The sequence below is a fragment of the Alteromonas sp. CI.11.F.A3 genome (assembly GCF_032925565.1).
Lineage (GTDB): Bacteria > Pseudomonadota > Gammaproteobacteria > Enterobacterales > Alteromonadaceae > Alteromonas.
Genome location: NZ_CP136708.1, coordinates 1,901,087 through 1,958,757 on the forward strand (window position 1 = coordinate 1,901,087; position 57,671 = coordinate 1,958,757).

Annotated in this window: 50 protein-coding genes (1 of these 50 cut by a window edge); 34 read left to right on the forward strand and 16 right to left on the reverse strand. The window is 44.3% G+C overall.

The features are described from left to right. Window positions 1–80 carry the 3' portion of a choline dehydrogenase gene (locus R1T43_RS08155; protein WP_317354803.1) on the forward strand. 1,567 nt of this gene lie to the left of the window's left edge, so only the last 80 of its 1,647 coding nucleotides appear in the window; its start codon lies off the left edge, out of view; it ends in the stop codon at window positions 78–80. 8 nt (window positions 81–88) lie between these two features. Here R1T43_RS08155 and R1T43_RS08160 read toward each other — a convergent pair whose 3' ends face one another. After that, window positions 89–697, reverse strand: coding sequence for a TetR/AcrR family transcriptional regulator (locus tag R1T43_RS08160; RefSeq protein WP_211072120.1), 609 nt, complete (start codon window positions 695–697; stop codon window positions 89–91). A gap of 139 nt (window positions 698–836) precedes the next feature. Between R1T43_RS08160 and R1T43_RS08165 the strand changes: the two genes are divergently transcribed. The 3 genes from R1T43_RS08165 (at window position 837) to R1T43_RS08175 (ending at window position 5,148) form a co-directional block, all read left to right on the forward strand. Beyond that, window positions 837–1,688 (forward strand): crotonase/enoyl-CoA hydratase family protein, encoded by an 852-nt coding sequence (locus tag R1T43_RS08165; RefSeq protein ID WP_317355749.1) that lies wholly within the window; start codon window positions 837–839, stop codon window positions 1,686–1,688. 89 nt (window positions 1,689–1,777) lie between these two features. Next, entirely contained in the window at window positions 1,778–3,820 is a 2,043-nt protein-coding gene (locus R1T43_RS08170; protein WP_317355752.1) for an NADPH-dependent 2,4-dienoyl-CoA reductase, read from the forward strand. A 536-nt stretch (window positions 3,821–4,356) separates the two neighbouring features. After that, complete coding sequence (locus R1T43_RS08175; RefSeq protein ID WP_317354806.1) at window positions 4,357–5,148, forward strand: trypsin-like serine protease; 792 nt, start codon at window positions 4,357–4,359, stop codon at window positions 5,146–5,148. A gap of 198 nt (window positions 5,149–5,346) precedes the next feature. On the opposite strand, the gene R1T43_RS08180 is transcribed toward R1T43_RS08175, so the two are convergent. Then, window positions 5,347–5,895 carry a DUF3703 domain-containing protein gene (locus tag R1T43_RS08180; protein WP_317353990.1) on the reverse strand — a complete coding sequence of 183 codons (549 nt, stop codon included), beginning with the start codon at window positions 5,893–5,895 and terminating at the stop codon, window positions 5,347–5,349. Between the two features lie 89 nt (window positions 5,896–5,984). On the opposite strand from R1T43_RS08180, the gene R1T43_RS08185 reads away from it, so the two are divergent. After that, window positions 5,985–6,377 (forward strand): Cd(II)/Pb(II)-responsive transcriptional regulator, encoded by a 393-nt coding sequence (locus R1T43_RS08185; protein WP_317354809.1) that lies wholly within the window; start codon window positions 5,985–5,987, stop codon window positions 6,375–6,377. A 313-nt stretch (window positions 6,378–6,690) separates the two neighbouring features. Here R1T43_RS08185 and cadR read toward each other — a convergent pair whose 3' ends face one another. Beyond that, complete coding sequence (cadR, locus tag R1T43_RS08190; RefSeq protein ID WP_305442854.1) at window positions 6,691–7,080, reverse strand: Cd(II)/Pb(II)-responsive transcriptional regulator; 390 nt, start codon at window positions 7,078–7,080, stop codon at window positions 6,691–6,693. A gap of 81 nt (window positions 7,081–7,161) precedes the next feature. Here cadR and R1T43_RS08195 point away from each other — a divergent pair, with 81 nt between their 5' ends. From R1T43_RS08195 to R1T43_RS08225, 7 genes are all read left to right on the forward strand, one after another. Continuing rightward, window positions 7,162–7,797: a cation transporter gene (locus R1T43_RS08195; protein ID WP_305442852.1), complete on the forward strand. Its 636-nt coding sequence runs from the start codon at window positions 7,162–7,164 to the stop codon at window positions 7,795–7,797. Beyond that, entirely contained in the window at window positions 7,794–8,153 is a 360-nt protein-coding gene (locus R1T43_RS08200) for a DUF3703 domain-containing protein (protein WP_208805184.1), read from the forward strand. Before R1T43_RS08195 ends, R1T43_RS08200 begins: the two co-directional genes overlap by 4 nt. Then, window positions 8,146–9,030: a cation diffusion facilitator family transporter gene (locus R1T43_RS08205; RefSeq protein WP_208805183.1), complete on the forward strand. Its 885-nt coding sequence runs from the start codon at window positions 8,146–8,148 to the stop codon at window positions 9,028–9,030. Before R1T43_RS08200 ends, R1T43_RS08205 begins: the two co-directional genes overlap by 8 nt. A gap of 87 nt (window positions 9,031–9,117) precedes the next feature. Then, on the forward strand, window positions 9,118–9,513 hold the full coding sequence (locus tag R1T43_RS08210) for a hypothetical protein (RefSeq protein WP_182671361.1): 396 nt from the start codon (window positions 9,118–9,120) through the stop codon (window positions 9,511–9,513). 73 nt (window positions 9,514–9,586) lie between these two features. Next, the gene (locus R1T43_RS08215) at window positions 9,587–10,909 is read left to right on the forward strand and encodes a TolC family protein (protein WP_208805182.1); all 1,323 of its coding nucleotides are present in this window, start codon (window positions 9,587–9,589) and stop codon (window positions 10,907–10,909) included. Beyond that, window positions 10,906–11,844 (forward strand): efflux RND transporter periplasmic adaptor subunit, encoded by a 939-nt coding sequence (locus R1T43_RS08220; protein ID WP_305442846.1) that lies wholly within the window; start codon window positions 10,906–10,908, stop codon window positions 11,842–11,844. The genes R1T43_RS08215 and R1T43_RS08220 overlap by 4 nt, the downstream gene beginning before the upstream one ends. A gap of 53 nt (window positions 11,845–11,897) precedes the next feature. Further along, window positions 11,898–15,011, forward strand: coding sequence for an efflux RND transporter permease subunit (locus R1T43_RS08225; RefSeq protein ID WP_305442844.1), 3,114 nt, complete (start codon window positions 11,898–11,900; stop codon window positions 15,009–15,011). A gap of 314 nt (window positions 15,012–15,325) precedes the next feature. On the opposite strand, the gene R1T43_RS08230 is transcribed toward R1T43_RS08225, so the two are convergent. After that, a complete protein-coding gene (locus R1T43_RS08230; protein ID WP_317354821.1) occupies window positions 15,326–16,081 on the reverse strand; it encodes a sulfite exporter TauE/SafE family protein in 756 nt (251 codons plus the stop codon). Between the two features lie 131 nt (window positions 16,082–16,212). Between R1T43_RS08230 and R1T43_RS08235 the strand changes: the two genes are divergently transcribed. Both R1T43_RS08235 and R1T43_RS08240 read left to right on the forward strand, forming a co-directional pair. Beyond that, window positions 16,213–17,004 (forward strand): helix-turn-helix transcriptional regulator, encoded by a 792-nt coding sequence (locus tag R1T43_RS08235; RefSeq protein WP_317354823.1) that lies wholly within the window; start codon window positions 16,213–16,215, stop codon window positions 17,002–17,004. A 311-nt stretch (window positions 17,005–17,315) separates the two neighbouring features. Further along, complete coding sequence (locus R1T43_RS08240; protein ID WP_317354825.1) at window positions 17,316–18,185, forward strand: DMT family transporter; 870 nt, start codon at window positions 17,316–17,318, stop codon at window positions 18,183–18,185. A 111-nt stretch (window positions 18,186–18,296) separates the two neighbouring features. On the opposite strand, the gene R1T43_RS08245 is transcribed toward R1T43_RS08240, so the two are convergent. From R1T43_RS08245 to R1T43_RS08265, 5 genes are all read right to left on the reverse strand, one after another. Then, entirely contained in the window at window positions 18,297–19,328 is a 1,032-nt protein-coding gene (locus R1T43_RS08245; RefSeq protein ID WP_410549014.1) for a fatty acid desaturase family protein, read from the reverse strand. 113 nt (window positions 19,329–19,441) lie between these two features. After that, window positions 19,442–20,425, reverse strand: a complete 984-nt coding sequence (locus tag R1T43_RS08250; RefSeq protein ID WP_317354828.1) for an iron-sulfur cluster-binding domain-containing protein — start codon at window positions 20,423–20,425, stop codon at window positions 19,442–19,444. A 397-nt stretch (window positions 20,426–20,822) separates the two neighbouring features. Beyond that, window positions 20,823–21,995 (reverse strand): retroviral-like aspartic protease family protein, encoded by a 1,173-nt coding sequence (locus R1T43_RS08255; RefSeq protein ID WP_317354830.1) that lies wholly within the window; start codon window positions 21,993–21,995, stop codon window positions 20,823–20,825. A gap of 27 nt (window positions 21,996–22,022) precedes the next feature. After that, window positions 22,023–22,478 (reverse strand): acyl-CoA thioesterase, encoded by a 456-nt coding sequence (locus R1T43_RS08260; RefSeq protein WP_211071437.1) that lies wholly within the window; start codon window positions 22,476–22,478, stop codon window positions 22,023–22,025. Between the two features lie 93 nt (window positions 22,479–22,571). After that, window positions 22,572–23,279, reverse strand: a complete 708-nt coding sequence (locus R1T43_RS08265) for an FFLEELY motif protein (RefSeq protein ID WP_317354832.1) — start codon at window positions 23,277–23,279, stop codon at window positions 22,572–22,574. A gap of 190 nt (window positions 23,280–23,469) precedes the next feature. Between R1T43_RS08265 and R1T43_RS08270 the strand changes: the two genes are divergently transcribed. From R1T43_RS08270 to R1T43_RS08295, 6 genes are all read left to right on the forward strand, one after another. After that, complete coding sequence (locus R1T43_RS08270; protein ID WP_317354834.1) at window positions 23,470–24,009, forward strand: elongation factor P hydroxylase; 540 nt, start codon at window positions 23,470–23,472, stop codon at window positions 24,007–24,009. Then, window positions 24,006–25,136, forward strand: a complete 1,131-nt coding sequence (locus R1T43_RS08275; RefSeq protein WP_317354837.1) for an ATP-NAD kinase family protein — start codon at window positions 24,006–24,008, stop codon at window positions 25,134–25,136. The genes R1T43_RS08270 and R1T43_RS08275 overlap by 4 nt, the downstream gene beginning before the upstream one ends. Window positions 25,137–25,177: 41 nt before the next feature. Beyond that, a complete protein-coding gene (locus R1T43_RS08280) occupies window positions 25,178–25,480 on the forward strand; it encodes a YfcL family protein (RefSeq protein ID WP_317354840.1) in 303 nt (100 codons plus the stop codon). Window positions 25,481–26,042: 562 nt separating this feature from the next. Beyond that, window positions 26,043–26,756, forward strand: a complete 714-nt coding sequence (locus tag R1T43_RS08285) for a FlgO family outer membrane protein (protein ID WP_317354842.1) — start codon at window positions 26,043–26,045, stop codon at window positions 26,754–26,756. Between the two features lie 4 nt (window positions 26,757–26,760). Next, window positions 26,761–27,540, forward strand: coding sequence for a FlgO family outer membrane protein (locus R1T43_RS08290; protein ID WP_317354845.1), 780 nt, complete (start codon window positions 26,761–26,763; stop codon window positions 27,538–27,540). A 2-nt stretch (window positions 27,541–27,542) separates the two neighbouring features. Continuing rightward, window positions 27,543–28,259, forward strand: a complete 717-nt coding sequence (locus R1T43_RS08295) for a FlgO family outer membrane protein (RefSeq protein WP_317354847.1) — start codon at window positions 27,543–27,545, stop codon at window positions 28,257–28,259. Between the two features lie 138 nt (window positions 28,260–28,397). Here the strand turns inward: R1T43_RS08295 and mnmC are convergent, their stop codons facing one another. After that, the gene (gene mnmC, locus R1T43_RS08300) at window positions 28,398–30,566 is read right to left on the reverse strand and encodes an FAD-dependent 5-carboxymethylaminomethyl-2-thiouridine(34) oxidoreductase MnmC (RefSeq protein WP_317354850.1); all 2,169 of its coding nucleotides are present in this window, start codon (window positions 30,564–30,566) and stop codon (window positions 28,398–28,400) included. A gap of 36 nt (window positions 30,567–30,602) precedes the next feature. Then, entirely contained in the window at window positions 30,603–31,622 is a 1,020-nt protein-coding gene (locus R1T43_RS08305; protein ID WP_317354853.1) for a GGDEF domain-containing protein, read from the reverse strand. 463 nt (window positions 31,623–32,085) lie between these two features. On the opposite strand from R1T43_RS08305, the gene fabB reads away from it, so the two are divergent. Next, window positions 32,086–33,300: a beta-ketoacyl-ACP synthase I gene (gene fabB / locus R1T43_RS08310; protein WP_317354856.1), complete on the forward strand. Its 1,215-nt coding sequence runs from the start codon at window positions 32,086–32,088 to the stop codon at window positions 33,298–33,300. Between the two features lie 199 nt (window positions 33,301–33,499). Here the strand turns inward: fabB and R1T43_RS08315 are convergent, their stop codons facing one another. Next, window positions 33,500–34,198, reverse strand: coding sequence for a Crp/Fnr family transcriptional regulator (locus R1T43_RS08315; protein WP_317354859.1), 699 nt, complete (start codon window positions 34,196–34,198; stop codon window positions 33,500–33,502). A 78-nt stretch (window positions 34,199–34,276) separates the two neighbouring features. Here R1T43_RS08315 and R1T43_RS08320 point away from each other — a divergent pair, with 78 nt between their 5' ends. The 10 genes from R1T43_RS08320 to purF all read left to right on the forward strand — a co-directional run bounded on the left by R1T43_RS08320 (window position 34,277) and on the right by purF (window position 48,548). Next, a complete protein-coding gene (locus R1T43_RS08320; protein ID WP_317354862.1) occupies window positions 34,277–35,032 on the forward strand; it encodes a class II aldolase/adducin family protein in 756 nt (251 codons plus the stop codon). Between the two features lie 81 nt (window positions 35,033–35,113). Next, the gene (locus R1T43_RS08325) at window positions 35,114–36,316 is read left to right on the forward strand and encodes a 4-phosphoerythronate dehydrogenase (protein WP_317354864.1); all 1,203 of its coding nucleotides are present in this window, start codon (window positions 35,114–35,116) and stop codon (window positions 36,314–36,316) included. Between the two features lie 59 nt (window positions 36,317–36,375). Continuing rightward, window positions 36,376–37,392, forward strand: coding sequence for an aspartate-semialdehyde dehydrogenase (locus tag R1T43_RS08330; RefSeq protein WP_317354867.1), 1,017 nt, complete (start codon window positions 36,376–36,378; stop codon window positions 37,390–37,392). 422 nt (window positions 37,393–37,814) lie between these two features. After that, a complete protein-coding gene (locus tag R1T43_RS08335; RefSeq protein WP_317354870.1) occupies window positions 37,815–42,464 on the forward strand; it encodes a FimV/HubP family polar landmark protein in 4,650 nt (1,549 codons plus the stop codon). 61 nt (window positions 42,465–42,525) lie between these two features. Then, window positions 42,526–43,317: a tRNA pseudouridine(38-40) synthase TruA gene (truA, locus tag R1T43_RS08340; RefSeq protein ID WP_317354872.1), complete on the forward strand. Its 792-nt coding sequence runs from the start codon at window positions 42,526–42,528 to the stop codon at window positions 43,315–43,317. A 242-nt stretch (window positions 43,318–43,559) separates the two neighbouring features. Beyond that, window positions 43,560–44,405: an acetyl-CoA carboxylase, carboxyltransferase subunit beta gene (gene accD, locus R1T43_RS08345; RefSeq protein ID WP_057790975.1), complete on the forward strand. Its 846-nt coding sequence runs from the start codon at window positions 43,560–43,562 to the stop codon at window positions 44,403–44,405. Further along, window positions 44,405–45,724 carry a bifunctional tetrahydrofolate synthase/dihydrofolate synthase gene (gene folC / locus R1T43_RS08350; RefSeq protein ID WP_317354875.1) on the forward strand — a complete coding sequence of 440 codons (1,320 nt, stop codon included), beginning with the start codon at window positions 44,405–44,407 and terminating at the stop codon, window positions 45,722–45,724. The genes accD and folC overlap by 1 nt, the downstream gene beginning before the upstream one ends. A 31-nt stretch (window positions 45,725–45,755) precedes the next feature. Further along, entirely contained in the window at window positions 45,756–46,361 is a 606-nt protein-coding gene (locus tag R1T43_RS08355) for an SPOR domain-containing protein (RefSeq protein ID WP_317354877.1), read from the forward strand. Window positions 46,362–46,521: 160 nt separating this feature from the next. Continuing rightward, a complete protein-coding gene (locus R1T43_RS08360; RefSeq protein WP_317354879.1) occupies window positions 46,522–47,010 on the forward strand; it encodes a CvpA family protein in 489 nt (162 codons plus the stop codon). Window positions 47,011–47,024: 14 nt separating this feature from the next. Next, window positions 47,025–48,548: an amidophosphoribosyltransferase gene (purF, locus tag R1T43_RS08365; protein ID WP_013783506.1), complete on the forward strand. Its 1,524-nt coding sequence runs from the start codon at window positions 47,025–47,027 to the stop codon at window positions 48,546–48,548. A gap of 74 nt (window positions 48,549–48,622) precedes the next feature. On the opposite strand, the gene R1T43_RS08370 is transcribed toward purF, so the two are convergent. From R1T43_RS08370 to miaE, 3 genes are all read right to left on the reverse strand, one after another. After that, window positions 48,623–49,827, reverse strand: a protein-coding gene (locus R1T43_RS08370; protein WP_410548979.1) for an IS3 family transposase whose coding sequence is annotated in 2 segments (ribosomal slippage) — window positions 48,623–49,455 and window positions 49,455–49,827 — 1,206 coding nt in all. Because the reading frame shifts where the segments join, the coding sequence is not laid out codon by codon here. Window positions 49,828–49,974: 147 nt separating this feature from the next. Further along, window positions 49,975–50,571, reverse strand: a complete 597-nt coding sequence (locus tag R1T43_RS08375) for a Yip1 family protein (protein ID WP_211071421.1) — start codon at window positions 50,569–50,571, stop codon at window positions 49,975–49,977. A gap of 568 nt (window positions 50,572–51,139) precedes the next feature. Further along, window positions 51,140–51,898 (reverse strand): tRNA isopentenyl-2-thiomethyl-A-37 hydroxylase MiaE, encoded by a 759-nt coding sequence (gene miaE, locus R1T43_RS08380; RefSeq protein WP_317354882.1) that lies wholly within the window; start codon window positions 51,896–51,898, stop codon window positions 51,140–51,142. Window positions 51,899–52,036: 138 nt separating this feature from the next. Here miaE and R1T43_RS08385 point away from each other — a divergent pair, with 138 nt between their 5' ends. After that, a complete protein-coding gene (locus R1T43_RS08385) occupies window positions 52,037–52,648 on the forward strand; it encodes an ACP phosphodiesterase (RefSeq protein ID WP_317354884.1) in 612 nt (203 codons plus the stop codon). Here R1T43_RS08385 and R1T43_RS08390 read toward each other — a convergent pair. Further along, the gene (locus R1T43_RS08390; RefSeq protein WP_317354886.1) at window positions 52,645–53,577 is read right to left on the reverse strand and encodes a LysR family transcriptional regulator; all 933 of its coding nucleotides are present in this window, start codon (window positions 53,575–53,577) and stop codon (window positions 52,645–52,647) included. The genes R1T43_RS08385 and R1T43_RS08390 overlap by 4 nt on opposite strands. A gap of 137 nt (window positions 53,578–53,714) precedes the next feature. Here R1T43_RS08390 and R1T43_RS08395 point away from each other — a divergent pair, with 137 nt between their 5' ends. After that, window positions 53,715–54,740: a zinc-binding alcohol dehydrogenase family protein gene (locus tag R1T43_RS08395; protein ID WP_317354887.1), complete on the forward strand. Its 1,026-nt coding sequence runs from the start codon at window positions 53,715–53,717 to the stop codon at window positions 54,738–54,740. 406 nt (window positions 54,741–55,146) lie between these two features. After that, window positions 55,147–57,387: a heparinase II/III family protein gene (locus R1T43_RS08400; RefSeq protein ID WP_317354889.1), complete on the forward strand. Its 2,241-nt coding sequence runs from the start codon at window positions 55,147–55,149 to the stop codon at window positions 57,385–57,387. Window positions 57,388–57,671 lie beyond the last annotated feature (284 nt).

Genomic DNA, 57,671 nt, shown 5'->3' on the forward strand with positions numbered 1-57,671 from the left:
ATGCGCCCACAATCATGATTGCAGAGCGAGCGGTAGATTTTATCAAAGCCGAGCATGAAGGGCTTGCTGCACCCATTTAACCGATAGGCTAGTTTTTCGGCACTTGCATAAACAAATCGGCGGCGCAGTCACACATTTCATCGATGTGGCTGCGATCCGCATAAATTCCATCAATCAATAGCCGTGCAATGCCATGCAAGGTGCCCCACGTCACTTGCGCCATGCGAAGCGCATCTTGCCCGGCTGGAAGTAGGCCTGTTTGCTGCCAGTATTTCGTCATATCTACTTGAAACTGGAAGCAGGGGTAAGCCACTTCTTTTAGCCCCTGTGTAGCGCCATTGTCGTGCCAGATAGTACGGCCGAACATAAGCTCATACATTTGCGGGTTATCCGCCGCGTACCCTATATATTCATGAATAAACTGGCGAAAGCGCGACTGTGGTGCCACATCATGTTGATCGAAAATTCGCTTAGCGTTGGTATGCCACTGGCTAAAACCTTTTGCTGCAATAGCGCTTAACAAGGCGCTTTTGTCTTTGAAGTGGTGATAGGGTGCGGTTCGCGACACGCCAGCATCTTCCGCAAGCTTTCTCAGTGACAAGCTGTCTATACCGAATTCTGCCACCCGTTTGGTTGCCGCTTCTAATAAAGCGGTGCGCAAATCGCCATGATGATAAGTTTGTGCTGCGTTTGTCATACTGGTGTAAACCAAACCCTATTTTATGGTTGAGACGAATAGATAACGTTTTATCTTGACAGTGTCAACATTGCATTTTATCTTGACGCCGTCTAGTTTGCAAAAATGTTAACAGGAGAATGAAGTGGAAGCCGAGTCAATGTCGCAAGAAAACCCGTATTCAACCCTTGAAGTAATACACGAGGGATATATTGCAAAGGTCGTGCTAAACAGGCCAGAAGCTATGAACAGTATGAACCCAGCCTTTTGGACAGAATTCCCTGCTGCCATTCGCGCGATAGACGATGAGGGCACTGCTCGCGTTATTATCATTTCTTCTACCGGAAAGCATTTTTCTGCCGGCATGGACTTGTCGGTATTTTTGAACATGGCAAAAGACTTTAAAGGCGACCCATCACGTCGCGCTGAACGCATGCGTCGCATGGTGATGCTATTGCAAGACAGCTTTACGGCCATAGAGCAAGCCCGCATGCCGGTAATTGGAGCAGTACAGGGCGGTGCCATTGGCGGCGCAGTAGATTTACTTAGCGCATGCGACATGCGTTACTGCACTAGTGATGCCTTCTTTACCATAAAAGAAACGCAGTTAGGCATGACCGCCGATGTGGGTACACTGCAGCGTTTACCTAAGCTTATTCCTATTGGTGTGGTGAAAGAGTTGGCGTATACCGGCCGTAATTTTGGCGCTCAAGAAGCCCAGCAGTTAGGCTTTGTGAATAAGGTATTTGATGATCAAGATATCATGCTTAGCGAAGTGACTAAGTTAGCGCAGTCTATCGCGATGAATTCTCCCGTTGCGGTAGCAGGCACGAAAACCATGATTAATTACGCTACAGAGCACACTATTGCTGAGAGCTTAACTTACATGGCCACCTGGCAAGCAGGCATGTTCCAAATGGAAGATGTGATGAAAGCCATGGAAGCACAGAAAACCCAATCGCTTCCTGATTTTGAGCCACTTCATGGCGCAGTAAATAAAATGAAAGACTAGCGTGCAGGCGACCGAATAGCCTACGTGAAACACAAAGTAAAAACAGAATACAAAAGCATTAAGAAACAGGCACTAGTTAAGGATTTATGATGAATACGACCGTTACCGATCATCCTGTATACCCAAGTTTATTTCGCCCGTTAGATTTAGGTTTTACCCAGCTTAAAAACCGCGTATTAATGGGCTCTATGCATACTGGCTTAGAAGAAATGCCTAAGGGCCATAAGCATATGGCGGCGTTTTATGCAGAACGTGCTAGAGGCGGTGTCGCCCTTATTGTTACCGGCGGTATTGGGCCAAACGAAGAAGGCTCAACCCATCCCTCAACTCGCCGATTAGACACAGACGAAGCCATTAATCATCACAAAGAAGTCACCGATGCCGTGCATATTGCGGGTGGTAAAATTTGTATGCAAATTTTGCATACAGGTCGCTACGCCTATAGCGATAAATTGGTAGCGCCTTCTGCGGTGCAAGCGCCCATTAACCCCTTTAAGCCAAAGGCATTGGAAGACGACGAAATTGAACAGCAAATTAAAGATTTCGTATTCTCAGCCACCCAAGCACAACGCGCTGGATATGACGGCGTAGAGATCATGGGCTCTGAAGGTTACTTCTTAAACCAGTTTATTGCCAAGCGCACTAACCACAGAGACGATGATTGGGGCGGCGAATATGAAAACCGTATCCGGTTGCCTATAGAAGTGGTGCGCCGTGTACGCGAAGCAGTAGGTAAGCACTTTATCATTATTTACCGTTTATCCATGCTAGACCTTGTTGAAGGTGGCTCAAACTACGAAGAAGTGGTTAAGCTTGGCAAAGAAATTGAAAAAGCCGGTGCCACTATTATCAATACCGGCATTGGTTGGCACGAAGCCCGTATTCCTACTATTGCTACAAAAGTACCCAGAGCTGCATTTACGTGGGTGACGGCGAAATTCCGCGAAGCTTTGAGTATTCCTGTTATTACCTCAAACCGAATTAATACGCCGGAAGTAGCCGAAGAAGTGTTGGCACGTGGTGATGCAGATATGGTGTCGATGGCACGCCCTTTCTTGGCTGATTCCGACTTCGTACGTAAAGCACAACAAAATCGCGCAGACGAAATAAACACCTGTATTGGCTGTAACCAAGCCTGTCTTGACCATGTATTCAATGGCAAGTTAACCAGCTGTTTGGTTAACCCTCGCGCGTGTCACGAGTTAGAGCTAAACGTTGTACCGGCCGATACTAAAAAACGCATTGCGGTAGTAGGTGCAGGCCCTGCTGGCTTAGCATCTGCCGTAACGTCTGCCCAGCGTGGTCACGACGTAGTGATTTACGACAGCGCCGCTGAAATTGGTGGTCAGTTCAATGTAGCGAAACAGATTCCGGGTAAAGAAGAGTTTTTCGAAACATTACGTTACTTCGCTCGTCAAATTGAGCTGCACAAAAATATTACGTTAAAGCTTAATACCAGAGTTGATGCAGCCATGCTAAATGATGAAGGCTTTGACGAAGTGATGGTGGCGACAGGGATTAAACCGCGCACGCCTGCCATTGAAGGCGTTGAGCATGAAAAAGTGATGAGCTACCTAGACGTGCTTAAAGCGAAAAAGCCAGTAGGGCAGCGCGTAGCCATCATTGGTGCCGGTGGTATTGGCTTCGATACAGCCGAGTTTTTATCACACGGAAAATCGACCCCAAGCCAAGATATCCCCGCGTTTATGAAAGAGTGGGGTATTGATATGACCTTTACCGCTCGTTCAGGCATTGAAGGGGTTAAGCCTCAGCCAGAGCCTTCTAGTCGCGAAATATTCTTGCTACAACGTAAAACCAATAAAGTGGGCGCAGGCTTGGGTAAAACCACAGGCTGGGCACACCGAGTAGGGTTATTAGCAAAAGGGGTTAAAATGATCCCAGGCGTAACTTACGACAAAATTGACGATGAAGGCTTACACATTACCGTAGGCGGTGAAAGCCAACTGCTTGCTGTCGATAACGTGATTATTTGTGCTGGCCAAGAGCCGATGCGCGACATTGTTGAAGGGCTTAATATGCCTTATCACCTAATTGGTGGTGCCGATGAAGCGCTAGAGCTAGATGCAAAGCGGGCTATCGACCAAGGTACGCGAGTGTGTGCTGCGGTTTAAGTTGATGTTGTGTGCATTACAGTGGGGTTAGGAAGGTACGTTAATATTTACTGACTCTGATAGACGCCAACATTCATAATCTTCTAAAAGGCCTATCCCAGCGAGGATAGGCCTTTTTTATTTGCTGCGTTATTTTTTTATAGATAGCTAAGCGCCAGTAAGAGCCTTTCGGGGCTATTTTGGTATGCGGCAGCTTTGTACGTTTTGCGGTCCTTAGGAGCTCAACAATTCACTTCACTTATAAAAGGAATATTGTGATTTGGATGCCGTTTACGATTATTCGACTTTATCGAATTATCGTAAACGGCACTTAATTCAATTTATGTAGTACCAAACTGTGAAAGCAAGTTAGATTGCCGAAGGTCAGCTCATTGTCTCAAGGAGCCTCTGGCGCTATTAGGCTGCTTCGTACGTGAAGCGGACGTCTAATATCCTTTCCATGAATAAATGTTAGATGTTTTTTTAGGCAAAACGGGTGTTAGTATGAAGTCTTTGTAGGCGGCTTTTAGTTAGCCCTTAATATACATGGATGTAATATGAGAGTTTTGGTTTTCTTTTTCGCTGTTTTCGTTGCAACTAGTAGTAATGCTGTAGTGAAACGGCACGATATCCCCTCCCGAAATTATGTCTTAGAAAACGCACCCAAATACTTAATTGATCTACCTCATGAGGGGCATGGGGTATTGATAAAACCTCAATGGATTGTGACAGTCGCTCATACCATTTTTTATAATTACATAGGTAAAAAATTACGCGTTGGCGATAAAGTCTTTGAAATAGAAGAGGTTCACATACATCCACTTTATATTGAACCAGATGAGGTTCTCTTCAAAGGTGATGCAGCTCCCTTAATGAAGTTTCTAGAATCTAGAAGTGACATTGCTTTAATAAAGCTATCTTCCCCTGTTACAACGAGAGAACCAATTGATATCTACCCAAACATTGATCAAGTGGGCAAAGAGATCACAGTATTTGGTCGTGGAGCAACAGGTGACGGAGAAATTGGTGAAAACCTCGAAACAAAATCATTGCGAGAATTAAACCATTTTAGAAACATTATTGAATCTTCAAAAGGAAACTGGCTCTCATATAAATTTAATAAGCCACCTGATGCATTGCCCCTTGAAGGAATGCACGGTGCTGGTGATAGTGGCGGAGCTTCAGTGATAATTGAAAACGGTAAGGCTTATTTGGTTGGTTTATCGAGTTGGCAAGTTTGGCGTGGAGATCTTGCTAATTTTAAAGGCGGTTTATATGGTACTACCGCTTATCAAGTTAGGGTGTCAAATTACCGAGACTGGATTGAAAGTGTATTGGGCAACTCGTGAGTCAGCCTAAAGAATACTTATTGTTTAGTTTCTTCTCCTTTTTGCCTAGTTTAATCAAGCATTCATATGCCCATAGGTAAAGGGAAAACGGCGGCGCCTTGTCTCAAGGACTTAAGGGCTGAAACGCACGAAAACGGAGCTTCGAGCTTTCGGCTCTGTCTATTGCCTTCATTCATCTCATGGCTTAGCAAATGCACATTATTTCTTGGCATTTATTTTTGCTAAAACGATTTGGTTCTGTTCCGATATTGGCATTGATTTAAATGCGCTGATATTGCTGCCGCCAGTATTACCATGAGGTAAAAGTCCTACTACCGTTTTAGTTATAGCTCCCAATAAGCGCACAGATTGTCCAATGACTTCGTTGAGAATCCTATAACGAACGCCAAATACCAACATCTGCCAATGAACTAGCGTATGCAGATACGTTGAACGTTGGCCGATGACATGAGCATCCTCAAGATGTTTAAACTCAGCTTTAACATCGCCTGTTTCGCGAGCTGTGTTTGCTTGATTTAGTTTTGTTTGTACAAATGGCTTTGCTCTTTCACAGTAGCCTTTTTGGTGCTTAGAACCAGAATTTCCAACGTTACGCTCACGATAACTAAAAGCTATCAATGAGAGGCTGGCTAGAAGCACAATAGGGTGTAAAACTAAGCTATGAACTACGCTTTGCCCTGTGAAAAAACCATGCACTAAACATATACAAATGGAAATTACACCAATCCATACTCCAACTGATTTCATTTCGAACTCCTCGCTCGCTTTTGCTTGCCGTTTAAAAACAAAACTATAATGTCTATACTCGGTATAGGGTCAAATAAGAATTGAAAGTTATGCAAATAGGCGAACTGGCTAGAAAAACAAGCTGCACTGTTCAAACGATTCGACTCTATGAGCGAAGCGGATTGTTAAAACTGCCTTCGCGCAGTGCAGGAAACTATAGAGTTTATGATAGCGAAGCGTTAGAAAGGCTGGTCTTTATTCGACAATGCCGCGCACTGGGAATATCAATTAAAGAGATTGCGACATTGTTACACCGGAAGGAGGCGCCCGACGAAAGCTGTAATGAGGTAAATCAGCTTATCGCAAAGCATCTTTTAAAAGTTCAGGAAAAGATACGTGAACTGCAAGGACTGCAAATTACATTAGAGCAACTATCAAACGAATGCTCAGGTACGAGTACAATTCAAACTTGCGGTATTTTCAGTAAGCTCGAATCCACTTAAACCTTGACCAGTTGATAGATGAGATAGTTACTCTCTTTAGAGACTGGTAAGGTCCGCTCTTTGTCTCAAGATGCCATTGATACTGTTTGGCTGCTCCGTACGTGAAGCGGTCATTGGCACATTGACAATAGAGCAGCGACAAAGAGCGATCACCAGACGTTCGACCTACCTCAGTCGAACGACTGCTTAGCCCAAAAATGCGGACATAGCTATTTATTGTGTATTGGTTACTTTATCTAATATCAATTAGCGAACCATGTACAATTATGAAACCTTAGGCAAACGTAAACTACAAGACTTGTAGATATAAGTATCACTCTTCAAGCAACTGCAATACCCCACATTCTTTAACTTTTCTATCATCTGTGCATGCCGAGGCCATCTCAGATAGAGTAAGTTTTAGCTCCTCAAGCTCTGCAATGCGATGCGTGACGTCAACCATATGTTGATGGATCAAATTGTTCACACTAGAACAACTTTTATCGGGATTATTTTTTGTATCCAACAGCTGTTTAATTTCTATTATGGTCAAATCTAATGAGCGACATTGTTTAATGAATCGCAGTGCTCTCAACGATGAGGCGTCGTAAATTCTGTAGTTACCTTCACTGCGATTGCAAGCCTCAAACAACCCCTGTTTTTCATAAAAACGGATCGTTTGAATAGAACACCCACTTTTTTTTGATAGCTCACCTATTTTCATAAACGTGCCTTTGTGCTGTTGACTCTATACTAGCTATAGACTTTACACTGTACCTACAGTATTTGGAATAAGAGTTAAATAATGAGTGGTTGCGGCTGTGAAGTGGAAATCAAAGATGCCTCACAAAAACGGGTTCTGTATTGGCTGCTCGGCATCAATGCGGTGATGTTTTTCGTTGAGATGACTGTGGGTATTTTGGCTGACTCTACTGCTTTGATAGCAGACTCTATGGACATGCTAGCGGATGCGGTTGTATACGGCATAGGTATTTATGCTGTGGGTAAATCTATACTTCACAAAGCCAAAGCTGCACAAATCAGTGGTTACTTTCAGCTATTGTTGGGCGTAATTATTCTCATTGATATTACCAGAAGGTTATTCTTGGGCAGTGAGCCTATCTCATCACTAATGATAGGGATGGGGTTCATTGCACTAATTGCAAACGTCGCATGCTTGGTGATTATTCGTAATCATAAAAACGACGAAGTACATATGCGAGCCAGCTGGATTTTTTCGGCCAACGATGTCATCGCCAACATGGGTGTCATCATCGCCGGAGTATTAGTGGTATGGCTTGATAGCAGAGTACCGGATCTGGTTATCGGCTGTATAGTGTCGATTGTCGTGCTGCGCGGAGCGTGGATGATCCTAAAAGACGCCAAGCAGGAAGTACTCAATAACGAAGTACAGAAAGGTAAAGCGGGTGATCTACTATGACATACAATAAAGCCGTTAAGCCGCATATCGATTCCAAATTAACAGATTACTCAGATGCAATGTCTAACAACAATGAGAGGCAGGCATTTGCAGCGCTGGAGGATGCGCATGTAATTGGTCAGCACTCTACTTTTTATCATTGTTTAATTCATTGTAAAATGCTGCGACATGGTCTTCTAAAAAAAGATTGGAGAGTCGTTTTTGGACAAGTAATAAGAATAGTTGGTGCTGCAACCAAAACAGCTATCGGCCTTGTACCTAAAGGAAACACAGGCGGCACTGACATCAGCCCCTTTAAGCGACTACCAATCAGTGCTGAAAATCAAGCGATATTGGATAAAATCAACCATGCATAATCATAACCACAGTCACAGTGATAACAGCGCATCAAAACGCATTGGCTGGGCATTTTTCTTGAATGTCGTATTCACTATCATTGAATTTATCGGTGGATGGCTGACAAACAGCACAGCTATTATGGCCGACGCAGTGCATGATTTGGGCGATAGTTTATCCATTGGCACCGCGTGGGGCTTAAATAAACTCAGTGATAAAGAAGCAACCAATACATTTTCCTATGGCTATAAACGCTTTTCTCTTCTTGGTGCATTGATCAACGGGTTAGTGTTAACGACTGGCTCAATATGGATCTTATTCGAAGCTATCCCAAGGCTTTCAGCACCCGAAATGCCGCAAGTCGAAGGCATGTTACTCCTGTCAATTTTTGGCATCGCCGTTAATGGATTTGCTGCTTATAAACTTAGCGAAGGGAATTCCTTAAACGAGCGTATATTAAACTGGCATTTGCTTGAAGATGTATTGGGTTGGGTGGCAGTGCTGATCGTATCGATTGTGCTGATGTTTAAGCCATGGCCAATTTTAGATCCAATTTTATCTATTGGCTTCACATTATTCATTTTATTCAATGTTGTTAGAAATCTAAAAGAAACCTTATTGTTATTCTTGCAAGCCACGCCCGATGCTAAGCAGATGGAGGAAGTGCGTAAAGTACTCATGTCATTTGATGATGTGGCGGATATACATCATTTTCATATCTGGTCTTTGGACGGTGAACATAGCGTCATGACGGCACATGTGGAGTTGAAACAAGATGTTTCGGTTTCTCAATTGAGAACACTTAAAGACGAACTTCGCCAAGGTCTTGATGAGTTTGATTTTGTGCACACTACCATTGAAATTGAATTTGCCAATGAAGATTGTCGTGATGAGTAATGTAATGATTGAAATACTTTGTTTAGGTTGGTCGATTGGTCTTAGTTCGATTACCTGTTAATATGAAAAAGATGAGAGTAGATAGATATGTTTAGTGTAAGGGTGACAAGTTACCTGCTGATTTCGCTGATTTTGTTTCAGTCGTTTTCTGCTGTCGCCAATACATTGGATTCTCATACTGTCGACTCACAACATCTAAATGAAATACACGAACATCAATTGGGCGATAACATCGCTACTGAACATGCGCAGGTTCAACTAAAATCTAGCGAACAACCTGATGCTGATAACGTCCCCGTAGATAAATCTCACAATCCTGCTGATTGCCACCACTGTGGCCATTGTCACGGAACCCATGCCCAATGGATTGTAAGCACCAATGGTATCGAACTCGATTCTGTTGCCACCCATCACAATTTCTATTACTTATCAAAAGTAATAGATGCACCGATCACGCAATTACTACGCCCACCTAAAGCATAACCCTGAACTAATCAAACACCGTTCGCCAACAGTTTGGCGATATATATATTTTTGATAATTTAGGAATAAAACAATGATGCATTTTTCATTGAGTCGCCCTGTGCGTGTGCACGCTTGGGTGATTTCCACGATGCTTGTCCTTTTGACAACACACACCGTGGTAGTAGCACAAACAAACAGTATCACCAATCGAGAAATGACCTTGCAAAGCGCCATACAGCGAACATTAGCGAATTCACCCGAGTTGCATGAGTTCACATATAGGCAACAAGCGATTGAGGGAGAAATTAAAACTGCTTCTCTCAAACCAGCCCTCAACGTAGGCATTGAAATGGAAAACTTCTTAGGAACAGGCGAGGTCTCTGGCATTAAGGACACCGAGTTGACTCTCACATTGTCGTCGGTCATTGAATTGGGCAATAAACTCAACTCACGTAAGGCGTTTGCTAAGGCGCAATCCACCTTAGTCGAAGCGCAAAAACAAGTGCACACCTTGGATGTACTGGCTGAAGTGACACGTCGCTACATCGATGTATTGGCGCAACAAGCGTTAATTGACGCGCAAAAAGATGCAGAAACACTTGCTCGATATACCTATCAAGCAGTCACAAAACGCGTGGATGCAGGTGCTTCCCCTGCATTTGAACAGAAACGCGCTGAAGCAGCTTTAGCAAGAGCTAGATTGGATGTGGTGACGGCACAGCAAACTAAGCAAGCCATGATAAATAGTCTGGCTATTATGTGGGGGGAGAAAGACCCCACTTTTACCTATGTTGAGGGTGACTTATTTGCGCTGCAATCGTCTCCTTCGTTAACCGCGCTTTTTACCACATTATTGGACAGTCCCAATCTTGAGGTCTATGCACAAGAATCGAGATTGCAGGCTTCTCAAGTCCGCCTTACTCAAGCAGCTAATCAATCGGATTTAAGCTGGACGGCCGGTATCAGGCGCATGAATGGCATAGATGAAACAGCCTTTGTAGCAGGCGTGAGTATGCCTCTGTTTGCCGGTGACCGAAATCTTGGCGAGTACCAAAAGCAGCGGGCAATTCAGGCACAGCTGGAACAACAAAAAGAGTCAGCGACGCAAAACCTATACCATCAGCTAAATATGGCCTTGATGGTCAGAAACAATGCGTTGCTCAATGTACAGACACTGCAAAACTCTATTATCCCACCCTTAGTTCAAGCGCTGGAATTAGTAGAACAAGCCTATATCAACGGTCGATTCAGCTACCTTGAATGGGTGAGTACACGTCAAGAACTACTCAATGCCAAACAAGCCTTAATTCAATCAGCGAAGCAAGCTCATCAGCGCGGTGCAGATATCGAATCACTGACTGCACAGCCACTTGTGGATACGATCAACACCTCTTTTTCGAGAAAAACAAAATGAACAAAAATATATTAAATAAGAAGCAAAACGCTCTGTTAGTTTTCATTGTTTGCAGTGCGTTGGGATTTTTATCAAGCACCACAATACAAGCATCAGAAGGCGAGCATGGTAAAGAGGAAGCCCATAAGGATGAACGCGTACTCATGCCTGACAGCATGGCGCAAAAAATGGGCGTGGTGACACAAAGTGTTAATGCCGGTCAACTTAATATCACCACCACAGTATATGGTAATATAGTGACCGACCCTGCTTCACTGAGTCATGTGCGTGCACGATTCGACGGTATGGTGACCAAGGTCAATGCAAATTTAGGTAAAAAAGTTAAAAAAGGCGACACACTGGCGGTAGTTGAATCCAACGAAAGCCTGAAAAGTTATCCCGTTGCCGCGCCGTTTTCAGGCACCGTGATTGCCAGACATGCCAATGAAGGCGAGTTATCTAATGGCCAAGTGTTATTTTCAATCGCAAACTATGATGACGTGTGGGCACAGCTTAAAGTCTTCCCACAACAGCTCTCTGATATTGCAGAGCAGCAAAGTGTTCAACTTAGTGTGGCAGGCTCATCGTTAGAAACCACTATCCAGCATATCTTACCCTCGCCAGATGAAAAACCGTATGTATTGGCGTATGCCAAAATAGCTAATACCTCAGGTCAGTGGCCGGTTGGCGCGGCTATCAAAGGGCTTGTCACAATCAACAAACTTGATGTCGCCATGATGGTGCCTAAAGCTTCGATTCAAGAGTTTGAAGGGGCTTCTGTCGTGTTTGTCAAAGAAGGTGATGAATACCGTCCCGTGCCCGTTACCTTAGGTCAACAAGATAACTACAATATTGAAGTGTTATCAGGTCTGCACATTGCAGATGTGATTGTCAGCCAGAACAGCTACCTGTTTAAAGCCGATTTAGAAAAGTCGGAGGCCGGTCATGACCACTAATAACTCAATGCTATTTACTTGGTCATGCGTCTCAGTTATTGGGGGACGAACACATGATTGAATCCATATTACGTTTATCCATAGAGCGACGAGGGATAATGCTGATGTTGATCTTCCTTGTGCTGGGCATGGGGATATTCAGTTATCAAAAATTACCTATCGATGCGGTACCCGATATCACTAACGTGCAAGTGCAAATCAATACACAAGCACCGGGCTATTCGCCTTTGGAAACCGAGCAGCGGATCACATTCGTAGTAGAAACAGCACTGGCGGGATTACCTGACCTGTCCTACACCCGCTCTTTATCACGCTACGGCCTGTCTCAGGTAACAGCGGTATTTGATGAAGGCACTGATCTGTATTTTGCGCGTAATCTCATCAATACGCGATTAGGCGCAATCAAAAGTCAGCTACCAGAAGGGTTAGAGCCTGAAATGGGACCTATCGCTACTGGGTTGGGCGAAATCTACATGTATACCTTGCGAGCCAAGCAAAATGCCATGCAAAAAAACGGTGAGCCGTACAATGCAATGGCGCTTCGCGAGATACACGACTGGATCGTAAAACCGCAGCTCGCACTGGTTAAAGGGATCACTGAAGTCAACGCCATTGGTGGGTATGTAAAACAATATCATGTGAATCCTGAACCACAGAAAATGCTGAATTTTGATATTGGTCTAAGTGATATCCATCGTGCGCTGGAGCGAAACAACACCAATCAGGGAGCGGGGTTTGTTGAGCGAAATGGGCAACAAATACTGGTGCGCTCACAAGGTCAACTACAGACACTTAGCGATATAGAAAATGTGGTAATAAAACGCATTAATACTGTCCCTGTTGCGGTGAAAGACATTGGCAGTGTAGCTATTGGTAAGGAGCTGAGAACTGGTGCGGCAACGCAGGAGGGTGAAGAGACCGTTTTAGGTACGGCAATGATGCTAGTCGGCGAAAACTCACGAGCCGTTGCTCAATCCGTTGCCAAAAAGGTGAAGGACATTCAATCCAGCTTACCTGATGGTATTGTCATTGAGCCAGTCTATGACCGTACCCTATTGGTCGATAAAGCTATCGAAACGGTTCAGAAGAATTTAGTAGAAGGTGCGTTATTAGTCATAGTGATCTTGTTCATATTGCTTGGCAATATTCGCGCCGCGCTCATCACTGCGGCAGTTATACCGCTGGCGATGTTGGCGACCATTACAGGGATGGTTAATACCGGTGTGTCTGCCAACCTAATGAGCCTTGGCGCATTGGACTTTGGATTAATTGTCGATGGTGCGGTGATCATCGTAGAGAACTGTATCAGGCGGTTATCCGAGTCTCAGAAACGCACAGGCGGAGTCTTGCCACTTAAAGAGCGGCTAGAACTGGTTTTTCAAGCGACCAATGAAGTCATTCGTCCTAGCTTGTTTGGTGTATTGATTATTACTGTGGTGTATATCCCGCTGTTCTCATTGACAGGGGTTGAGGGCAAGATGTTTCAGCCAATGGCGGCAACGGTCATCATGGCGCTGATAGCAGCGATGCTGTTCTCCATTACTATTGTACCAGCGGCAGTCGCGATGTTTATGGGCGGTAAAGTCAGTGAAAAAGAAAGCTTCATTATTGTTGCAGCCAAGTCAGCCTATCGCCCCATCATTCACCTTGCACTGAAATTACGCTGGATAGTGCTTGTCGGCTCAGTCGTGCTGGTAGTGGGCAGCTTTTGGTTGGCAACGCGATTAGGCTCTGAGTTTGTTCCCCAGCTTGACGAAGGAGACATCGCACTGCACGCCATGCGAATACCGGGCACAGGTATTGAACAAGCCGTCGCAATGCAAAAAACACTTGAATCTACCTTGATGGAATACGAACAGGTACTCACAGTGTTTGCAAAAACCGGTACCGCAGAAGTAGCTACCGATGCGATGCCGCCCAACGTAACCGATACCTTTGTGATGCTAAAACCACGAGCGCAGTGGCCTGATCCTAACCTATCAAAAGCTGATTTCGTGGAAACCCTTGAGCGAGATTTACAAGCGGTGACAGGCAATAACTATGAGTTTACCCAACCTATCCAAATGCGCTTTAACGAGTTGATTAGTGGGGTAAGGGCTGACCTTGGTATAAAAGTCTTCGGAGATGATTTAACCACGCTTGTTGCCTCTGCAAACGACATCTTAACGGTTTTGCAATCAATTGACGGCGTGGCGGATGCACGACTTGAGCAGGTCGATGATATCCCTATCTTCACTATCAACCCTAAGCTAGTCGAGTTGGCACGTTATGGATTGGACATGGCCGATTTGCAGGAGTGGTTGGCGTCAGCTATCGGTGGTAATACTGCTGGCTTAATTTTTGAGGGAGATAGACGCTTTGAGTTGCTTGTGCGATTTGATGAAGGTATCCGCACAGATTTAGATGCCATTGGCAGCACTCCTATCATTACATCGGATGGGGAATTTGTGCCGTTATCAGAAGTCGCTACGCTGGCTTACTCGTCTGTTCCCAATCAAATCAGTAGAGAAAACGGTAAGCGCAGAGTCGTGGTTACCGCCAATGTCAGAGAACGCGACTTAGGGAGCTTTGTTGACGAAGCAAAAATCAAAATAACCGAACAGGTTTCACTCCCAGCAGGCTACTGGCTGGATTATGGCGGCACGTTTGAGCAGCTTGAAAGTGCAAGTCAGCGACTGGCTATCGTGGTGCCTGCCACGCTTTTTCTGATACTTGTGTTACTCGTGGTGGTGTTTGGCTCATTTCGTGATGCCTTGATCATCTTCACTGGCGTGCCTTTAGCCTTAACAGGTGGTGTTTTTGCGCTTTGGATGCGTGACATGCCATTGTCTATATCTGCCGGAGTCGGATTTATTGCGCTCTCTGGTATTGCGGTACTAAACGGCCTAGTGATGTTGTCATTTATTAAACAGCGAGTACTAGAAACAGGTGACTTAATTAACTCAATCGTTGACGGAGCTATCACAAGATTGCGTCCGGTTTTGATGACAGCACTGGTAGCAAGCTTAGGCTTTATTCCCATGGCACTTAATGTCGGGACTGGCGCTGAAGTGCAAAGACCGCTTGCAACGGTGGTGATTGGCGGGATCATCTCGTCCACCATTCTAACATTGGTGGTTTTGCCTATTTTGTATCGGATGATGCACTCCAAATTAACCAGAGTGTGATTGTTGGGCACCGTATTGCAGAAAATACGGTGCTCTTCGTCTGGAAATTCAAAACAACTGAAAATGATTACTGAATTGCGTATTCACCAATAAGAAGCTGATTGTACGGAATACTACAATTACCACCAATTCAATCAAGGTCGAATGATGATCTGCACATTGGCACATACCGGAATCAAGAACCGCGTGGCCTGAACGTCCGCTCCTTGTCTCAAGATGCCCCTTACGCTGCGGGGCTGAAACGTAAGTAAAGCGGCCCCTCGCTGTAAAAGAGAGACTGCTTTTAAAATACGTTATTTGTCAGAGCGGCTGACTTACATAACAGCCCATGCCATTTTTACTCCTAATACGACTAAAAGTAGTGCGAAAAGCTTCTTAAGTATTTTGACGGGAAGCTTATGTGAGATTTTCGCACCAATGGGCGCAGTGACAACACTTGCGAGTGAAATTACTCCCACTGCTGGAAGATAAATATATCCATAAGTATTGGCAACGCCTGTGGTTTGTCCTGCACCATTAAGTAAATAACCTGCGGAACCCGCAACTGCTATAGGCAAACCTATCGCTGCTGATGTTCCTACTGCTTCGGACAATTTCATTCCTTGCCGATTAAGATAAGGCACTAACAGTGAGCCTCCACCAATAGAAACTAACGCGGAGATTCCACCGATACAAATAGACAATATACCCGCTGTGGTCTTTGTATCTTTTTTTGTCACTGATATTTGGCTGCCCTTGAATAGTATTTTGTGGGCTGTATAGAACATGAATACCGCAAAAAAAAGTGCAAGATAGATTGCACTTGTTTGTGCAGCAAAAAAAGTCGCGGCAAAAGTGCCAATAATACAGCCTGCGCCCATTACCCACACAATGGGCCAATTAACAGCTTTTAGTTTGTGATGCGCGCGTGCACTTGAAAACGAGGTTACAATAATACAAGCCATAGATGTCCCTAACGCTACATGCAAAACTTGGTGTTCGGGGATACCTTGGTAAACCAACATACTTGTTAATATAGGTACGAGAATCCCTCCACCACCAACACCCAATAAACCTGCAATGAAACCCACTACACTACCCAACAGTGCAAAAGCTAGCACCCATTCAAATGTCATCGATGAACCCCAGTTATCAAAACAATTATGATATTGCGGATAAAAACGGGTAGCATATCGACAACTAGATAACTAGTGTCGAGAATATGACAAAAAACATTTTGCTTCCGCCATCAGAAGCAAGCCAGGAACCTCTAAATGTGCCTGTCAAAGTCGTACAACGAGACATTCCAAAGCAATTTGAAATTGAAATGCATAGCCATGAGTGGGGGCAATTTGTTTATGCGAGTAAAGGGGTTATGCTGGTTGAAACACCAGAACATTGCTATATAGTGCCGCCTGAGCAAGGTGTTTGGTTGCTGCCTCATGTTAACCATAAAGTGCGTGCGCTGACGCATGTTTTTCTCACGAGCTTCTATATTGCAACTGAGATGCTGATTCACATGCCACAGGAAAGTGGAGTTCTCGAAGTTAGCCCTTTTTTACAAGTGTTAATTGATGAAGCGAAATACTTTTCCGGCGACTACACTTGGGAAGATACGCAAGGCTTGCATCTTCGTCTGATACTCCACACAATAAATAAGGCTCCTTCCGCAATATTTCAGTTGCCCTTTCCATCCGACAAGCGTCTGGTTGCAATTCTTTATGCAATTCGCGAAACACCTTCAAATAACTATAGCCTAGAGCAGTGGGGTAACACTGTAGGTGCATCCAGCCGCACATTGTCTCGATTGTTTAAAAAGGAGACTGGGCTCCATTACTCGGAATGGCGGCAACGCCTCATTATCCAAATTGCTATTGGAAAACTGAATGAAGGAGGCATTATTGCTAATGTTGCCCATGATCTCGGGTATGAGTCCCCTTCAGCTTTTACTTATATGTTTAGAGAGAAAACAGGCATGACTCCGAGTGCGTTTAAGCGAAGTACTTTCGGTTAGTCTATTGGATTTCTACACTGACTGTATGCTTCTGAATGATGCTTAACTTGTCTTTAACAGACTTCTTTAGTTGATACAGCCAGTATCCGCTCTTCATTTAATGGCTCCGACTTTTTTAGCACATATATTAGTAAGTATAAAAACATCTTATCTGCGCTAACACTTTCATCTATTTGAAATAAACTAATCATCAATAAAGCATATAATGAAACAGTAAAACCCCAGACATCTTTAAATAAAACAGGTTATTAATAAGCGCTGTTTTTTCAATTTAAGCTATCAAATTATAACGAACAAGAGACTCATTTATTATGTGGATTGTTTATGCGTTGCTCGCAACATTTTTCTTTGGGTTGCGGGGGATCTTGTATCAATGGACATCGCAAAAAAACTTAAATCGAGACCTGCTACTATTTGGTGTTTTCTGCATAGGCTTTATCATCAGCGTAGTAGGTGTAGTGTTGTTAGACCAGCGTTGGTATGGCTGGGCTGATGTCGCTGTTGGTTTGGGGCTAGGCTTTGGATCTTTTGCCGCTAATGCTGTTTTACACAAAGGGTTTTCAGTAGGGAAAGCATCACTCATCAGCGTTCTGGCAGGGTTAACGCCTTTGTTCGTCCTCATCTTTGCATTTTTAATTTGGAAAGAGACGTTAACATCCATTCAATTAATTGGGTTTGTTATTATCTTTTGTGGCCTTTGTATTATTAGATATTCTTCGGATATCTCTATTAATAATTTAAAAGGGGCGCAATGGGGGCTACTTGCTGCATTGTGCTTTACGTTTACTGATTTAATGGGTAAACAATCAACACTCTTAGAGGCAGATGTTTTTGCAACGTTAACTTCTATGTTCGGCTTTGGAAGTTTCCTTTTTGCCATGAGATGGTTAGCAAAGCGTAAGAAATTTATAGCTTCTCAATATTCAGATAAAACTCATTGGTCAGAGATAAAAACCTTCTCTTGCGGACTGATAGTCGGGGTTGCAAATGTAAGTGGAATGGTTGCAATAATATCCGCTTTTTCTATTGGCAATACTGGGTTGGTTTCCGCAATTTCAGGAATGAATATTTTACTTATTCTCCTTTATTCTCATGTTATTTTAAAAGAAACATTTAGCCGCCAAGAAGTGCTAGGGTTAACCGCCGCTTTTGTCGGCGTTATCGTGCTTAGATTGAATTAAACCTTTTTTTACCAGTACCTTTTTCTATAAGTACCTTTGCGTGCAAAAATACCAGCGAAAGCGCTATGGCCGGCGGGTAGGTTTTGCGCTTCAGGAAAGTTTAAGGAAGGTTTAAGGAAAAGAGTAGCGAACAATGCGTTTTAGTACGCTAGCGTACTGCTTCCAAAAACTGCCAGTGTTGTAGTGCATACCGTGCTGTTTAAATACGGCTTGTACTTTAGGGGCCATTTCTCGGTATCGTCTGGCGGGAATGTCAGGAAATAAATGGTGTTCTACCTGAAAGCTTAAATGCCCAGTAAGTACGTGAAATAAATTTCCGCCCTCAATATTTGATGAGCCTAAGGCCTGACGATAGTACCACTGGCCGCGTGTCTCGTTTTTGCAATCCTCTGCGTTAAAGGTTTCTACATCACCGGTAAAGTGTCCGCAAAAGATGATGGTAGATGTCCATAAATTACGTAGCAAATTGGCTATAAGGTTGCCTGACAATACCCATAAGAATAACGGGCCAGCCAGCAAAGGGAATATCGCATAATCTTTAACCAACTGACGTGCGCCTTTACTGAAAAAGCGTTTTTTAAGCTCGCTATGGGTTACTTGGTTTTTGCGGTTTTTTTTCTTCTTGCCGAAGAATACGCGTTCTGCGGCCATCTCGTGATATGACACACCCCACTGAAACATTACACTGAGCAAAATATAGGTAGCGAACTGCCAGAGGTTTTTTATCCGCCATCTAAAGTCATTCGATAAGCGGAGTAGGCCATAGCCAAAGTCTCTATCCTTACCAATAATATTGGTATAGGTGTGATGTTCGTAGTTGTGCACTCGGTTCCAACTTGCCCCATCGCAGGCAATATCCCACTCATACCGCTTTGAATTAATATGAGTGTCGTTCATCCAATCATACTGACCGTGCATTACGTTATGGCCAATTTCCATGTTATCTAGTATTTTTGCTGCGGCTAAACTTAGTACGCCAGCTACCCAAAGTAGAGGCTGCAAGAAACCAAGCATTAATAATATGCGGCCACTCCATTCACAAATACGCTGGATAAGAATAATACGTCGAATATAGGCTGCATCTTCAGCGCCTATTTTATCTTTTACTTCCGATTTTATTGCATCAAGCTGAGCTTCCAACATAGCGTAATCAGGCTTACTTGCACTATGCGGTAATGTGGTAGCTTGTTGTAATTGCGCGTCAATTTGACTAGGCGCTTCTTGCAGAACCTCGATGTTAAATGAGACGCGAGTGTTCATAGTTGAATCTCCAAATCGGTTACGGCTTGCGATACACACAGCTGAATAAGTTGCTCGGCACTATCGGACAGCTCGCCAGTGCGGGTATCTCGCACTACGCCCCGCTTTTTTACACATTGGCATTGATGGCAAATACCCATACCGCAGCCATACGTCACAGGCTGCTTCGCTTCTTGTAGCTGCGAAAGCAGCGATTTCTGATTGTTCACCGCTAAGTGCTGACCGTTGTGCACCAAAGAAAAGGTTTCTTTTTCGCTCAAACTGCCAATGTTCACAATGGGCAATGCGGCAAAATGTTCACTGTCTAATGTTGCCCCCGCCAGTTTTGCTACTGTCTGAACCTGTTCGTAAATAGTATTAGGGCCACATACCAACCAATGGGCATCGGCGAAGTGGGATAGATGAGCCTCGACATCACCGTCTTTTTGTCGAGTTAACAAGGCAAAAGTAAAGTTGTTGGTGCGTTTTCGAAGTGCGAGTAGTTCGCTTTGCAACACGTGCTCGTTGGGTTTGGCAAAGTAAAGCAGATGAACAGGCGCGCGGTGTATAAGGTTATTTTCAATGGCGTCTTCAAGCATAGCGATAAAGGGCGTTATGCCGGAACCGCCCGCAACCATAAGTACGGGTTTATCGGTATTAGGTAATGTGAAATTACCCTTAGGCGCCGAAATATTCACCCATGTGCTAGGTGTTACCGAGGAAAGGAACGGAGTAAGTGCACCTTCGTTATTGACCTTAGTGATAAGCCGAATGTTTTTCGTTTCGCGGTGAAAGCTAGCCCCGCAAGCGACGGTAAATACGCGGGTAGTAAGCCTTCCATTCACTTCAATGGTTAGCGCAATATGTTGCCCTGCAATATGACTAGGCCAAGCTTTCTCAGGCTTTAGGATAACTTCCAGCATGTCAGATTTTAGGTTTCTGACAGCTTCAACTTGCGCTCTGTAATAGCCATCTCGCCACGCAGGCTTAAATTGCTGCATAAGCACTTCCCAATATCCTCTCCATGAACCGTGATGGAGAAAGCGATGGGCTAGATTATCGAGTAATAGTTTCAACGTAGAGATCACACCTATTCATTTTTCGAAACAGACTTTGCTAAAGAGTAAAAATAATTTAAGCGTACAGATGTACGCTCACTCGGCGAACAAGTGTAAGCTTAAATTTTTTCGCGTCAAGTGAATAGTTCTAAAATACGTACTTGCGTAGGTAGGTTTTGGTGAGGCTTTTAACGTGTAGATAACGGGTGTCAGCAGATAATTTCGCGAAGAAAGCTAGCGTTTTAGAACCCAAGCCGACGTTGAGTTGGTTAACACACAGTATTAAGCTAAATATGAATGAGCGCTATATGGAACAAGCACTAGATGAAATATATTCGGTTTAATTCGGGGCTTTATTTTGTTCTCGTACTTTTAACGCTAATTCACTGTCTTGTGGGCTAATTGAAAAGTCGAATTTACCTAAAATATTCATGCCCAATAATCCATCGGCGCTAGGCAATGCATCGACAGGCAGTACGAGCGCTGAAACATCATCAAAACGAAAGCCTGCAAAATAAAAAGTAGGGATGTGTACCAAGGGCGCACTAATAGTGCCAGAGGCAGTGTTTACATCAAAATTACCAATAAAGGTAAGGCGACGTAGCCCACCCAATCGGCTGAATAAATCTGTGGTGATGGCGGTTGTGGTGGCGCCGGTATCTAGCACCATGTCAGCCTGTAGATTAAGGGCTTTTACGCCAACACGGTACTGATCGCCGTCTCGCAAAAGTGCCACTCGGGTAACATCGTTCCCTAGAAGTTCGTTGCTAGCAATACGTTCGCCAGTGCCACTTTGGTCATCACGGTTGCTTTCACTGTACGCGATATTTCGTATCGCATTAGCTTGGTTGTCGTTATAAGAAAGGCTGGCCAGAACATCTTCCATCAGCGTCACTTTTTGCTGCCTAGCATAGGCTTCGGCAAGTTGAAGAGTATACTGCCTGCTATCAGGCACCCGTTGGAATAGGGGCTCATTTAAGTTAGCCAATAAATCCCATTGTCCGTTAGCCGATAACTCATCTTGTGCTGTGTTGTAAAGGTTGGCAATTCGCTTATCAACCTTGGCTTTGCTAGTTGGCGATAGGGACAACTCTGCTAAATCATGAAAGTGTATGAGCGCATCTGATAGCGGCTTTGTTCTTACTATTAACTCAGCCTCAAGCAACAACAAGTTTTCATCGGTGGGAAACTGTTGTAATGCGCTATTTAATTGTTGCTTAAGTAAAGCGTAATTACCGCTGTTTAACAGTAGGGTGAGTTCATGAATGTAATTTTCGGTGACTTGAAGTTCTCTTTTTGACCCTTCGTACACATTACTGTTAGTTTCCGCATTACGTTCATCTGTCGCGGGCACGTTATTATTGCTATTTAGGTTGGCTGAAGATTGAATAAGCGACGCTTTGTTCGTCGCCGCTATTTCTACCGCCTGGTTCAACGAAAGAAACAGGTAGCCGTTTAACAGCAAAGATGCAGCAAGCACCACAAATAAACACGCTAATAACCCCTTGTTCATCGCTAAAATTCCCCCTGCGCTTTACAGTTAAAGGCTGGCTTCAATGCATGCATTACCATAAATTTCCTTAAACGGTTCGGGCAAGCGCTTGGGGGCGCCAGTATCTAAACTTACACAAACAAAGGTGGTTAGTGCTTCAAACACGGTTTTCTTTCTACGCTCGCAGATAAATTGAAACTGCCTTTTTAGCGTTAGCTTGTTATCACAACTCACAATCCAAGTTGCACATTGCAGGCTGTCACCTTCGTGAGAAGGAAGATGATAATCAAGTTCGTGGCGTTTAATTACCATGGCTCGGTTGAGCGACTGATAGTCAGCAAACTGCAATCCAAGTGAATTGGAATGAGACCACGCCAACGCTTCAACTTGGCTTAAGTAAGCCACATTATTAACGTGGTTGTAGTGATCTAAATGACTGGCGTCTATTTGCCATAATTTAGTAAAAGGCGACGGGTATCGCCACGGTAGTGAAGGGACTGCCATAGTCGTTAATCTCTATTGCTCATTTGAGGCAACTCATTGGGAATATATTGCCACATCACGTGTTCAGTTATCACGTGCTTGGGCATCAAAGCTTTAAGCTGTTGGGACATGAGGTAAAGGGTTCTCTCCGGGTAACGAGACTGATTCATCGAATAATGCACGCATCAGCGCTTCTTCTCGTTCCAGTACCGGGTGAATAAAGCTTTGCACATCACCAATGGCTTTAAATGAATGAAAACCATTTTCGAGTAATTCGTGCAGCGACAACAACCCAGCTAATTTGGCGGGGCGTCTAGATAAGCTTATCAACATGCCAATTCCCCTAATTTTTATCACATCACCGAGTTGCTCGCCAAGGTGCGCAATAATATCAAGCTGGCGCTGCCTATCTGTTTGCCGACCTGTGTTGCGATAGGCTAGGGCGTAACTATCTCGATTTAGTGGCGCCCCTTTGAGTTGATGCACCATTTGCATATCTAAATCGAATGAAAGGGCGTTCAGTGCTAACGCATCGTTCATGGCATTCATGGCTTTGTCGGGAAGCACTTTAGCAAGTTTTGGAATGACCCGAACTAAATCGGCGTCACGCTGGCTGAAATCTTTGGGGCCATACAGTTCATCTACAAAAAATTGCATGGCTTTTTGATAACGCGGTTGTTTGGCTAAATCATCGTGAGACACTAGCAAGCGTTCACATTGCCAATGCTGAAGTTCGTGAATACCATCCATGATCCCCACTTTAGCCGCTAGGTCTCGAAGCGCATTCACTCTGTGTATATGCTTAACGATATTCTGTGCCACGTAAATAACATCCTTCCGTAGTGCTTTAATACTAGCTTGACGCAAGCGAGTGGCGCATGCAAGCCGCTAAGCCTATTCCCGTCATATTTTCACTGTTATAATACCCGCCCTTAAATGTATGGCTAACGGAAAACGTCTTTGAATTTTAGTACTTGGTGCAATCTAACACGTCTCACTTATTCACTCGCTAATGGAATTATTCAGCGTGGCGAATGAGATAGACCCGGACGTACCTGCGCTTATTACTTTGTTCAACAGCACTTTTACCGACTTTCAAACGAAGCTGGTATTAGGTGATGACGAGCCAGTTTATCTTCCTGCCAATGAAGATATTTCCTATCATCGTATTGTGTTTGCACACGGCTTCTTTTCCAGTGCGCTGCATGAAATTGCCCACTGGTGTGTGGCAGGCGAAAAACGTCGTTTACTTGAAGATTACGGTTATTGGTATTGTCCTGATGGTCGAGATGCCAAGCAGCAAGCTGAATTTGAAAGTGTAGAGATTAAGCCGCAAGCTATTGAGTGGGCGTTTACCGAAGCCGCAGGGCGGCAATTCCAAGTTAGTACCGATAATTTAAATGGTGCAGAGCCTGATAGACACGGTTTCACGCAAAATGTTGAAACCCAGTTAGCGTGGTACAAGAAGAATGGCTTTCCCCCAAGGGCGGCACGTTTTATTGAAGCCTTAAAAAACCATACAGAGATTAACGGGAGCACAATAACCCAATGAATAAGCCGGTATTTCGATTAGGTGTGGTAGTTAACCCTTTTGCGGGTATAGGTGGCGCGCTTGCATTAAAAGGCAGTGATGGGGCCGATGTGCGAGAAAAGGCGTTAGCAATGGGCGCTGAAAAAAAGGCTAATGAAAAAATGGCCAAAGCGCTGTCTATTCTAGAGGCCCTTTCTGAACAATTTACTATCGTTACTGCCGGTGGCGAAATGGGTGAAGACGTTTGTGCTTCGTTAGGGTTACCCTTTGAGGTGGTGTACAAAAGTGCATCGCAACAAACCGAAGGGGAAGATACTGAGCGCGCAGTACAGGCTTTCCTTGGCTGTAATCTTGATGTTATTTTGTTTGCGGGTGGCGATGGTACTGCCCGCAATGTGTGTAAAATTGTGGGTGATAAAGTGCCCGTGCTGGGCGTGCCTGCGGGGTGTAAAATTCACTCGGGCGTGTACTGTGTTACCCCGTCTGCCGCAGGGCAGGTCATTAGCCAAATGATTAAAGGCGAAATTGTCAGTGTGATGGACGGTGAAGTGCGAGATATTGATGAAAACGCATTTCGAACCGGAAAGGTAATAGCAAAACATTATGGCGAGATGCGAGTACCCGCCGAACTCACTTACGTGCAAGCAGTAAAAATGGGTGGCAAAGAGGACGAAGCGCTCGTTCTTGATGACATTGCCGCTACCATTAGTGAATTAATGGACGACAACCCAGATACCTACTTTGTTATGGGCTCGGGCTCTACCGTTGGCGCGGTTATGGAGTTTCTGGGTTTAGACAATACTTTACTGGGTGTTGATGTGGTGCAAGACAAAGCGCTTGTAGCCAGCGATGTGACCGCTTCTGAATTGCTTTCGCTTACGCAAGGAAAGCCAACACAAGTGGTGTTAACCGTTATTGGTGGGCAAGGTCATATTTTGGGGCGTGGAAATCAACAGCTTAGCCCAGACTTTATTCGCGCTATTGGCAAACAGAATATGCGAGTTGTTGCGACCAAACAAAAGTTGCAGTCGCTTGAGAATAAACCATTACGATTAGACTCTGGCGATGCCGAGTTAGATGCATCGCTACAAGGTGCGTTCACTATTATTACCGGCTACAAAGACAAGGTTCTTTATAACGCCGAATAGCTTTTTAAGATTTAGATTAAGTTTAAGAATAGGAGAAATACGTGTTACCTCCGGCTTCAGCCCCCCAACAATTAGTAAACCAAATTGCAGCGATAGAGGCTGCATTAGATGATGTGGTTAATCATGGTAGCGACGATGAACTGTTTACAGCCAGTTATTTACAAGGCCATTTCGCAGTGGTATCTCGTCAGCTAGAGATGCAAAGCAGCGCAACTATGCAGCAGCTGAATTCAGATATGGCAGCAAGCTTGCAAGCCGCGTTTGATAACAAAGAACTAGAGGGCGAGGATGCTGCCCAGGTTAAGAGCCTTTGGTCACGGTTATTCGACCAGGCAAGCAATTAATCGAATAGTAAAGCGCTAGGCTTCAAAACGGATAAGCGCACTATAAATCGCCCAACTAATTGTAACTAAAGGTGCAATTAAAAGCTCAATGCAAAGTGCCTAACAAAGCGCCATACATGGAATATACAAAGTGAGACGCATGAAATATGGATAGGGTATAAAATCCGGCAAATTACGCCTGAAAGCGGCATGGCTTTGCCGCTTTTGCGCTCTCACTTCCTTTCAAATGTTCGCGTTATTTCTTGTTTTTTAAACCTGTAACCACTTTGATTGCCGCATATTTTCGTTACGTCCCAACTAGCGGGAAATGCGGTGAAATAGGGCGAAATGCGGCGTTTGGCTGTGTTTTAAAGGCTTCTAACACCTATACCAGCACTTCTTCTTAGTACCTCATCCTTTACCTGATTGCCTGCTAGCGTTAACTTTTTATCACTCGCGCTCCCTGCGCGACAAGCGCTCAAAGGATATGGTGCGAATATTGCTAAATCACATTGTCGATAAGAAAAGAAAACAAATGTGACACAGCTCGCTTTTTACAAATGGCTTATTTCTAGGTGAATATATGTTCGGTTTAATTCAACTTGCGGGTTACAAGCGTAGTGCTGGTAACACACCCATAAGAGCAGGGCACTGTGCTGCGCGAGGTTATTCGCGCTCTGGTTTGCGCTTGAGCTTGCGAGTGCTGTCTGTCGGACTCATACTTGCCATTGTTGGCGGCTGCCAATCGTCGAACGATGCTAAAGCCCAAATGTCACAGTCTGATCCCTTGGCGGTTCCTGCCCTTGGGAATGTTGAATACCACACCTACATTTTAGCCAATGAGCTGTTTGCCGATTTGCGCCCTTCTAGGCAAGCGCGCTATGCGGTAGCAGGCTTCGTGCCTGTCGATACCATGAAATATAACAAGAATGACCAACATCCTTTAATGATGCTAGGGCATCAATTAGAGCAAGGTATGATGACCGAAGCCACAAAACGTGGTTTTACTACTCAAGAATTTAAGCTTTCGAACGATATAATTGTTAATGACGAAAGCGATAGAGTACTTACGCGCAATATCGACCAATTGTCCGATATTGAACGCGTCGATTTCTACATAACAGGTACTTTGGTTTACCAACAGTCTGGGGCTGTGGTTAACGCAAGAATTATCAATGTGAGAAATAAAGACGTGGTTGCAGCCGCTACCCGCTTTTTCCCTGCTGAGATTTTCTGGGAAGAAGAGCGAGTAACGAGCCGTAATGGTCGACTGTACAGAACTGAAGGTGGAAGGTAACGGGATGAACGCACTATTTAAACGCACGGCTAAATGCACGGCATGTATCCTAGCAACATCAACGCTAGCCCTGAGCGGTTGCTCTATGATGTTAGGCGAAGAAGAAGTGGCAGTTGAAGAAACGTCTCGACCGGCCATGAACGTAGTAGATATTATGGCGATAGACCGCCCTTCGCCGCAAAAAGAAGACGATGACGAACAGTCAAGCGAGCAAGGGAGTATGGATGCGTTTGGCGCCATCGGCCAACCCACGCTTTATTCAAGTGTTCAAGGGGCTTACAAAGGCCGGCCGCTCACCAAGCATATTGGTGATTACGTTAAAAACATGACCCAAGACCTTATCGCGAACATGGAATATGTGAATGAAAAAACGCCTATTGGTGTAACGCATTTCGCGCTAATTGATACCAATCTTCAAGAAACTGATTTACTGGGTAAGCAAATGGCAGAATCATTTGTTCACGAGCTGCATAAATTTCGTGTACCCGTTATCGATTTCAAAGCCACAGATTATATTCGTATTACCGATGGTGGCGACTTCGTTCTTAGCCGAGATTATTTAGAATTAAGCAGCAGCTTACCAATAGATTACGTACTTACCGGCACCATGGCTAAACACCAAGGCGGCGTGTTGGTTAACGCCAGAATATTAGGTATAGAGTCTCGCGCGGTAGTGGCGAGTGCACAAATGTTGGTGCCATTTTATGTGGTGGAAGCGTTAATTCCTAGCGACGGCAGCCAAAAAAATGGCATGCGCGATGGCGTTAAATTAAGTAGAGGTTAATCATGAAAAGGCTTATTGTTTTGCTGGCAATGGGGTTAACCGTTAACCTCACCGCGTGTACCAGTACTGAATCAATCGGCTCTTTTTGGCTAAGCGATGACGGTGAAATCTCTCACTCCGCTGAGCCCGTTCCTGTGCCAAGAGGCTCAGGGCTAGTGTACAGCCCCGACTCTCGCGACCGTGAATATCAGCAGCATGTTGCCGTAGACCCAGGCTACAGAGACCCACTACACCAAGGCTTCTCTCCTTCTCAAACCCACAAACGCTTAAATGACTATGCATCGCAATTAGCGATGGAGTTAATGGATAACGCAACCCGCCTTACCCAGCAAGACACGGTGGGGGTAACCAGTTTTGTGCGCTTAAATGAATCTTTAGGCGATAGCACGGTGTTGGGCAATCAACTTTCTGAATACCTTATTGCCGAGCTTCAAGATTTTGGGTTAGCTGTTGTAGACTTTAAAATGGCTGGCGGCGTGACAGTAACCCCTTATGGCGACTTTGTATTAAGCCGCAAAGCGAATTCATTGGCCAAACAAGTGTCGATGGATCATGTAGTGACAGGCACCATTATTGAAGATGACAGGGGCGTTCGTATTAATGCCCGTATTGTTTCAATGCAAAACAAGCAAGTTGTAGCCAGCGCGAATATTTACATTCCTGCGTTTATCGTTACCGATTTAAATAAAGGCTTAACGGCTCACGTGCCAGTAGAATAACGCGATACCCATCGGTGGGTGTTTAACGGCCGGTGATAATTTAATTAAACAAGAAAGCGCAGTGTGAAGTGCCCTTAAATGGGCGTTCAGCACTGCGCTTTTTTTATTGCAGCTTAAAAATAGCGATAAAGGCCATCGCTATTCATCAAAGATACTTCGAATACAGTCTCTCACCATAAATCGTGCAGGATGCACCGCCTGACACAAATCGCTATTTAATGGCAAAGGCTCATGGGTTAACGTACTTGCTAATAATTCTGCCATTAGCGGCGCCGTAGTGAGGCCGCGTGAACCTAAACAACACAAAGTACTTACTGGAGTTGCTGGCAAGGGGTCAGCGGTATAAAGCGGTTTGCCTAACGACAAGCCAACATATTGAGTTTTAAGTGCCGAAAAATCCGTAAGCATGCCAGATACAGGTTGATGATCTGGTGAACCTAACCGCGTAGCCGCCCTTGCTTCGCCGTCATGCTCAAGTTGTTGTACAACATCCGTGTTCGCCATAGCTTGCTGGTGGGTTTGCAAGTTTTGTTCGCTCTCTTGAGTGCGAACCTCTGTGGTCAGATCGTTCTTAATATACGTTGAACCAAGCGCGTGGCGGTTGTTGAGTGCTGGGGTCATATAGCCTTTATGGCATATCACAGTTGTTAGCGCGTTTATGGGCGCTTGAGTGGCAATGGCTTCTACTTGCCCGCGCACTGGGCGCAGCGGCAATGCAGCAAACGCATTACTGCCCACGGCACCAGCTCCCGTAGCTAAAATAAGATGATCAGCATACAAAGTCTTATTATCTAACGATGCTTCTGTACTGCTTGTCGATGCTTCTGAGCTGCTTGTCGATGCCTGTGTGCTGGCCGTTATATTAAACGTCACCGCAAGGTGGTGTGCTTGAGAACATTCATCTGGTAAAGATGCTTTGTCATTTTCGTTTAATACACTGTGAGAACGGTACTCATGGTGACAAAGCACAGTGACATCAGCGTGCTGTTTTGCTTGCTCTATCAGCGCCTGCACCAGGTCAGGTGGCGACAACCAGCCCCCTTGCTCTATAAATAGCCCATCGTAGGGTAAGTCGATGCTCGCTTTTTCCGATAGTGCCTCAGGGCTTATTGGCTTGATTAACGCTTCTGGCCAAACACCATTTGACACCAACTTTTTCTGTCTAACTGCAACTTTCTCATTAAAGTTAAGTTGTGCAACACCACAAAAGTCGTGTGCCACAGACGTTTTTTCTATTGCAGTATTTGTTGAGGTATCTTTTTCATCAAGCAAGGTATGGTAAATATGCGAAGCATACAAAAAGCTGTGGGCTTGAATACGACTGGCAATACTGGCTTCGGAATGTAGCTGAGGGAAGAAGCCCCCTTGTGGGTTGCCCGACGCGCCTGTGGCTAATGTGTCGCGGTCATGACATATCGTCACCTTGATACCACGCTTGGCTAAAGCAAGTGTCACTGTTGCTGCCGCAAGACCGCTGCCCACTACAACAACGTGGCTTTTGGGTGTAATAGCAGCTTGGTTGAAACGATAATAGGGACCTTCAAAGGCGCGCTTTTCGGCTAAGGTAGAGGCGGCTTCTGTTTCATAAACACCCACCAACATATCTCGTTTTCTACCAAAGCCTTTACGCTTTGATACGGTAAATCCAGCGGCAGCCAACCCGCGTTTTACAAATCCAGCTGCGGTAAAGGTGGCAAAGGTAGCGCCAACTTTCGACAACCGCGCCATTTGTTCAAATAAAGTGTCGGCCCACATGTCGGGGTTTTTGCTAGGTGCAAAGCCGTCTAAGAACCACGCGTCAACTAGCCCAGCTATTGGGCTATGCCATTGGGGTAATAAATCGTGTACATCCCCAATCCACAGATCTAACGTGGTAGCAAATTCATCGAAATGACGCCTATGGCAGCCATCTAGTTCCATGGGGTATCGCGTGCTTAGTGCGGTAGCTTCTTCTTTTAAAGCCGGGAACGCCAGTAACGCCTTCAACATATCGGGCTTGGGAAGGGGAAACTTTTCTGTACTTAAAAAGAACAACTGCTTAAGCGGGTGGCTAGGGTTGGCGTTTCTAAAGCTTTTAAATGCTTGCATGGCAACCAAAAAATTGAGCCCAGTACCAAAGCCGGTTTCCGCAATAACAAAGCTAGGGGCGCTGTGTGTTTGCCAGCGTTCAACAATGTTATTTCCACCCATAAATACATACTGGGTTTCGTTAATACCACTGTCATTGGAAAAGTATACGTCGCCAAAATGGTCGGCGACAGGCGTGCCGTTTTCATTGAAATGCACGCTTGCTTGTTGAGATTTCACCGGTGTAATTTAACTCTTTATGCGGTTGATAACTGACTATTCAGAGACTATCTGATTGCGACCTTGTTCTTTGGCTTTATAAAGCCGCTCGTCGGCGACCTTGTATATTTGAGACAACCCGCCACCATTTTCAGGCCAGTGAGCCACGCCGATACTTACGGTCATGGCAGCGTCAAAGCCTTCTGCGTTTAACGTGTGTTCAACTGAATGCCGTAAGCGCTCTGCAATGCTATGTGCCTGAGCAGGCGTAACGTCGGGTATGAGTAAGCAGAATTCTTCGCCGCCGAATCTAAAAGCCCAATCGTTTCGTCTGCGCATACTATTGATAATTCGTGATACGTCAACGAGTACTGCATCACCCACGCCATGGCCATATTTGTCGTTTACCTTCTTAAACTGATCAAGATCGACTAATACCATAGAGACAGACTTTTGTTTTTCAGGCAAGGTTTCGCAGAGCATGTCGAAAATTGAGCCTAGTAGCAAGCGGTTGTTCAGCCCGGTGAGCGGATCTAACGATGCCATTTCTTGCAATCGCTTCACGGTTTGCACTCGCTTTTGCTCATAGGTATAGGACAACGCCCAAATAGCCGTCAGGGTTAGCGCAATATTTACAATGGCGATAACGGGCGTGCCAGTGTTTTGCACGATATGTCGGTATGTCAGAATAGCGCAGCCTGAAAATACATATAAAACAGAGTATATGGTGCCTAATCTAGTGCCCAACAGCAAATAGGATAGTACTGGAACAATGAATAGCCAGCTGTACAGCGCCGAGGTAAATGAAGCCGTTAGAATGCCGATAAGAATGACGGTGTATAGAGCGAATAGAAAGAGGGAAGACCATAACGTTAAGTTCGGTGTCTTTTTGTGAACTGCTAGAATAGCCAGCGAAAGAAATACAACCAACAACTCAACAAAAGCTAATACTCTGTGGCCTACTATCCAATTATTGATAGTAAAAATGCCCCCTGCAACAATGATAACAAGTAGAACAACTCTTAATACCGTACGACGAAACTCGAGTTCGTTGCCCCACAAGTTAGAAGTAGCCATGGTGATGTGTATTCCCGCACAAATTTGACTGAAGATTTTTATCTTATAAGAACCGCGCGTATTAAAACGCACCAGTGAATAGTGACACTACACAATGTTATCTGAATTGACTCAAGGTGTTTATCTTAATTGTTAAAGATAGACGAATGGATAAGAAATGTGACCAGTTTGATAAAATTAAATAAGGATATCAATAATCATCAACGCATTTGCCTTGCTGATAAACCTAGAGAATTGTTTTGAGAATTTAGTGAAGATTTTGTGAACTTGCTATTTTCTTCTAGTATTTAAATATACCTTTCATGATACATTGGACGCAGCAATTCACGTGGCGCAAAAATAATTAAAGCAAATGCATCAGGATGCGGTTAGAAAAAGTGAAGTGCTGGGTCTTTAGCTGCAAAGCAGACCACTTTACCAATCAAAATCGTTACCATAGCCGCATCAACGCAAAGGGTAAACTATGAGAAGAGCAGTTATCACCGGTCTTGGAATTGTTTCAAGCATCGGCGTCAATAAACAAGATGTACTTGCTTCATTAAAAGCAGGTAAGTCAGGTATTACACACTCTGAGCAGTTCGCTGAGATGGGCTTAAGAAGCCAAGTGTGGGGTAATATCGATATCGACCTTAAAGAGCACATCGACCGCAAAGCTATGCGGTTTATGGGTGATGCGGCGGCCTATGCTTATGTTGCTATGCAACAAGCGATTGAAGATTCAGGCCTTGAAGATAGCGATATTTCTAACGATCGCACGGGTATTATTGCTGGCTCAGGCGGCGCGTCTTCTGAAAACCAAGTGCTTTCTGCAGATATTCTGCGTGAAAAAGGCGTGAAACGTGTTGGGCCTTACATGGTACCTCGTTGTATGGCGTCTACGGTTTCAGCGTGTCTTGCTACACCGTTTAAAATTCGTGGCGTAAACTACTCAATCGCATCAGCTTGTGCCACCAGTGCACATTGTATTGGTAATGCCATGGAGCTTATTCAACTGGGTAAGCAAGACGTTGTATTTGCAGGTGGCGGTGAAGAATTACACTGGGCACTGTCAAGTCAGTTCGACGCCATGGGCGCACTGAGTTCTAAATATAACGACAACCCTTCAGTAGCATCACGTACTTACGATGCAGCCCGCGATGGCTTTGTTAGCTCTGGCGGTGGCGGTATGGTTGTGGTTGAAGAGCTTGAGCATGCATTAGCCCGTGGCGCAAAAATTTACGGTGAAGTGGTTGGCTACGGCGCAACTTCTGATGGCTTCGACATGGTGGCACCATCAGGTGAAGGCGCAATCCGTTGTATGAAAATGGCCATGCAAAATGTGTCTGCACCCATCGATTACTTGAACACCCACGGTACGTCAACACCAGTAGGTGATGTGAAAGAACTGGCGGCTATTCAGGAAGTGTTCGGTCAATCTGGCGTGCCAATTAGTGCAACAAAATCACTAACGGGTCATGCATTAGGTGCAGCTGGGGTTAACGAAGCTATTTATAGCTTGTTGATGATGGAAAACAATTTTATTGCGCCATCAATTAACATCGATACCCTAGACGATGCAGCAGCTGGTCTCGACATTGTTACACAAGCACGTGAAGCAACGTTGAACACGGTTATGTCTAATAGCTTTGGTTTTGGCGGCACTAACGCAACGTTAGTGATGCAGCGTTACCAAGGCTAAGCAATAGCGGTAAGCAAGTCTGTATCAGACTTGCTGATAGGCTTGGTGGGGGGCTTGATATTCCCCATCGAGTCATCGTTTTTCACTCAATATTACTAACCCCATAACCCTTAAGTATTCGTATCCTGACTTTTATTTTTTAGCTGCACGTCCACCTCTGGTGTTTTTCTGTCAGTTTTTACCTACCACTGCTTTTTTATCAATCTTCATCAACAAGCAATGCGAACAAAGCGTTTGGGCGACTAATCGTTATTTTCCCATAATGTAAATGCAGTAACCCTTGGCTTTGTAATTCGCCTAGGAGCTGATTCACCGTCTGTCGGCTACTGTTTATCATCTGCGCTAAAGACTCTTGCGATAAAGTTAAGGTAATGGCGCTGTCTTGGGGTAAATGCTGGCCATAACTGGTGGTTAGCATCAGTAGGCGCTTAATTAACTGGTGTTGTAAATTTAGCCCCGCGCTGGAATCGATAAATTGAAACGCGCTTCTTACTCGAGAACAAAGCAGGCGGGCAAAGTGAGGGTAAAGCTCAGGGTGTGCCTTTAACACTGCGTTAAAGGCATTTTTGGGGATAACCGCAATAACGGTATCTATTTCGCACACACTATTGTGGGTACGAGGTAAATCGTCAAACAGAGAGATTTCACCAAACCAGGTGCCCGGCCCTAGCAAGGCAAACAGCATTTCCTTGCCATTGGCGCCAATATTCATTACACGCAAGCGGCCTTCACATACACCGTAAAAACCAATGCCTTCCTCGCCTTTAGCATGCAGTTGTTGACCTGCTTTTAAATGACGAACACGTACCTTATCGAGCAAGGCGCATTGCAAGTTTTCAGGGAGTGAAGAAAACCACATCGAGCTGGTTAAAACGGTTGAGTATTCTTGAGTTAACATTTTTATTACAGTGTCGTTTATCCGACAGTTTAGCCTGTAATTTAGGCGTAAGGTAGAAAAAAATGGTGGAGACGAAAGATGAGTTCAGAAGTAAAAACTCAGGTGAGTGAGCAAGAATGGCAAACCCGTGTAGATTTAGCGGCGTGTTATCGCGCTGTGGCCATGTACGGTTGGGACGATTTAATTTTTACTCATATATCTGCAAGGGTACCAGGGCCTGAGCATCACTTTTTAATAAACCCTTACGGTATGATGTTTGATGAAGTTACAGCGTCAAGTTTGGTAAAGGTAGACTTACACGGCAATAAGGTGATGGAACGTGAGTACGACATCAACCCTGCGGGCTTTACTATTCACAGTGCGGTACACGAAGCTAGAGACGATGCGAAGTGCGTTATGCATTTGCATACCACCGAAGGGGTAGCACTTTCAGTACTAGAGGAAGGACTACAAGCCTACTCACAGCAGTCTTTGTTCCCGTTAGCCTCGTTGTCGTACCACGCCTATGAAGGCGTAGCCTTGAACCCTGATGAGAAAGCGCGCCTAGTACGTGATTTAGGTGATACGCAATTTATGATTTTACGAAATCACGGCCTGCTTACCTGTGCCGACAACATTGCCGATGCGTTTTTATTTATGTTCATTTTTCAGCGAGCCTGCGAAATTCAGTTAAAAGCACAAGCTACAGGTCAGAAGTTAATTCCAATCCATTCTGCTATTTTGCAAGGGATCCGCGCTCAAGCGTCAGAGGTAACCAAGCAAGCGGGTGGCAGCCTAGCTTGGCCAGGTATTAAACGGCGGGTTGCACGTCGATTCCCTGGTTTCGACGAATAAGCGCTAAATTAGACTAAAAAACAGTGTTGATTCATGGTGCTCAAGGTTACTAATCCGTAGGATTGAGGTAAACTTAGCATCATGAAAATACTCTTTGAAGACACTATTCCTTTAGGCCACGAATACTTCAGTGGCTTAGGTGACGTAAGTCGTTATGCATGGCAAACCCTTACTCCGGAAGATATCAAAAACGTGGATATCTTGGCTGTGCGTTCTACCACCAAAGTCAATGAAGTGTTGCTGAGCCAAGCTTCGCAACTTCAATTCGTTACCACCGCCACCTCTGGCACTAATCACATGGATAAAGCCTGGCTTGATAGTCAGGGAATTAGCTGGAATTCAGCCGGTGGCTGTAACGCCGTCGCCGTGGCCGAATATGTGCTAAGCGCATTATTTTTGGCCGACCGTGCGGGTAAAATAGACATTAATGCTATTACCGTGGGTATTGTGGGGGCAGGGCATGTAGGTACAGCCTTGGCTAAACGATTAGCCGCATTGAACATTGAATACAAGTTGTGCGATCCCCCATTAAGTGCAGCGGATGACCCACGAACTTTCGTTGATTTTCAAGACATTATCGGTTGTGATGTAATCACGCTTCATGTGCCTTATGTGAAATCAGGCAGCCACACCACAGGTAAGTTGATTAATGCTGATGTGCTAGGACGGCTTGTTAGCAATCAGTTGCTTATCAATGCGTGCCGCGGTGAAGTGATTGATGAACAGGCTTTGTTAAATAGGCTTAAACAACCAAACGCGCCCACAGTAGTGTTAGATGTATTTGAAAATGAGCCGGCCATCAACCCCGAACTAGTGCAGTATTGTTGGTTAATGACTCCTCATATTGCTGGGCATTCAGTAGAGGGAAAAGTGCGCGGTACCCAGTATGTTTACGAACAAATATGCAATTTGCTGGAAGAACCAAGCACTAAAACCCTTGGCGAGTATTTATCCGCTGTTGAACCCATCGAAGTAGAATTTTCGTCTGCGTCAGCTTCCGTTTTATCGAAACAAGATTTAATAGGGTTAATGCTACAGGTTTATAACTTGCGTGATGACGATACCGCCTTTCGGGAAAGGTTAAGGGAAGCGCTGGAAAAACAGCAAAATGAAAGTGCAGATAGCGAAGAAATTACTGCCAGCATTAGCCACACCTTTGCTACTATGCGCAAAAACTATCGGGTGCGACGGGAATGCAGTGCGTATACGCTAATATTACCCAGTAACACCTCAGATGAAATTAAACAGCAATTGAAAGGGTTAGGCTTTTTGGTGCAAGCCTAGTTTGCCAGCCTAACGCCTTCTAATTTTAAGCTATACCATTAATAGGAGAAACAACACTTATGTCACAAGCCTTTGACGTTGCCGTATTAGGCGCGACCGGTCTAGTTGGGCAAACCATCATAGAACTACTGGCAGAGCGTGGCTTTCCAGTAAATCGTTTATATCCACTAGCCAGCAAACGTTCAGCGGGAACCAGTATTAGCTTCAAGGGCGAAGATGTAGAAGTGTTGGATGCAGATACTTTCGATTGGTCGTTGGTACAGTTTGGCTTCTTCTCAGCAGGCGGCAGCATTTCTGCTGAATTCGCGCCACGTGCAGCTGATGCAGGCTGTATTGTTATTGATAACACATCTGAATTTAGATACGAGCCAGACATTCCGCTTGTAGTGCCAGAAGTTAATGCGCACGTACTGGCTGACTTTCGTAACAGAAACATTATCGCCAATCCAAATTGTTCAACCATTCAAATGATGGTGGCGTTGAAGCCAATACATGATGCTGTAGGTATTGACCGTATTAACGTGAGTACGTATCAGTCGGTATCGGGGGCAGGAAAAGAAGCCATGGAAGAGCTGGTGAAGCAAACTGCTAGCCTGCTAAATGCGCGAGAACTTGAAACAAAAGCGTTTAGCCGTCAAATCGCCTTTAACGTTATTCCTCAAATTGATGCGTTTCAAGACAATGACTACACCAAAGAAGAAATGAAAATGGTGTGGGAAACACAAAAGATAATGGGCGATGACAGCATCTTGGTCAATGCCACTGCAGTAAGAGTACCGGTATTTTATGGACACGGTGAAGCTATTCACTTAGAAACTCGCGCACCAATAGATGCTGAGCAAGTTAAGCAGCTACTCGCTGATGCGCCAGGCATTAAAGTTTATGATGCTGCTGATCAGTTTCCTACACAAGTAAGCAGTGCAAGCGGCAATGATACCGTTCACGTTGGGCGTATTAGAAATGATATAACTCACCCTTGTGGTCTTAACCTATGGGTGGTGTCAGACAATATCCGTAAAGGTGCGGCAACCAACAGTATTCAAATTGCTGAAACCCTAATTCGCGATTACCTGTAATAATAGGATAAATAGGCAAAGCTCAAAGTAGGGCATATAACATTGATTTCGCCGAGTAAGTAAACATTTTGCTTATTCGGCCGATAAGCAGTTATATCGATATTCAACAAATAGATACCGAAAACAGAAGGGCTAACTAGATTGCCATTAATAACTGGTTTATAGTTTCCTAAACCAGATTAAAAATACCGTTGGCCTAAGTGATGTTGTCGATACATCAAGAAAGGTAAAAAAATAGCGGTAAGCAATGTAGAAAATCTGTATTGATAGGGCATTTTCATTCGTGCGCAGGCGCTATCAAATGATAAGAATAAAAAGCTGAACCCGTTTGCCGCATTTAAGCGCCAATGAAAAGAGGTTTAGCTACGAATCTCCACCATGACACTTGGTGGTGTTGACGCTTGAGGGCATATAGGATTGCTATGAAATTGCATTTGACGGGCTTAGTTTTACTTACTTTATGTTTACTAGCCCCCCACAATAATGTCGATGCACAGGAACGCGCTACCCTGCTGAAAGGGCCCAAGAACGCGACCAGCCAGTATTCTGGATTAGAATACGGCCCCATTGATTCTCAAGATACCCTTTGGCGTATAGCTGAGCGTTATCGTCAAAATAATAACCTGTCGGTTTATCAGGTTATGTCAGCTATTTACGAACTTAACCCCAATGCATTTGAACAGCAGAACTTAAATTTATTAGTTGATGGTTCAATGCTGAAGTTGCCTTCAGAACGGTATATTTCTCGTATCGATGCTAGACAAGCACAAATTCGAGCAGAAAGTGACGAGCGAACCTTCGCTGAGTTGCTAAATAAACCCGGTAGCAGCGTACGAAACATCAAGCCGCCTGCGCCTTTGGTGAATCAAAACGATTTAAGCCAAACCCAATCCAATATAGAACAGAAAATAACGCGTTTAGATCAAGAGCAAACCCGTCAGTTTGATGAACTTCGGATGCAATTTGCTGCGTCTTTAGAAAACGTGGAAGCCTTGTTAAATGAAAATCGCAAACTGTATGAACGAGTAGACGAGGTCAACGGTGAACTTCAAGAGCTTCGTAATCAGGTTGAAGGCGATGTTAAATCACAAATAGATACGCAAGTGGCGCTACAGCAAGAGCTGCTCGATATGATGAAAGCCGAGCAAATGCAGCGAGAAGCAGAAAAACAAAAATCGATGTGGAGTTCGCTTTCTAGCCCGATGCTTCTGATTATAGGTTCCGGCATTCTTACCTTATTATTGGTAGGCGGGCTAATTGCTTGGTTGTTGAAACGTAAGCCAGCTGAAGCTGCGGAAGCACCTGAAGTTCCAGAAATCTCTGATGATGTGCCAGTACCAGATACTGACATGGCTGACTTGGCCAGTGCACTGGAGCCAGATCTTGGCGATAGCATGGAGCTGACGGATGACGATCTTTTCAACGACGACGACTTGCTTGATGATGTGCTTACCTCTGAACTAGAAGAAAGTCTTGATGATGATTTAGAAACCTTCGGCGACCTTGATGATGACATGTTGGTGCCAGAAGACGATACCGATGATTTATTTGAGTCGGGCAGCGAAGAGCTTGATCAGAACGAGCTAGATAGTTTGTTCGATGATGATGATTTGTCCGATAAGCTGAGTGAAGACGAAAACAACAGTTTAGAAGGGTTTGATTTATCTGGTGATGACGATGATGACCTAGCTGGCTTTGACGATTCTTTAGACTCAGACCTTGGTGAAGAGTTAGACGAAGCGCAAGACGAAACCGATATTGAAGAAGCGCCAGATGCGTCTGAACCCGACGCCTTAGATGACGACTTTGATATTGATGATATTTTAGATGGCGCAATGGCAGAAGCCGCCACGAGTGATTCAGTAGACGACATTTTTGAAGCCGCACAGTCTGCATCGAATGAAAGCGAAGAAGATACTGCCACCTTACCCAGTGTTGATGACGAAGACGAAACACCTGAAATCAGTATTGATGATTTACTTGAACAAAATGCGCCAGAGCCAACACTGTTAGATGAGCTAGACAGTAAAGATGAGCTTATCAATGAAGATATGATTGATAAGCTTGATGATGAAATTAATCAGCAGAACCAAGAACTCGATCGTATTACTGATGATTTGCTCAACGAGATTGAGCAAATAGAAATGATGGGTGGCTTAGACGAAGCCGGGGATGAAAGCGCTGAAGACGGCGAAAGCGAAGAAGATGCAATAGAGTCCGTTAGCTCAGCACCTTCGCCACAAGCCATTCAGAGCCTAGACAATATTACTGACGACCTAGATGAAATTGATGTTGAAGACATGGAGAATGCAAATGATTTCTCTGATCCCCTGTCTGATGATTTAATTTCCGAATTGCAGGCAGAAAGTGAAGAAGAGTTGGGCTTTGATGAAAATACTCTTGAAGAAGAGAGTGCTCCTGAGGAAGATGAATCTGCAGATGATGATTTTTCTGACCCATTCACAGATGACTTACTCGCCGAGCTTGAAGCTGACATTGAATCGGATGATGAAGGTGTTGAACCAGAAGCGGAACCTGAATTAGCAGAAACTGATTTTGATGATCCGTTAACGGACGATTTGCTCGCAGAACTAGAAGCGGGTATTGATTCCGAAGATGATGCATTAGCGCCCGAAGCAGCAGATGAAGCTACGCCTGCCTTCGACGAAAATGGCGACTTTGATGACCCCCTTACTGACGACTTATTAGCTGAACTAGAAGCTGAAAACCAGCCAGACGAAGCGCCTCAAGATGAGCCTGAAGAAACCACTGCTACTGAAGCTCCAGAAGTTGATGGTGACTTTGATGATCCTCTTACTGATGATTTACTCGCTGAGTTAGAAGCAGATATTGAATCAGATGAAGACGCAGATTCCGGCGATGCCCTTGCAGATGAGCTTCTTGCTGAACTTGAAGCTGATATCGACAGTGGCATCGACAGTGATTTTGAACAAACTCAGCCTGATGCGCCGTTAGACAATGAAATCGAGCCGCAAGAAGTTGATGATTTTGATGAGTCTGACCAAGACCTTGTTGACGAAGCGCCTGCTGACGATGACGAGCTCGCAGAAGAACAGCATGTTGAAGAGTCGCCGGTTGAAGAGGAGCCCGTTGAACAAGAGCCCGTTAATGACGCGCTTGCTGAGGACGTACCTGAAGACACTGCTCAGTCAACAGAGCCTGAAGAATCAAAGCTAGATGAACTAGACGAAGCGCTGGAAGATACCGCAGAAGAAATTGCGCTTGACGGTGAAGATGAAGTCGACGGGCTAGATGATATCGATACGCCTATCGAAGAAGAAGCGATAGAAGATGCTGAGTCAACAATAGATGAGCCAGCAGAGGCAGCAGGCCTAGAGCTAGACCAAGAACAAGAAGCCATTACCAGTGATGACAGTGCGCAGCCTGAGAGTGACGTTGAAGACGAAACTCACGATGCATTAGCCGATGAGTTGCTAGCGGCTGTTAACGCCGATAGTGAGCCAGAGGCCGAGCTTGTTGTTGATGAGCCGCGTCCAGCAGACGAAAATGACGATGAGTTAGTTTTAGATGAATTAGAAACTGATGAAACAGATTTAGACGACGATAAGCCTTTTGAAGAGCTCGAGTCTTTAGGTTCCGCTGATCAAGTCATTGATGATCCTGAAGCAGAAATACAAGATATAGCTTCGCTAGAAGAAGCCGAGTCGCAAGACGACGTAGATGGGTTTAACGAAGACGAAATAGTAGATGAAGCTTCGCCAGCGGAAGCTCAACTCGACTTTGATAACGATGACAGCGAAGATGCACTTGAGGATACCCGTGAGGATATTCAAGAGAACGACTCAGAAGATGCTTTAGAATCAGCTGACCCCGAAAGTGTAGATGGTGCCCACAGCGATGAAGAAATCGACAGCGATGATGAAGAAATCGACAGCGATAAAGAAAGCCAGAGCGATGAAGAAAGTGACAGCGACGAAGAAGACGAGCTACTAACTGACGATTTACTTTCTGAGCTTGATTCTGACATTGAGACGGGGCAAGAGGTTTCGCCAGACGAGCCCGACGCTGATGATGAAATTAATGAAGATGATTTAGAAGATACTTTTGACATAGAGCCAGACGCTAATGAGCCTCTTGCCGAAGCCGAAGCCGAAGCCGAAGCCGAAGCCGAAGCCGACCCGCTTGATGATGCGTTAGCGGCGTTTGATAAACAAATGATGGATGATATTCCTACATTTGGTGAGTTGAGCGATGATGCTGAAGAGCCAGAGCCAGAGCCAGAGCCAGAGCCAGAGCCAGAGCCAGAGCCAGAAAGCGACGACTATGACGACAGTATTCTTGATAGCGCTTTCGATGAAATTGACGAGTTTGAATTAGAACATGAAGTCGATGGCGTGGTGCCAGAGCCTTTAGCGAATGAAGAGCCTTCAGCGGATAAAGAGCCGTCAGCCACAGAAAAAGATCCCAGCGACTTCGACGAATTAGAAGATGTGCCAGGACTAGATGACTGGTTATCAGGTACTGAAGAATCAGAACAAGAAGAGATATTTGACGATTTAGATGGTGCAGAGTTTGATGAATTACTGCAAAGCATTGAATCAGAGCAGGCAGATGAACCAAGCCTTGAAGCTGATACCACTGAATCTACAGAAAGCTTAAACCTAGAAGATGGCCCAGAGCTTAAGTTAGATGGCCCAGAGCCTGAACTTAAGCTAGATAACCCAGATTTAGATTTAAGTGCGTTGTTAAACGATGTGGATCTCGATGCTGAAGCCGAGTCACGTACACCGCCAGAAGACTTCTTGGATGTAGAAGCGCTTATGGATGATGGCGAAGACAACGAGATAGACCCAGACAGTGCAGAACTTGATTTAGACGTAAGCCTTTCTGATTTCACCGGTGTTAATGATGCCGATGACGTGATTGATATTGATAAAGATGCTGGGCAAAACGCTAACCTCGACCTTGCACGTGTTTATCTAGAAATGGATGATATTGTTGCAGCGAAGGAATTACTCGAAGATGTGATGAATCTAGGTAGTGAAGAACAAAAGCAAGAAGCTGAGAGTATTTTAAAATCCATCAGTTAATTGCATGTTGAGTGCGGTATGACTACACTTAGCGGCTTTTCTATTTAGAGGTGTTTGAAACATGGGGCGAATCGCCTTAGGCATCGAGTATGATGGTGCATCGGTACATGGTTGGCAACGTCAAAAAGACGTGTCCAGCGTGCAAGAATACCTAGAGAAAGCACTCACCGTTATCGCAAATAAGCCTATTATAGTATTTTGTGCTGGTCGCACCGATGCCGGTGTGCATGCAACTGGCCAAATAGTCCATTTTGACTGCGATGTAGAGCGCCCAGAGCGTGCTTGGACACTTGGCATTAATGCTAACATGCCTGACTCAATAGCCGTAACATGGGCTAGGCCTGTCTCTGATGATTTTCACGCCCGCTTTTCGGCTACTCACCGTCGTTATCGCTACGTTATTTATAACTCACGTATGCGACCTGCTATCCTGCACAATGGTGTAACTCACGAATATCGAGAGTTAGACGCTAAGAAAATGCATGAAGCCGCACAGGCGCTGGTAGGTGAGCACGATTTCACTACATTTCGGGCATCACTGTGTCAAAGCAAAACGCCACACCGAACAGTGAGTAGCGTGAGTGTACATAGACAAGGTCGTTATGTGGTGTTGGATATTCGTGCGAATGCATTTTTGCATCATATGGTACGAAATATCACTGGTTCACTGCTTTGCATTGGGGCAGGGGAGCAACCTGTCGATTGGATGGCCCATCTACTTACTTTAAAAGACCGTGCTAAAGCCGCTACTACCGCTAAACCTAACGGGTTGTATTTGGTTGATGTAACTTACCCTGAGCACTTCGGCATACCAAAATCGCCTCTTGGGCCTCTTTTTCTTCCAGAATCTTAAAAGCCTGAATACCTCTGAACGGTAGCAATGGGTTACCGTTCAACTTCTTAGACCAGTTTTGTTTTTTCCATTTTACTGTATTGTGGTCTAATAGCGCGCTATATTAGGTGGTTGTACTAACGTAGTGCGTATTTTTCTCTTGCGCTACAATAAAGTAACCGAAATATTCATGTAGTACTGACACAAAGCACGAATGAAAAAACAGTGTCGGTGCGCTAATAAATATAAAGGATTCCTTTTCCATGAGCTGGATTCAAAAAATTCTTCCGCGTACGCAAACATCCACAAAAGGTAATGTACCTGAGGGGATTTGGACAAAATGCGGCTCTTGCCAAGCTGTGTTGTACAAAAGCGAGTTGGAAAAACTTCAAGAAGTTTGTCCTAAGTGCGATCATCATATGCGTATTACGGCCCGTCGCCGTATAGACGGCTTTCTTGATGAAGGTGACCGCGTAGAACTTGGTGGTGAATTCGAACCACAAGATATCTTGAAATTCAAAGATTCAAAGCGTTATAAAGACCGTATTGTCGCTGCGCAAAAGCTAACCAATGAAAAAGATGCCTTGGTTGTTATGCAGGGCAAACTAAAAGGTATGCCAGTAGTAGTAGCCAGTTTCGAATTTGCCTTTATGGGTGGTTCAATGGCCTCTGTGGTAGGTGCTCGCTTTGTTGCAGCAGTCAATGCTTGTCTTGAAAACAACACGCCACTTATTTGTTTCTCTGCCAGTGGCGGTGCACGTATGCAAGAAGCGCTTATGTCGCTCATGCAAATGGCGAAAACATCTGCAGCATTGGCAAAAATGAGCAAAAAAGGTTTGCCTTACATTTCTGTACTAACCGACCCAACGATGGGTGGCGTTTCTGCTAGTTTAGCCATGCTAGGTGACGTTAACGTTGCTGAGCCAAAAGCCTTGATTGGTTTTGCTGGTCCTCGTGTTATCGAGCAAACCGTACGCGAAAAGTTACCACAAGGTTTCCAGCGTAGTGAGTTCCTTGTTGAGAAGGGCGCGATTGATATGATTGTTGACCGCAGAGAAATGCGTGATAAATTACACGGCTTGTTACTTAAGCTGCATCATCAGAATTAGTGAATACACAAAAAAATCAAAATGCTGACTCAACAACCTCGTTGAGTCAGTGGCTTTCTCATCTTGAATCTATCCATCCAAGTGCCATTGATATGGGGCTTGAACGCGTTAAATCTGTGGCCAATGCCATGGGTATCCATTTAAAAGACGCTCTGCTTATTACCGTTGCCGGTACGAACGGCAAAGGCACGACGTGCCGCTTGTTAGAGCAAGCTATGCTTGCGCAAGGTAAAACCGTCGCGGTATTTAGCTCTCCTCATCTTGTGAGTTACTGCGAACGCGTGCGGCTAAACGGTGAATTGGCTGAAGAAAGCGAATTTTGCCGCGCTTTCGAGCTTATCGAAAAAGCCCGTGGCGATATCACGTTAACTTATTTTGAGTTCGGCACCTTAGCGGCAATGAAAATGATGCAGGATTGGTGTGTTGATGTGGCCGTATTGGAAGTGGGACTGGGGGGAAGGCTAGATGCGACTAACATTCTCGACCCAGATTTAGCCATCATTACTACCATCGACCTCGATCATCAAGACTGGCTAGGTGATACCCGCGAAGCCATCGCTCGCGAAAAAGCCGGTATTATGCGAAAAAATGGTAAAGCCGTTATTGGTGAGCTTTTGCCACCAGACTCGCTACGAGAAATAGCTTCTGAACTAAATGTCGAAGGGCGTTGGGCACAACAAGACTTTTTCATCGTTAAAAATGCTGTAGCAGATAGTAGCCCTAAGCATTGCACTAGTCGAACGTGGGAATGGAAGGGCAAGCATTCTGAATTTACCCAACTACCATACCCCCACATTCCGCTGCAAAACGTAGCTACGGCACTTGCAGCACTAGAGTTATTAGACTTACTACCAGATGAAACGGCGATAAGGCAGATCATTGCCAATACCCGTTTACCCGGCCGTCAACAAGAAATTAGTCACAACCCGCTAGTAGTGGTGGATGTCGCGCATAACCCCCAAGCAACTAAAGCAATGCAGGAATGGCTTACACGTTACCCCGCAAGTAAAATACGCGTAGTAGTGGGTATGTTAAAAGACAAATCTATTGTAGAAACCCTTGCGCCTTTGTCGTCGCTGAATGCACAATGGTACCTAGCAAGTACATCAGGCCCTCGAGGCTGCGATGCAGACGTGCTGGCGGGTGCACTTTTGGATGCTCAGCTTGATAAAAGCCGTACCCAAACCTTCTTTGATGTGACAAGTGCTTATAAAGCAGCACGAAATGATTACCATGAAGGCGAACTTATCTTGGTCTTTGGTTCCTTTGTTACCGTGGCTGAAGTGTTAGATTATACCAACGCAAATGAACAACAATAAAAACGAACAATAAGTTCAACAGGAGATAATAGTGACGTCGGCATTAAAGAATAGACTCGTGGGCACCATCATCATTGTGGCGCTGGCAGTTATTTTTTTACCAGACTTTCTCGATGGCAAGAAGCAAACCAATAAAGAACCGTTTGTATCTGTTCCTGCAAGTCCTCCTAAGAAACCCATTGTAGAGCCCGAAGCCTTTCCGAGCGAGCGGGTAGCTAAAGCTGCACAGTTGCCCGTTACGGTAACGGACGATAAGGCGCTGGATGATGAAAGCCCAACGTCAGCGCCCAGTGAGACTCAAGCGTTAGCTGAGCCCGTAGAGGCGTCAATAACGCCGGAAGACTCTCTAGCTAGTCAAACCGTTGTTGAAGCACCAGACTCATCCACAGTGGATGACGCAGGCTGGGTGATACAACTAGGCAGCTTTCGCCACGAGAAAAACGTAAAATCACTATTGAATAAGCTTGAAAAAGCGGGATACCGTGCGTTTAGTCGCCGGATAATGACTAACTCAGGCCCGCTCAACAAAGTGTTTGTTGGCCCAGACTTAGAAAAGCAAAAATTAGAGGCTGCATTGCCCCATTTGCGTGAACTCACCGACCTTAAAGGGAAGGTCACCACGTTCAAAGTAGAATAGTGTAAACCGATAGGTACACAGTACTTTTTACGCCGTAAAAATTAGAGGCTAGAAATATTACACATTGGTAATTTTTCTGGCTTCTGTTAGAATGCGCGCCATCTCGCCAACGGCATGTCGCTACTAACAACTTCCGCGACTATAACGCAATTAAGAGACAATGAACTGGGTAGACTTTTCCATATTGGGTATCGTTGCGGTATCTACCTTAATAAGCCTCATTAGAGGGTTTGTTAAAGAAGCCATCTCTCTTGTGGTATGGTTTGGCGCACTCTTTATTGCCAGCCATTTTTATGCCGACTTAGCCGTATACTTTACTGCCATCGATGATTTTTATCTTCGAAATGGCGCTGCCATTGCCGCCTTATTTGTATCAACTCTGATGTTAGGCGGCATGTTGAATTTTGCAATTGGGCAACTGGTTCAGGCAACAGGCCTGTCAGGTACCGATCGCGTTTTAGGCATTGTATTTGGAGCGCTCCGCGGAGTTCTTATCGTTAGTGCGCTTCTCTTTTTCATGGACACTTTCTCTGCTGCTGCCTCATCGCAGTGGTGGCAAACGTCGGTACTTATTCCCGAATTTGGTGTCATTATTGAGTGGTTTTTCACGTATGTGAAAGGCTCCTCCAGTTTCTTAAATCCCGCTTGATATAGGTAACGCACATGTGTGGTATTGTCGGAATAGTTGGTAAAACACCAGTAGCTCAGTCTTTGTACGATGGTTTAACGGTAATCCAACATCGTGGACAGGATGCCGCTGGAATAATGACCATCGACCAAAATATGTTTAATTTGCGTAAGGCAAATGGTTTGGTTCGTGATGTATTTCATACGCGTCATATGAAACGCTTATCGGGCAATATGGGTATTGGGCATGTTCGCTATCCTACTGCTGGCACCTCGAGCTCAGCAGAAGCACAGCCTTTCTATGTGAACTCACCGTTTGGTATTGCGTTTGCGCACAATGGTAACTTAACCAATGCTCACGATCTGCAAGAAGAAGTATTTCGAATTGCCCGTCGTCACATCAACACCACATCTGATTCAGAGTTATTATTAAACATTCTTGCTCACGAGCTACAGCAGGTGGCAGGGCTAAGTGTTACTGCTGAGCATATCTTTGAAGTCGTCACCAAAGTACATAAGAAAATTCGTGGTGCTTACGCGGTTGTTGCCGCTATTATCGGCCAGGGTATCGTGGCATTTCGTGACCCACACGGTATTCGCCCGTTAGCGCTAGGTAAGCGTATGACAGAGCTTGGCGAAGAGTGGATGGTAGCATCTGAAAGTGTGGCACTGGATGCAGTTGGCTTCCAATTCATCCGTGACGTGTCGCCGGGTGAAGCAGTGTACATTACTGAAAATGGTGAGCTTCATACTAGACAATGTGCTGAGAACCCCATTACCTCACCTTGTATTTTTGAGTTTGTTTACTTTGCACGTCCAGATAGCTTTATCGACGGTATTTCAGTTTACGCTTCGCGCGTGAACATGGGCCGCAGATTAGGTGAAAAAATTGCCCGTGAATGGAGCGATTTAGACATTGATGTTGTTATTCCTATTCCTGAAACCTCTATGGATGTGGCACTGCAAATTGCCAATACCTTAGAGTTGCCATACCGCCAAGGATTTGTGAAGAATCGCTATATTGGCCGCACGTTTATCATGCCTGGCCAAACTATGCGTAAGAAGTCTGTGCGCCGTAAACTAAACGCTATCTCGTCTGAATTTAAAGGCAAGAATGTGTTGTTGGTTGATGACTCTATTGTTCGCGGTACTACCTCTGGACAAATTATTGAGATGGCCAGAGAGTCTGGTGCTAAAAAGGTATACTTCGCCTCAGCAGCCCCTGAAATACGTTTCCCTAACGTATATGGTATCGACATGCCTTCCGCCAACGAACTGATTGCTTATGGCCGAGAAATCGATCAAATAGCTGACCTTATTCAAGCGGATGGTCTTATTTTCCAAGATATCACTGATTTGGTTGAAGCAGTACGAGAAGAAAACGATTCAATTCAACGTTTTGAAACCTCTGTTTTCGACGGCAATTATATTACCGGTGATGTAGACCAAGACTACCTTGAACGTATTGATATCTCGCGTGGAGAAAAGTCTCGTGAAGCGCCTATTCTGCAAGCAGAATTGAGCAATTTAGATATGCACAATATCGATTCTAACGACTAGGTCAATTGCCCAGCAGATAGTTTTGGCTATGTGCTTTACTGACTTGTCCTAGAATAAGTTGACACTTATTTCGGTTAAAACGCCCGATGTATTTCATCGGGCGTTTTGTATTTTAGAGCCATATGTGGCCGCCTGTCATTATAGATTGCTACGGATTCGGCGACCATCTTTCTCGCCTCCTCTAAATTACGAGGTTTTGTAAGCAAGTATTCGTTTTTCAGAATACCATTTATTCGCTCTGCAAGAGCATTTTGATAGCAGTCGTAACCATCTGTCATGGAGCATTGGACGTTATACTTGTTGTGGAGTTTTTGATACTCTTCAGAGCAATACTGTATGCCTCTATCAGAATGATGTACAAGCTTTTCATTTGTCGTTTTTTGTTTAAGTGCTAGTGTGAACGCCTTCTTAACTGATTCAGTTCTCATATTATCGTCAACCTGATAGCCCACAATCTTCCGTGAATAAGCATCAGTAATGAGACTTAGGTAACTCTCTCCACTTCGCGTCGGTAAGTATGTAATGTCCGCTACCCATAGCTGATTAGGCTTGTCTGCTTTAAAACCCGCTTTGATAAGGTTGGGATGACAACGGAACCGATGATGACTGTTCGTTGTTTTGTGATAGGCGCGCTTTGTCGGCACCAGTAGTCGTTTTTCTCTCAGTAAATTAAAGAGGTGGTCTCTGCCAATATTTATCTTCACCTTAGCAAGCAGATACTTAAGCTTCCGAGCTCCGATACGAGGCTGAGTCATTCGCTCCTGTCGGACAAATTGAATAACTCTATCCTCATGCGCTTCGCGCTTAAGGGAGCGAGCACAGTGTTGGTAGTAGGCTTGCCGAGATATGTTCAGGTAACGACAAGCTTTAGAAACGGAAACCCCGTATATCACTTTTTCCTGGATGACTTTCTTTTGCGCTTTTTTACAACGCTAACTCCATAGTCACTTTCAAGGACATTTACGACCGCTTCAAAGAAATCAGCTTTCATTTTCGTATCAGCAAGCTCTTTCTCCAACGCTTTAATTCGCTGTTCGGGAGTGAGTTCTGTTTTAGGTTTATCCACGACGTGGCCTCGCTTTAGAAACTTCGGTGTTCCATTCATCCAATCTAAACGACCATACTTACGAAGCCAAACTAAAACAGTTGAACACCCCTGGATTCCGTAGTGATCTTGCGCTTGTTTATATGTGAATTCGCCTTTTTCAACTTGGTCTACAACTGCCAGTTTAAAAGCGAGTGAATAATCACGTTGAGTTCTTTTACTATTTGGTTTCATTGCACTCTCCAAATTAAGTTTGAAAAGTGTCAACGCTATTTAGGATGGGTCATACTCATAAAAAAAGCCGCTATTAAGCGGCTTTTTTGTGTTCATTACTTTTTGGCAAAATGGGTGAAGCAATTCACATCTTCTGTTTACTTACCACTAGCTGGCAAAAATAGGGCCTGTTGTAATACCCCACAATAATACTGCGCCAGTCATTAAAATAACCATTAACACGAGCCCACAGGTAACTACTGAGCTTGAATAGATGAATCCTTTTTCTTGCGGCAATTGCATTAACAAAGGCACACCAGAAAAAAGTAAATAGACTGAATAACTCACACCTACTAGTAGTGCAGTCATAACCACCCAAAGCTCGGGATACAAACCTGCAAAGCCCACCATAAATAATGGGGTAGCGGTGTAAGCGGCTAACTCTAATGATTGCGTGAAAGTGGTTGATGATTCAAACGCTTTAGCGAGCTCGTGAATAACGACTGCCAAGGCTACTACGCCAGCAACTAAGCCAAAATACATACCCGTCGCCATTAATAGCGCACTGCTTTCACTTAATTTGATGAGCTCTCCGCCCATACTCCAGCCCGTATAGACCGTTGAGTAATACGCCACAATAGTGGGTATTAACGCAATAATAGCAATGTGGCTAAATGCGTAGAAAAATGTTTCTTGGCGTCTATCGATATTACGGCATTCTTCTTTCGGATGCGTGTACATCCCAATAACATGGTTTAAAAGCATTGTCCTTCGCCTCTGAGAAAGTCTGAAGAGTATTATTTTTTATAAGAATCAATGTTAATACTAAAGTATAAAATGCAACATTTAATTTACACGTCAATTTTGCTACAGGATGATGAATCAGTCAAATAAATAGTGTAAAAATTCGGCCCTAAAACGCACTTATTAAACTAAATTACTAAGGTGCACCAATATGGGTCGAAATCAGGCAGAAATTTAAACGAATTGAAGGCTAAATAGCTTAATAAATATAAGGATTATCTTAGGTAAGGCGGTGCTATCGACCCGGTTAGCCAAGTAAAAGAAGACTAATCAGATAAGTGCAACCAAGTAAAAGCCATCAGGTATGAGCATCAGGCGAGATCAATTAGTTGAGAGCAGCCAGATAAGCGCATTCAAATAACTAGAGAAGAACATTCAGACAAGAAAAAAGGTATGAATAAAAATAAGTAAACAAGACTCAAAGAGAAAAGGTGGTAAGAAATAATTAGTTGAAAGCGTGGCATGACACCACGCATTATCACAGGTAAACGCTTCTGGTTTTAAAGCCTATAAGTGCTTCGTCAATGCCTTAAGCTGGAAGCCCGCTATGGAATTTAAAATCGCTGTCACTGGTGGTGATTAATTCCGCCTCTACCTCACCAAAGTAAGCAATCCTTTGTGAAATGTCTTTGCCCGCAATGTCCGTGGCTAGCGATAAGTAATCTTGATAATGCCTCGCTTCAGAGCGAAGCAATGAAATATAAAACTCACCAAGCTTTGCATCAACGTGGGGCGCTAATTTCGCAAATCGCTCGCAAGAACGAGCTTCGATGTAAGCACCGCATATAAGTTTATCAACTAATGCGTCAGGTTCATGGGTTTTAACGTGTCTTAGCAACCCTTTTGCGTAGCGCGAGGGCGTTATGCTTCGATACTCAATATCGAAATGGTCCATCATTTCCAATACTTGAAAGAAGTGGTGTAACTCTTCTTTAATCAGTAATACCATTTTATCAATAAGATCTTGGCCGTATTTTGAGTCGGAACGAGGAATAACAGACTTAGACAGTTTGTTTTTAGACGGTAAGTCTCGCCAGTCGCCTTCGCGCTTGTACACGTATTGCTCGAAAGGTTGCAGCCACGCCAAAAGGGCATCGCTACTTTCTTTATCAACAGCATATTTTCGAATAAGAAACATGGCCGATTGAGATGCTTTAAGCTCACAAATCAAATGATCTAAAAGCAGCATCGAAAAGTTTTCAGGCTTGGTAGCTTCTTCAACCCACGCATCTGGTGTTGTAGCGTGTAAAAACGTATTTATAGGGGCAAGTAATTCTATCGTATTCACGGTCTTTAAAACTAAATTAGGGCTAACGTAAACCGTAATTGTACCACATTCACACTTCGAACCGATGGGGACGTAGTAAATACTAAAACAATATTAATGGGGTAAACGATTTGCTAGCTATTTGGGTATAATAGAACCATGAATTACCTCGCACATCTTTTTTTAGCCCAGCCCAATGCCGATTCTCACTATGGAAATTTACTTGGTGATTTTCGCAAAGGTATTGCACTCGACACGCTTAGCCTTAGGGTTAGCAAGGGCTTGGAAAACCACTATACGGTAGATAGATTTACTGACAGTCATGCCAGCGTGAAACAAGCCAAAGCACTCTTTAAACCAGAGCATAGGCGCTTTGCGCCCGTGGCAATAGATATGCTATTCGACCATCTATTAATTACCCATTGGGCGCGGTTTTCTAACATTTCCTTTGAAGCATTTTGTGATCACAGCTTTTTGTTATTAGAGAAAAATCTGCCTATTATGCCCACGCCTATGCAGCGCAGTGTTTCACACATGATTACGCAAAATTGGTTTGCAGACTATGCACAATTTGAAGGGATAGGTTATGCCATACAGGCAGTCGCGAAACGCATAAGATTTAAAAATGACTTTGCTCAGTGCGTGCAAGATATAGAAGCAAACTTCACAACCTTAGATAGCCTGTTTCTAAGCTTTTTCCCTACCTTAATTGACCATGTTCAACAACAGGGCCCTGAGTGCGGCACCCCTAGTGGACTCATCACGATTTAGATACGATCTTCGGTAACAACACCTGCCGCTACAAGTTGTTGTAGTTGATATTGGCAGTGCGTCCTAAGGGTATCTCTTAATAACCTTACCGCTGGCGTTATGGTTTGTCTGCTCGGGCAGATTAGCCATAATTGGGTAGGTTTAACAATGTATTCAGGCATTAACGCCACTGCGCGGCCATTAAGTAGGTCGTCACACATATCCAAACTCGATTTTACCGCCAGGCCATGGCCATTCACACACCATCTGCGCACCATGTCGCCGTCGTTAGCAGCACGGTTTCCCTGCATTTTAATTTTTACAGGCTGATTGTTGCGGGTAACTTCCCACTCGTTATAAATAATATCGCGCAGCTGGTAAAAAAGGCCGTTGTGTTTCGGTAGGTCTTCTAAGGTTTTGGGTGTGCCGTGTTTCTCTAAATAAGTGGGGGAGGCTACCAATAGCCTAGGGACTTCACATATTTTAAAACCGTACAAGCTGGCATCGTTTGGCGAGCCATACCGAAGGGCGATATCAACGGGGTCACGATAAAAATCGATATTACTGTCGCTTAAATGCAGTTTTATGGTGATCTGGGTGTGCTCATCCATAAAGCTATTAAGCCAGGGGGCGATAACATTACGGCCTAAATCTGACGATAAACCTAAGCGTAATTCGCCCTCAATATTGCCCGTATCTTCTTGCAAGTTTTGCTTTGCGTGTTCAAGCATAGTGATGGCTTGCTCGCAAATGGGTAAGTAGCGTTCACCCGCGGCAGATAAACGAAGGGAGCGAGTGGTTCGAATAAAAAGGTCTGAACCCAGCGTACTTTCAACTCGTTTAACTGCAGCACTGGCTGTTGCTGTGCGCATGTCTAAACTAGATGCTGCGGCAGTAATACTGCGAAACTCCGCTACCTTTAAAATAACAATGAGATCTTCAAGTAACATAGATTATCTATTTTTTATTGAAAATGTTTCAAATATTGTGCTGTTTAATTTGAAACAGTCAAGGCGTATTATGTTCTCATCGCATATCAATATGCACATTCGTTCAGTAAGTTAGTTAAACAGAAGAGGATTTCTCGATGAAAGCAATTGGATACACTACATCTTTACCTATAACAGATGAAAACGCACTAATGGATGTAGAGCTTGCCAAGCCTGCTGCATCGGGACGTGATGTGCTGGTTAAAATCAATTCCATTGCCGTTAATCCGGTAGACTTTAAAATTCGCCAACGTGTTTCACCTGAAAATAGCGAACCAAAAATTTTAGGTTGGGATGCCGTAGGTGAAGTGGTTGAGGTGGGTGACGATGTGCAAACCTTGAATGTGGGCGATCGGGTTTATTATGCCGGTGATTTAACGCGCCAAGGCACTAATGCAGAGTTTCAGTTAGTTGATGAACGTATTGTTGGCCGTGCTCCTAAAAGCTTGTCTGATAGTGAAGCGGCGGCATTACCACTTACCGCAATTACTGCATGGGAACTATTGTTCCAACATTTGGCGCTTGAAAAACAACAAGCGGGCAATACTAAGAAAACTGACGAAACCGTATTAGTGGTAGGTGCGGCAGGTGGCGTTGGCTCTATTATGCTTCAACTGCTAAAAACCCTAACCGGCGCTACGGTTATTGCAACCGCCTCTCGTGAAAGCTCTAAACAATGGGTGAAGGGGTTAGGCGCAGATTATGTTGTTGATCATCGCCAACCATTGGCTGAACAAATCACCGCGCTAAACATTGGGCCAGTTACCCATGTGGCAAGCTTGAATGCTACTGATGCTTACTTAGATGCGTACGTTGAAATTATGAAGCCGATGGGCAAAATTGCCCTTATTGACGACCCAGAAGCGCTAGATATTTCAAAGCTTAAGCCAAAGAGTATCTCTTTACACTGGGAGTTCATGTTTACTCGCTCTATGTTCCAAACAGAAGATATGAGTGCTCAAGGTGAATTGCTTACTGATGTGGCAACACTGATTGATTCTGGTCATGTAAAAACCACGGTGGGTAAGCACCTAGGTAAGATTAACGCGGCAAACTTGATAGAAGCGCATAAAACCTTAGAAGCAGGTACGGCGATTGGGAAAATTGTTCTAGAAGGCTTCTAATTTTTCTGTAACGGATAATCGTTTATCGAGTTAGATGCGATAGCGCTAGCTCGGTGCTTCCTAGCTAGGTGCTAGCTAACTCGGTATAATCTAACCGGGCTAATAATAATTTATCCAACGTGGCGCACAAAACGGTACGCCACGTTTATCCTATTTACATCCTTAATTACCCCTCTATTCAATGCCCGCCTGTGCAAATTTTCAGTGAAAATACCAAGCAAGACTAAATTTCAAACAAATAGTTGATTGTTTTTGCATTTTCTCGCAGTGGTCAGCTTTTATACCAGAGTGGTTCTGTTATTGTACTAATCCTCAATTCGCTATCTTCTTATTAACAATTTTTTACCCTACACCCATTGTTAATTCATTCTAAAAAAGGCGAATTGTTAAAAACGGAACTCATAATATGAATATAAAAAAATTTACCCTAACTCTGTTAACCGTTGGTATCAGCATGTCGCCGTTTACCATACAAGCAAAAGAACACCCTAATCTTATTCTTACCGAACCTGGTGTTGAGAAAATGAGAGAGCACTTGGGTCAAGTGCCTTTATTTGATGAGACACTTTCCTCGGTGAAAAGCCAAGTAGATGCGGAAATTGCGATGGGCATTGATACGCCTATCCCTAAAGATTTCTCAGGCGGCTATACGCATCAACGCCATAAACAAAATTTCTATACCGCGCAAAAAGCCGGTGTACTGTTTCAAGTATTGGAAGATGAAAAATACGCGAAATATATTCGCGATATGTTGTTTCAATATGAAGCCATGTATAAAGATTTACCCCTTCATCCGCAAGAACGTTCTTATTCACGTGGTAAGCTATTTTGGCAATGCTTAAATGACAGTAACTGGCTGGTTTACATGAGCCAAGCTTATGATGCCATTTACGATTATCTTTCAGCTGAAGAGCGTGAAACCCTCGAAAATAATCTGTTCCGTCCTTTCGCTGACTTTATTTCGTTAGAAAACCCACAGTTTTTTAACCGCGTTCACAATCACAGTACCTGGGGTATTGCCGCGGTGGGTATGATTGGCCTTGTTATGAATGACGAAGAGCTGATTCAGCGTGCGTTATATGGCATTGAAGATGACGGCTTAGTAGTCGGCGGTAAAGACAACGACGGCGGCACTATTAAAGTAGAAGGCCAACGCAAAGGCTTCTTCGCTAACTTAGAAGAACCTTTCTCGCCAGACGGGTATTACACCGAAGGGCCTTATTATCAGCGTTATGCTATGTATCCATTCCTTATCTTTGCATTGGCCATGGAAAACAATCGCCCAGACTTAAAAGTACTACAACACAAAGACAATGTGCTACTTAAAGGGGTAAGTGCTTTACTTAACTTATCTGATGCTGATGGTGAATTTTTCCCAATTAACGACGGTCAAAAAGGCATGTCGTATTACAGTAGTTCATTAGTAACCGCGGTAGATTTGGCCTATTTTTACGGTGAAAAGAACCCGCAATTACTCAGCGTAGTGGAAAAGCAAAACCAAGTATTGTTGGACGAATCAGGTTTGGCTGCGGCTATTGGTGTGCGTGATGGCAAAGCAGAACCTTTTGTTAAAAGCTCGGTGAACTTAAGCGATGGTATTGACGGCAAGCAGGGCGGTATTGGTGTATTGCGTCATGGTGAAGAAGAATTAACGCTAGTATTCAAGTATGCAGCGCAAGGTTTGAGCCACGGCCATTACGATAAGCTTTCTTATTCATTATATGAAAAAGGTGATGAAGTACTGCAAGATTATGGCTTAGCCCGTTTTGTGAATATTGAGCAAAAAGGCGGTGGTAATTACTTAAAAGAAAATACCACATGGGCTAAAACAACCATTGCTCACAATACCTTGTCTATCAATGAGAAAAAGCACTTTAACGGTGTGTATGATGTGGCTAGTCAGCATCACTCAGACCTTTTTGCGTTCGATGCCGAAGACGAAAATGTAAAAGTAGTGAGTGCGACTGAAGAAAATGCCTACCCTGGCACTAAGATGCAGCGCACCATGGCATTGATTAAAGATGAAAACTTCGAAAAGCCTTTCATGTTGGATATTATGCGTGTTAATTCAGACACGAAAAATCAATACGACTTCCCATATTATTACATGGGGCAAGTGTTAGACATGAACTTTGAATATGAATCGCCAAGTAGTTTAAGCCCGCTAGGCGATGATAACGGCTATCAACATTTGTACGTAGAAGGGCGTGGTAAAGCACAAGGCGACAATGCTAAGTTCTCTTGGTTGAGCCATGGCAAATACTACACGCTGACCACCGTAAATGATGATAACGATGAAATTTTGTTTACTCGAATTGGCGCTAACGATCCCGAGTTCAATCTTCGACGCGACCCAGGCATTATGCTTCGTAGAACAGACACGCAAGATACCTTGTTCGTATCTGTTATTGAGCCGCATGGTTCATACAGCCCGGTAAGCGAGTCATCAAAAAATTCCAAGAGCAGTATTGCTAATTTGAAGGTTGTGCTTGATAGCGATAAATATACTGGCGTTTCAATTACCGATAAGAAAGGTGAAAAGCAGCTGTTTATTATTTCGAATGTGGATGCGTCGAAAAGCGCGAAGCATAGCGTGAAAATAGACGGTAAAAAAGTTAGCTGGACAGGCCCTTACTTTTATCAGTAAGGGCATTAGATACGTGCTTTTCAAACTTAGTTTCGAAATGTACTTGGCTTAATTGCATAGCCTAACTTAACTTTTAAAAAGCTAGGCCGCACCCATCTTTATGATGAAACTAGCATTAACATGCTGCTTCATAAAAAGAGAGTGCGGCCTTTTTCTTTTTCTAAACTTATTCCTTTGTACTTGTCCCTCTTAATTTATCTCACTTGTTTTATCTCTATGAACTTAAAATAACTGAATAGCGTAACCACAAAGTGAACGACAAATATTCAGCCAACTCCCTTTGA

What these genes read in the sequence shown, in the direction of transcription:
- R1T43_RS08390 (WP_317354886.1), bottom strand. Translation starts at nt 53,577, where the DNA reads ATGTTACTTGAAGATCTCATTGTTATTTTAAAGGTAGCGGAGTTTCGC.
- R1T43_RS08160 (WP_211072120.1), bottom strand. Translation starts at nt 697, where the DNA reads ATGACAAACGCAGCACAAACTTATCATCATGGCGATTTGCGCACCGCT.
- R1T43_RS08375 (WP_211071421.1), bottom strand. Translation starts at nt 50,571, where the DNA reads ATGCTTTTAAACCATGTTATTGGGATGTACACGCATCCGAAAGAAGAA.
- R1T43_RS08170 (WP_317355752.1), top strand. Translation starts at nt 1,778, where the DNA reads ATGAATACGACCGTTACCGATCATCCTGTATACCCAAGTTTATTTCGC.
- R1T43_RS08315 (WP_317354859.1), bottom strand. Translation starts at nt 34,198, where the DNA reads ATGTTAACTCAAGAATACTCAACCGTTTTAACCAGCTCGATGTGGTTT.
- R1T43_RS08275 (WP_317354837.1), top strand. Translation starts at nt 24,006, where the DNA reads ATGAATAAGCCGGTATTTCGATTAGGTGTGGTAGTTAACCCTTTTGCG.
- R1T43_RS08395 (WP_317354887.1), top strand. Translation starts at nt 53,715, where the DNA reads ATGAAAGCAATTGGATACACTACATCTTTACCTATAACAGATGAAAAC.
- R1T43_RS08175 (WP_317354806.1), top strand. Translation starts at nt 4,357, where the DNA reads ATGAGAGTTTTGGTTTTCTTTTTCGCTGTTTTCGTTGCAACTAGTAGT.
- R1T43_RS08260 (WP_211071437.1), bottom strand. Translation starts at nt 22,478, where the DNA reads ATGGCAGTCCCTTCACTACCGTGGCGATACCCGTCGCCTTTTACTAAA.
- R1T43_RS08360 (WP_317354879.1), top strand. Translation starts at nt 46,522, where the DNA reads ATGAACTGGGTAGACTTTTCCATATTGGGTATCGTTGCGGTATCTACC.
- R1T43_RS08330 (WP_317354867.1), top strand. Translation starts at nt 36,376, where the DNA reads ATGTCACAAGCCTTTGACGTTGCCGTATTAGGCGCGACCGGTCTAGTT.
- R1T43_RS08285 (WP_317354842.1), top strand. Translation starts at nt 26,043, where the DNA reads ATGTTCGGTTTAATTCAACTTGCGGGTTACAAGCGTAGTGCTGGTAAC.
- R1T43_RS08210 (WP_182671361.1), top strand. Translation starts at nt 9,118, where the DNA reads ATGTTTAGTGTAAGGGTGACAAGTTACCTGCTGATTTCGCTGATTTTG.
- R1T43_RS08335 (WP_317354870.1), top strand. Translation starts at nt 37,815, where the DNA reads ATGAAATTGCATTTGACGGGCTTAGTTTTACTTACTTTATGTTTACTA.
- R1T43_RS08225 (WP_305442844.1), top strand. Translation starts at nt 11,898, where the DNA reads ATGATTGAATCCATATTACGTTTATCCATAGAGCGACGAGGGATAATG.
- fabB (WP_317354856.1), top strand. Translation starts at nt 32,086, where the DNA reads ATGAGAAGAGCAGTTATCACCGGTCTTGGAATTGTTTCAAGCATCGGC.
- R1T43_RS08215 (WP_208805182.1), top strand. Translation starts at nt 9,587, where the DNA reads ATGATGCATTTTTCATTGAGTCGCCCTGTGCGTGTGCACGCTTGGGTG.
- R1T43_RS08245 (WP_410549014.1), bottom strand. Translation starts at nt 19,328, where the DNA reads ATGTTGGAAGCTCAGCTTGATGCAATAAAATCGGAAGTAAAAGATAAA.
- R1T43_RS08180 (WP_317353990.1), bottom strand. Translation starts at nt 5,895, where the DNA reads ATGAAATCAGTTGGAGTATGGATTGGTGTAATTTCCATTTGTATATGT.
- R1T43_RS08270 (WP_317354834.1), top strand. Translation starts at nt 23,470, where the DNA reads ATGGAATTATTCAGCGTGGCGAATGAGATAGACCCGGACGTACCTGCG.
- R1T43_RS08305 (WP_317354853.1), bottom strand. Translation starts at nt 31,622, where the DNA reads ATGGCTACTTCTAACTTGTGGGGCAACGAACTCGAGTTTCGTCGTACG.
- R1T43_RS08295 (WP_317354847.1), top strand. Translation starts at nt 27,543, where the DNA reads ATGAAAAGGCTTATTGTTTTGCTGGCAATGGGGTTAACCGTTAACCTC.
- R1T43_RS08205 (WP_208805183.1), top strand. Translation starts at nt 8,146, where the DNA reads ATGCATAATCATAACCACAGTCACAGTGATAACAGCGCATCAAAACGC.
- R1T43_RS08240 (WP_317354825.1), top strand. Translation starts at nt 17,316, where the DNA reads ATGTGGATTGTTTATGCGTTGCTCGCAACATTTTTCTTTGGGTTGCGG.
- R1T43_RS08185 (WP_317354809.1), top strand. Translation starts at nt 5,985, where the DNA reads ATGCAAATAGGCGAACTGGCTAGAAAAACAAGCTGCACTGTTCAAACG.
- truA (WP_317354872.1), top strand. Translation starts at nt 42,526, where the DNA reads ATGGGGCGAATCGCCTTAGGCATCGAGTATGATGGTGCATCGGTACAT.
- R1T43_RS08255 (WP_317354830.1), bottom strand. Translation starts at nt 21,995, where the DNA reads ATGAACAAGGGGTTATTAGCGTGTTTATTTGTGGTGCTTGCTGCATCT.
- R1T43_RS08325 (WP_317354864.1), top strand. Translation starts at nt 35,114, where the DNA reads ATGAAAATACTCTTTGAAGACACTATTCCTTTAGGCCACGAATACTTC.
- R1T43_RS08200 (WP_208805184.1), top strand. Translation starts at nt 7,794, where the DNA reads ATGACATACAATAAAGCCGTTAAGCCGCATATCGATTCCAAATTAACA.
- R1T43_RS08385 (WP_317354884.1), top strand. Translation starts at nt 52,037, where the DNA reads ATGAATTACCTCGCACATCTTTTTTTAGCCCAGCCCAATGCCGATTCT.
- R1T43_RS08320 (WP_317354862.1), top strand. Translation starts at nt 34,277, where the DNA reads ATGAGTTCAGAAGTAAAAACTCAGGTGAGTGAGCAAGAATGGCAAACC.
- R1T43_RS08220 (WP_305442846.1), top strand. Translation starts at nt 10,906, where the DNA reads ATGAACAAAAATATATTAAATAAGAAGCAAAACGCTCTGTTAGTTTTC.
- purF (WP_013783506.1), top strand. Translation starts at nt 47,025, where the DNA reads ATGTGTGGTATTGTCGGAATAGTTGGTAAAACACCAGTAGCTCAGTCT.
- R1T43_RS08250 (WP_317354828.1), bottom strand. Translation starts at nt 20,425, where the DNA reads ATGCAGCAATTTAAGCCTGCGTGGCGAGATGGCTATTACAGAGCGCAA.
- accD (WP_057790975.1), top strand. Translation starts at nt 43,560, where the DNA reads ATGAGCTGGATTCAAAAAATTCTTCCGCGTACGCAAACATCCACAAAA.
- R1T43_RS08400 (WP_317354889.1), top strand. Translation starts at nt 55,147, where the DNA reads ATGAATATAAAAAAATTTACCCTAACTCTGTTAACCGTTGGTATCAGC.
- R1T43_RS08235 (WP_317354823.1), top strand. Translation starts at nt 16,213, where the DNA reads ATGACAAAAAACATTTTGCTTCCGCCATCAGAAGCAAGCCAGGAACCT.
- R1T43_RS08195 (WP_305442852.1), top strand. Translation starts at nt 7,162, where the DNA reads ATGAGTGGTTGCGGCTGTGAAGTGGAAATCAAAGATGCCTCACAAAAA.
- cadR (WP_305442854.1), bottom strand. Translation starts at nt 7,080, where the DNA reads ATGAAAATAGGTGAGCTATCAAAAAAAAGTGGGTGTTCTATTCAAACG.
- R1T43_RS08165 (WP_317355749.1), top strand. Translation starts at nt 837, where the DNA reads ATGTCGCAAGAAAACCCGTATTCAACCCTTGAAGTAATACACGAGGGA.
- R1T43_RS08290 (WP_317354845.1), top strand. Translation starts at nt 26,761, where the DNA reads ATGAACGCACTATTTAAACGCACGGCTAAATGCACGGCATGTATCCTA.